48 protein-coding genes (1 of these 48 running past the window's edge) are annotated in these 57,671 nt (G+C 46.7%); 46 read left to right on the forward strand and 2 right to left on the reverse strand.

Translation table 11 applies throughout. From position 1 onward, the window contains the following. From QW71_RS20095 to argH, 37 genes are all read left to right on the forward strand, one after another. Positions 1-1,032: helicase-related protein (locus tag QW71_RS20095; protein ID WP_047013877.1), on the forward strand; the 1,032-nt coding region annotated here is incomplete at its 5' end. Positions 1,033-1,099: 67 nt separating this feature from the next. Continuing rightward, complete coding sequence (locus QW71_RS37205; protein WP_052770098.1) at positions 1,100-1,972, forward strand: ComF family protein; 873 nt, start codon at positions 1,100-1,102, stop codon at positions 1,970-1,972. Positions 1,973-2,114: 142 nt separating this feature from the next. After that, positions 2,115-2,522, forward strand: a complete 408-nt coding sequence (locus QW71_RS20105) for a TIGR03826 family flagellar region protein (RefSeq protein WP_039302660.1) — start codon at positions 2,115-2,117, stop codon at positions 2,520-2,522. Positions 2,523-2,628: 106 nt separating this feature from the next. Next, the gene (gene flgM / locus QW71_RS20110; protein WP_039302663.1) at positions 2,629-2,916 is read left to right on the forward strand and encodes a flagellar biosynthesis anti-sigma factor FlgM; all 288 of its coding nucleotides are present in this window, start codon (positions 2,629-2,631) and stop codon (positions 2,914-2,916) included. Between the two features lie 12 nt (positions 2,917-2,928). Next, a complete protein-coding gene (locus tag QW71_RS20115) occupies positions 2,929-3,429 on the forward strand; it encodes a flagellar protein FlgN (protein ID WP_039302665.1) in 501 nt (166 codons plus the stop codon). A 57-nt stretch (positions 3,430-3,486) separates the two neighbouring features. Beyond that, positions 3,487-5,082, forward strand: coding sequence for a flagellar hook-associated protein FlgK (gene flgK / locus QW71_RS20120; protein WP_039302667.1), 1,596 nt, complete (start codon positions 3,487-3,489; stop codon positions 5,080-5,082). Between the two features lie 14 nt (positions 5,083-5,096). Next, positions 5,097-6,014 carry a flagellar hook-associated protein FlgL gene (gene flgL, locus QW71_RS20125; protein ID WP_039302670.1) on the forward strand — a complete coding sequence of 306 codons (918 nt, stop codon included), beginning with the start codon at positions 5,097-5,099 and terminating at the stop codon, positions 6,012-6,014. 15 nt (positions 6,015-6,029) lie between these two features. Beyond that, positions 6,030-6,596: a DUF6470 family protein gene (locus QW71_RS20130; protein ID WP_039302673.1), complete on the forward strand. Its 567-nt coding sequence runs from the start codon at positions 6,030-6,032 to the stop codon at positions 6,594-6,596. 128 nt (positions 6,597-6,724) lie between these two features. Further along, entirely contained in the window at positions 6,725-7,180 is a 456-nt protein-coding gene (gene fliW / locus QW71_RS20135) for a flagellar assembly protein FliW (RefSeq protein WP_235441511.1), read from the forward strand. Position 7,181: 1 nt separating this feature from the next. Further along, positions 7,182-7,418 carry a carbon storage regulator CsrA gene (gene csrA / locus QW71_RS20140; protein WP_039302683.1) on the forward strand — a complete coding sequence of 79 codons (237 nt, stop codon included), beginning with the start codon at positions 7,182-7,184 and terminating at the stop codon, positions 7,416-7,418. Positions 7,419-8,076: 658 nt separating this feature from the next. Beyond that, positions 8,077-9,750 (forward strand): flagellin, encoded by a 1,674-nt coding sequence (locus tag QW71_RS20145; RefSeq protein ID WP_039302686.1) that lies wholly within the window; start codon positions 8,077-8,079, stop codon positions 9,748-9,750. A gap of 140 nt (positions 9,751-9,890) precedes the next feature. After that, positions 9,891-11,699, forward strand: a complete 1,809-nt coding sequence (locus tag QW71_RS20150; protein ID WP_160311828.1) for a 6-hydroxymethylpterin diphosphokinase MptE-like protein — start codon at positions 9,891-9,893, stop codon at positions 11,697-11,699. 60 nt (positions 11,700-11,759) lie between these two features. Then, entirely contained in the window at positions 11,760-12,767 is a 1,008-nt protein-coding gene (locus QW71_RS20155) for an SDR family NAD(P)-dependent oxidoreductase (protein WP_039302854.1), read from the forward strand. 27 nt (positions 12,768-12,794) lie between these two features. Then, a complete protein-coding gene (gene pseG / locus QW71_RS20160) occupies positions 12,795-14,303 on the forward strand; it encodes a UDP-2,4-diacetamido-2,4,6-trideoxy-beta-L-altropyranose hydrolase (RefSeq protein ID WP_052770100.1) in 1,509 nt (502 codons plus the stop codon). Positions 14,304-14,316: 13 nt separating this feature from the next. Next, positions 14,317-15,378, forward strand: coding sequence for a pseudaminic acid synthase (gene pseI / locus QW71_RS20165; protein WP_039302688.1), 1,062 nt, complete (start codon positions 14,317-14,319; stop codon positions 15,376-15,378). A 22-nt stretch (positions 15,379-15,400) separates the two neighbouring features. After that, the gene (locus QW71_RS20170; protein ID WP_039302691.1) at positions 15,401-16,126 is read left to right on the forward strand and encodes a cytidylyltransferase domain-containing protein; all 726 of its coding nucleotides are present in this window, start codon (positions 15,401-15,403) and stop codon (positions 16,124-16,126) included. Positions 16,127-16,150: 24 nt separating this feature from the next. Further along, on the forward strand, positions 16,151-17,527 hold the full coding sequence (locus QW71_RS20175) for a DUF4910 domain-containing protein (protein WP_200905948.1): 1,377 nt from the start codon (positions 16,151-16,153) through the stop codon (positions 17,525-17,527). Continuing rightward, positions 17,524-18,318: a formyltransferase family protein gene (locus QW71_RS20180; RefSeq protein WP_039302694.1), complete on the forward strand. Its 795-nt coding sequence runs from the start codon at positions 17,524-17,526 to the stop codon at positions 18,316-18,318. Before QW71_RS20175 ends, QW71_RS20180 begins: the two co-directional genes overlap by 4 nt. Before the next feature lie 30 nt (positions 18,319-18,348). Beyond that, on the forward strand, positions 18,349-19,296 hold the full coding sequence (locus QW71_RS20185) for a dTDP-glucose 4,6-dehydratase (RefSeq protein WP_039302697.1): 948 nt from the start codon (positions 18,349-18,351) through the stop codon (positions 19,294-19,296). A 26-nt stretch (positions 19,297-19,322) separates the two neighbouring features. Further along, a complete protein-coding gene (gene pseC / locus QW71_RS20190; RefSeq protein ID WP_039302700.1) occupies positions 19,323-20,513 on the forward strand; it encodes a UDP-4-amino-4,6-dideoxy-N-acetyl-beta-L-altrosamine transaminase in 1,191 nt (396 codons plus the stop codon). Positions 20,514-20,679: 166 nt separating this feature from the next. Next, the gene (locus QW71_RS20195; RefSeq protein WP_039302703.1) at positions 20,680-21,075 is read left to right on the forward strand and encodes a flagellar protein FlaG; all 396 of its coding nucleotides are present in this window, start codon (positions 20,680-20,682) and stop codon (positions 21,073-21,075) included. Between the two features lie 17 nt (positions 21,076-21,092). Then, the gene (fliD, locus tag QW71_RS20200; protein WP_052770101.1) at positions 21,093-22,610 is read left to right on the forward strand and encodes a flagellar filament capping protein FliD; all 1,518 of its coding nucleotides are present in this window, start codon (positions 21,093-21,095) and stop codon (positions 22,608-22,610) included. A 28-nt stretch (positions 22,611-22,638) separates the two neighbouring features. Further along, positions 22,639-23,031: a flagellar export chaperone FliS gene (gene fliS / locus QW71_RS20205; RefSeq protein WP_039302706.1), complete on the forward strand. Its 393-nt coding sequence runs from the start codon at positions 22,639-22,641 to the stop codon at positions 23,029-23,031. After that, a complete protein-coding gene (locus QW71_RS20210) occupies positions 23,024-23,359 on the forward strand; it encodes a flagellar protein FliT (RefSeq protein WP_039302709.1) in 336 nt (111 codons plus the stop codon). The genes fliS and QW71_RS20210 overlap by 8 nt, the downstream gene beginning before the upstream one ends. A gap of 228 nt (positions 23,360-23,587) precedes the next feature. After that, complete coding sequence (locus QW71_RS20215; RefSeq protein WP_019915069.1) at positions 23,588-23,785, forward strand: cold shock domain-containing protein; 198 nt, start codon at positions 23,588-23,590, stop codon at positions 23,783-23,785. 340 nt (positions 23,786-24,125) lie between these two features. Continuing rightward, entirely contained in the window at positions 24,126-25,568 is a 1,443-nt protein-coding gene (locus QW71_RS38120) for an S-layer homology domain-containing protein (RefSeq protein WP_052770102.1), read from the forward strand. Positions 25,569-25,829: 261 nt separating this feature from the next. Beyond that, the gene (gene hpf / locus QW71_RS20225; protein ID WP_039302715.1) at positions 25,830-26,387 is read left to right on the forward strand and encodes a ribosome hibernation-promoting factor, HPF/YfiA family; all 558 of its coding nucleotides are present in this window, start codon (positions 25,830-25,832) and stop codon (positions 26,385-26,387) included. Between the two features lie 312 nt (positions 26,388-26,699). Beyond that, positions 26,700-29,204: a preprotein translocase subunit SecA gene (secA, locus tag QW71_RS20230; RefSeq protein WP_039302718.1), complete on the forward strand. Its 2,505-nt coding sequence runs from the start codon at positions 26,700-26,702 to the stop codon at positions 29,202-29,204. Between the two features lie 502 nt (positions 29,205-29,706). After that, positions 29,707-30,820 (forward strand): peptide chain release factor 2 gene (gene prfB, locus QW71_RS20235; protein WP_152679813.1). Its coding sequence is split into 2 segments (ribosomal slippage): positions 29,707-29,778 and positions 29,780-30,820, totalling 1,113 coding nucleotides; the frame shifts between segments, so codons are not numbered across the junction. A 97-nt stretch (positions 30,821-30,917) separates the two neighbouring features. After that, positions 30,918-31,802, forward strand: coding sequence for a YitT family protein (locus QW71_RS20240; RefSeq protein ID WP_039302724.1), 885 nt, complete (start codon positions 30,918-30,920; stop codon positions 31,800-31,802). A gap of 183 nt (positions 31,803-31,985) precedes the next feature. Further along, positions 31,986-33,041, forward strand: a complete 1,056-nt coding sequence (argC, locus tag QW71_RS20245) for an N-acetyl-gamma-glutamyl-phosphate reductase (protein WP_039302727.1) — start codon at positions 31,986-31,988, stop codon at positions 33,039-33,041. A 22-nt stretch (positions 33,042-33,063) separates the two neighbouring features. Then, positions 33,064-34,296, forward strand: coding sequence for a bifunctional ornithine acetyltransferase/N-acetylglutamate synthase (gene argJ, locus QW71_RS20250; RefSeq protein WP_039302730.1), 1,233 nt, complete (start codon positions 33,064-33,066; stop codon positions 34,294-34,296). Positions 34,297-34,693: 397 nt separating this feature from the next. Continuing rightward, complete coding sequence (argB, locus tag QW71_RS20255; RefSeq protein ID WP_047013878.1) at positions 34,694-35,509, forward strand: acetylglutamate kinase; 816 nt, start codon at positions 34,694-34,696, stop codon at positions 35,507-35,509. A 151-nt stretch (positions 35,510-35,660) separates the two neighbouring features. After that, positions 35,661-36,953 carry an acetylornithine transaminase gene (locus QW71_RS20260; protein WP_039302734.1) on the forward strand — a complete coding sequence of 431 codons (1,293 nt, stop codon included), beginning with the start codon at positions 35,661-35,663 and terminating at the stop codon, positions 36,951-36,953. After that, a complete protein-coding gene (gene argF / locus QW71_RS20265; protein WP_039302736.1) occupies positions 36,950-37,918 on the forward strand; it encodes an ornithine carbamoyltransferase in 969 nt (322 codons plus the stop codon). The genes QW71_RS20260 and argF overlap by 4 nt, the downstream gene beginning before the upstream one ends. A gap of 700 nt (positions 37,919-38,618) precedes the next feature. Then, positions 38,619-39,854: an argininosuccinate synthase gene (locus tag QW71_RS20270; protein ID WP_039302739.1), complete on the forward strand. Its 1,236-nt coding sequence runs from the start codon at positions 38,619-38,621 to the stop codon at positions 39,852-39,854. 138 nt (positions 39,855-39,992) lie between these two features. After that, positions 39,993-41,408, forward strand: a complete 1,416-nt coding sequence (gene argH / locus QW71_RS20275; RefSeq protein WP_039302742.1) for an argininosuccinate lyase — start codon at positions 39,993-39,995, stop codon at positions 41,406-41,408. A gap of 235 nt (positions 41,409-41,643) precedes the next feature. On the opposite strand, the gene QW71_RS20280 is transcribed toward argH, so the two are convergent. Then, positions 41,644-42,447, reverse strand: coding sequence for an alpha/beta hydrolase family protein (locus tag QW71_RS20280; protein ID WP_039302745.1), 804 nt, complete (start codon positions 42,445-42,447; stop codon positions 41,644-41,646). A gap of 206 nt (positions 42,448-42,653) precedes the next feature. Between QW71_RS20280 and QW71_RS20285 the strand changes: the two genes are divergently transcribed. The 3 genes from QW71_RS20285 to QW71_RS20295 are packed head-to-tail and all read left to right on the forward strand — an operon-like array spanning position 42,654 to position 45,577. Beyond that, on the forward strand, positions 42,654-43,259 hold the full coding sequence (locus QW71_RS20285) for a prepilin-type N-terminal cleavage/methylation domain-containing protein (protein ID WP_039302748.1): 606 nt from the start codon (positions 42,654-42,656) through the stop codon (positions 43,257-43,259). After that, positions 43,243-43,791: a PilW family protein gene (locus QW71_RS38125; RefSeq protein ID WP_052770103.1), complete on the forward strand. Its 549-nt coding sequence runs from the start codon at positions 43,243-43,245 to the stop codon at positions 43,789-43,791. Before QW71_RS20285 ends, QW71_RS38125 begins: the two co-directional genes overlap by 17 nt. A gap of 13 nt (positions 43,792-43,804) precedes the next feature. Beyond that, the gene (locus QW71_RS20295; protein WP_039302750.1) at positions 43,805-45,577 is read left to right on the forward strand and encodes a hypothetical protein; all 1,773 of its coding nucleotides are present in this window, start codon (positions 43,805-43,807) and stop codon (positions 45,575-45,577) included. Between the two features lie 96 nt (positions 45,578-45,673). Here the strand turns inward: QW71_RS20295 and QW71_RS20300 are convergent, their stop codons facing one another. Beyond that, a complete protein-coding gene (locus QW71_RS20300; protein WP_083442636.1) occupies positions 45,674-50,371 on the reverse strand; it encodes a DUF5057 domain-containing protein in 4,698 nt (1,565 codons plus the stop codon). 367 nt (positions 50,372-50,738) lie between these two features. Here QW71_RS20300 and QW71_RS20305 point away from each other — a divergent pair, with 367 nt between their 5' ends. The 6 genes from QW71_RS20305 to pilM all read left to right on the forward strand — a co-directional run. Next, positions 50,739-52,403: a GspE/PulE family protein gene (locus tag QW71_RS20305; RefSeq protein WP_039302758.1), complete on the forward strand. Its 1,665-nt coding sequence runs from the start codon at positions 50,739-50,741 to the stop codon at positions 52,401-52,403. Positions 52,404-52,427: 24 nt separating this feature from the next. Continuing rightward, complete coding sequence (locus QW71_RS20310; protein WP_083442637.1) at positions 52,428-53,477, forward strand: type IV pilus twitching motility protein PilT; 1,050 nt, start codon at positions 52,428-52,430, stop codon at positions 53,475-53,477. Then, positions 53,477-54,682 (forward strand): type II secretion system F family protein, encoded by a 1,206-nt coding sequence (locus QW71_RS20315; RefSeq protein WP_039302761.1) that lies wholly within the window; start codon positions 53,477-53,479, stop codon positions 54,680-54,682. Before QW71_RS20310 ends, QW71_RS20315 begins: the two co-directional genes overlap by 1 nt. Before the next feature lie 192 nt (positions 54,683-54,874). Next, positions 54,875-55,363, forward strand: a complete 489-nt coding sequence (locus QW71_RS20320; RefSeq protein WP_052770104.1) for a type II secretion system protein — start codon at positions 54,875-54,877, stop codon at positions 55,361-55,363. A 135-nt stretch (positions 55,364-55,498) separates the two neighbouring features. Then, positions 55,499-56,248, forward strand: a complete 750-nt coding sequence (locus QW71_RS20325; protein WP_039302764.1) for an A24 family peptidase — start codon at positions 55,499-55,501, stop codon at positions 56,246-56,248. Between the two features lie 15 nt (positions 56,249-56,263). Continuing rightward, positions 56,264-57,671, forward strand: the 5' portion of a protein-coding gene (gene pilM / locus QW71_RS20330) for a pilus assembly protein PilM (RefSeq protein WP_039302767.1). Its footprint extends 221 nt past the window's final position; 1,408 of the gene's 1,629 nt are visible here — the first part of the coding sequence; its start codon is at positions 56,264-56,266; its stop codon lies off the right edge, out of view.

The raw sequence follows: 57,671 nt of genomic DNA on the forward strand, positions 1-57,671 counted from the left end.
GCTGCGCTGGGGTTCCTGGCGGAGCCGCGGGAGCGCTCCGCCTCAAAAGGCCCAGAGCGGTTCCTGCTCTGGGCAGTGACGGGAGCGGGAAAGACGGAGATAACGTTCCCGCTCCTGGAGGCGGCGCTCGCAGCCGGAGGCCGGGCGCTGATCGCAACGCCGCGTCGCGACGTCGTGCTGGAGCTGGCGCCGCGTCTCGCCAAGGCTTTCCCGGCGAACATCCCCGCCGTGCTGTATGGAGGCAGCGAGGACCGCTGGAGAGCGAGCACTATCACGCTGGCAACAACACATCAGTTGATGCGGTTCAATCAAGCTTTTGACCTGGTCATCATCGATGAACTCGATGCTTTTCCGTATCACAATGATCCAATGTTAGCCTACGCTGCCGAGCAGGTTTGTAAGCCCTCTGGATCCTTCATTTTTCTCTCAGCCACACCACCGGCAGAATTACAGCGCCTCGCCCGTTCAGGAAAACTGCCGCATGCGAGAGTACCGGTCCGCTTTCACGGTTATCCCTTGCCGGTCCCAGTGCATTTACATATGCCGCCGCTCCACCGTTGTCTGAAGCAGGGGAGACTCCCCGGAAGCCTGTTTCGTGCTCTACAGAGCTCTCTTGACCGCAAAGCACAGATTTTTCTCTTTGTCTCGCGGATTGCCCACATTGCAGGACTGCTTCAGCTTTTAAGGCATATTTTTCCTTGCGTTCCTATGGAAGGAACCTCCTCCAAAGATTCGGATAGAGCAGAGAAGGTGCTGGAATTCCGTAACTGTGAGATATCGCTTCTGGTGACGACGACAATTCTGGAGCGGGGAGTTACGGTTCCGCGCAGTGATGTGTTTATTCTGGATGCGGACAGCAGTCTGTTTGACGAAGCTGCTTTGGTGCAGATGGCGGGCCGGGCAGGACGCTCCAAAGATGATCCGGACGGCCACGTCGTATTTGCTTCTGCAGAGTGGAGCAAGTCCCAGCGCAGAGCCATTTCACAGATTCGCAGCATGAACACGATTGCCCATAGGCAGGGATACCTGTGAGATAAGACGCTACATTCACTCTTTTAATCATAATTTTCTGCATTTAGCCTTAAGAGGGAGGTTATAGATGAATTCCATAATGTCTTGGATAAAAAAAGCCCGATTATTAATCGCTCCTTCCCTGCCTCAATGTCTGTTCTGTGGTAAAAGAGGCCGTCCTTCATCCGGGCTGCCGGGAATTTGCATAAGCTGCCATACAGGAATCCCGTGGATCCGCTGTCCCCGGTGCCTGACCTGCGGACGCCATGTCGGCTGTCCGGATTGCAGCCGCAGCCGTGAGCCAGTGCCGATCCGCTGCAACCGCAGTGCGGTGGCTTATACAAGTGAGATGCGCGAGCTGCTGGGTCAGTACAAATACAGAGGAAATGAACGCTTGGCCCCCATACTGGGCCTGATGCTGGACAAGGCATATGCCATACTCCAACAAGAGCAGAGTGAGGGAGGGCGAAATGCTTCGCTAGCGGGTACATCTTCTGGCAAACTTTTTTCAGCGTCAAAGAGTAGGTTTCAGACGGGACTATGGCAAGCCGATTTGCTGGTCCCTGTGCCTGTAAGCTCAGCCCGTCTGGCTGAAAGAGGGTTTAATCAGGCGGAGCAACTGGCAGATGTATTATCTCTACGGAGGGGGATTCCGCAGCTTCCGCTGCTGATTCGTACCCGGCATACCGGTAAACAAAGCTTCAAAAGCAGAAGTGAACGGCTGGCCGATATGAAGCATGTTTTTACCGGAAATACAGAGCAGAAGCTTCTGCAAAGGCTGGACGGACAACTGGAGTCAATCGCAGTCCGGCTGCAGAATCGCCCTCTCCAGATTATAATTATCGATGATATTTACACCACAGGGAGCACGATGAGGGCCTGCGCTGAAGCACTTCACCGGCTCATTGGTGATTTGGGCTATGCGGCGGAGATATACAGTCTGACATGGGCACGTTCTTAGCGGTTGAAGTAGTTCGAAAATTTAATTAAACGCTTCTCATAACCGATACTAATCATAGACGGAACTTCAGCTATCATGTAATCTTATTAGCATAAGATATTTATAAGCTGTGCAGAATGTAAGGAAGGGAGCCGCGGTAGAAATGAATGTAGATAATTGTCCAAGATGCGGCCGGCTATATGTTAAGAATTTAATGAACCTGTGCCAGCCTTGTATCAAAGATTTAGAGCATGAATATGAAATCTGTGTAGATTACCTGCGCAAAAATAGAGGCACTAATATTCAGGAACTGTCCGATGCCACGGAGATCTCCATTAAGGAAATCACCCGTTTTATTCGTGAGGGCCGGATTTCCATAGCGAACGCACCTAACATGATGTACCCTTGCGAAGTCTGCGGAACCTTGATCCGGGACGGGCATATGTGTGATAGCTGCCGCAGCCGTTTGACCAAGGATCTGGCAAATGCAGCCAAGGAAACTGTAGACAAAAGCAGTACCAAAAAGGCTTCAGATGCCGCTTACCGCGCCGTGGACAAGTTCCGCAACTAATAAAATCTGCAAAAAAACGTTTGCAGCTATAAAGAATGTTTCAACAAAGGCCGATAAACTTAGTAAAGATTATCGGCTTTTTTATATCAGAAGGAAGGTGGAAGTTATGAAAATTAACGAGACCGGACGAATTAACGCGATGAACCCGTATCAACGGAGTGCGGAATCGCAAAGGCAGGAACAAATGAAGAAGAGCACACGCAAGGATGAGGTATCGATTTCGGATGAAGCCATTAAGCTGCTCCAGGCACAGAAAAGCGGCAAGATTGACGCTGAACGTGCGAACAAGATCGAAAGCCTGAAACAGCAAGTATCCGCAGGTACCTACCAGGTTGACGCAGCTAAGCTCGCAGAGACACTCGCCCCCTACTTTAAGCAATCCTCCGAGAATTAGGTGAACACACCCATGGCACTTACGACATTATTAGAATTGCTAGAGCGGCTGGACGAAGCGCATGTGCAAATGCTGGATTTGGCCGCTGTCAAGAAACAGACCATTATGGACAACAAGGTGGAGGGTCTCATCGACATCCTGAACCGTGAGTCCAAGCTTATGAAGGTGATCGGACAGCTGGAAGAGAAGCGTGCAGAAGCGGCATTCGTTTTTCTGCAGGGGGTTGGAATCCGTTCCAATCTGAATCTGAATCTTACCGAGCTGTCCCGCCTTGTATTTGATCCTGAGGACAAATCGCGCCTGCTGCATATCCAGCAGAAGCTTTCCGGCACATTGCAGCAATTGAAACTAGCCAATGAGCTGAATCAGAAGCTGATTGAGCAGTCGCTTACCTTTATAGATTATTCCCTGGATTTGCTTGTCGGAAGACCAAATCAGGAAATGACATACCATCATCCGTCCGACAAGGGCAGCAGTGTGACTCGGCCGGGCCTTTTTGATGCCCGCGGATAACCCGTTTATCCTCATGGCCTCTTTCGCCGCAGCAATCACAAGGGAGGAACAAGTAGCATGACATCCACATTTCACTCGATTGAAACAGCAAGACGAAGCCTGTTTACCCAGACTGCTGCGCTCAATACAACCGGCCATAACATTGCCAACGCCAATACGGAGGGGTATACCCGCCAGCGTGTGAACATGAAGGCGGCTATACCTATCGAGGCCTATGGTCTCAATAACTCAACACTGCCGGGTCAAATGGGAACCGGTGTGGAGTTCACTTCCATCGAGCGGATCCGTGAGATGTTTCTGGACGATCAGTACCGTGGAGAGAATTCCGCCAGCGGCAACTGGAGCATCCAATCGGATACACTAGATAAGCTGGAAGCCATCGTTAATGAGCCTTCGGATACCGGTATTCGTACCGTGCTTGATAATTTCTGGAAATCCTGGTCAGATCTCAGCAAGAATCCGGAAGATCCAACAGCCCGCAAAATTGTAGTACAGACTGCACAGTCACTCACTGATGCCATGAACTATATGAGTACACAGTTAAGCAATCTGGATCGGGATCTGAGTACCAATATTGATGTCAAAGGGAAAGAAATACAGAGCTATTTGAGCTCTATTGCTGACTTGAATCAATCCATTTCTAAAATAGAGGGCATGGGAGACCAGGCCAATGATCTGCGGGATCAGCGTGATTTGATGACGGACAAGCTATCCAAGATTGCCAATATTACAATCCTGGAGACTGATGCCGGGTATAACATATCACTTGGCACTCAGCAACTGGTTCAAGGCGCAACGGTTACTGCGGCTGTAGACAGTGCCTTTTTGAACACTGCTTACGCTTCTGGTGACCTGAAGGCTGGCGAAGCTTATGGAATGATTTTTTCCAGTAGAACCTATGTGGCAGATTACAGGAAGCAACTCGATGCTATGGCCAACACGATCGCAAACGGCGAAGTGCAGGTAACCATTCCAACAGGCTCAACTTTACCAGCAGGAACCACAGTGCTTAAAGATTCAGAAATCATTAATGCGGACGGAACTAAAACCTCTCTTCCAGCAGGGAGCGCAGTGCCTATTCCATTGACAGGTGATTTGAAAACTACAGTCAAAGGTCTGAATGGACTGCATCAACTGGGGTATGCATTGAATGGAAGCTCAGGCCGGCCATTCTTTACAGCTTCTGTGGCCGGTGAGGCGATCACGGCAGCCAATCTTAAGCTTAATCCCGAAATCGCTGCTGATCCTACGCTGTTTGCTACTTCTCTTCGCACTACTACGGACAGTGCCGGAAATGTATCCGTCGTTAAAGGGAATAACACATTAGCGCTTTTGTTCAGCAATATGAAGGATAACAATACTTTCACTACAGCAGATGGCCTCAAATCAGGTACTGTAGGATCCTACCTTAGCTCAATGGTTGGGCAATTAGGAATTCAATCCCAAGAAGCCACACGTCAAGCGAGCAACGCTGATTATCTGGTGGACCAAGTGAACTCCCGACGGCAGTCTGTAAGCGGAGTTTCTCTGGATGAGGAAATGTCGAACATGCTCGTATTCCAGCATGCCTATAGCGCTGCTGCACGTTTCATGACAACCTATGATGAGTTGCTAGACAAATTGATTAATTCTACCGGCACAGTCGGCAGATAAAGGAGGAACATACCATGCTCAGAGTCACCTCCAATATGATGAGTTCACAGCTGCTGCTTAACTTGAACCGTAATGCGCGTACTATGAATGATACACAGCTACAACTGGCGAGTGGCCGCAAAATCAACAAGCCCTCCGATGATCCGGTGGGTATCACGTATTCCTTACGTTACCGTGCGGAGCTGTCTTCGAATGAACAGTATACGAAGAATGTAGACAGTGCCTTGTCATGGCTTGATTACAATGACACTGTACTAGGACAGGCGGGGGATGTTGTCCAACGTTTGCGAGAGCTTACAGTGAAGGCTGCGACAGGAAGCAACCCCCAATCAGCACTTGACAGCATCAACGAAGAGGTATTGCAGCTTAAAGAACAACTGGTGGACATTGCGAACAGCAAATTAAACGGAAAATACGTATTCAATGGCGAGAAATATGATGTCAAGCCATATGAATTTGCTAAGAGTGCCGATGGAACTTACGATACCACTAAGGAAGTCACGACAGATTCCGGGCAAATTCAGTATATTGTAGGGGAAGGTGTACAAATGCCTATCAATATGACAGGTAATGATGTATTTGGTCATACGGGGGAAGCAGACAATCTGTTTTCTATTATCAATAATATTTCTGAAGGCTTGAAATCTGGCAACATTACAGCTGTTTCCGGACAACTTGATAAAATTGATACTCGCGTAGAGACTATTTTATCAGCCCGCTCCGAAATAGGCGCTAAGACTAACCGTGTAGAATTAATGCAGGATCGTCTGAGTGATTTGAACATAAATTTGACAGACCTTCAGGCTAAGACCGAGGATGCAGATTACGAAGAGCTCATTATGAAATCCAAAATTCAAGAGAATATTTATAATGCTTCACTTTCTGTGGGGGCTAAGATTATCTCTACAACTTTAGTAGATTTCATTAGATAACGGAGGTGATGCCCGTTGCTGCAGCCTATCCTGCAAATTCGACAGACACCTGCTCTGATTGGTATTGATGCTGATCTCGGCACGTTCTCCATCACTCAACCAAAGGCTGAAGTTAACATCACAACTACACCTGGAGAGCTAAGCATTCAGTCGTCACGTCCGGAGCTTACAATTGACCAGAGCCGGGCACGCGCTGCTTATAATGGCGGAAGTGTGCTGGATATGAATAAGAGAATTTATTCAGGTATTCAGCAGCTATACCTTCAAGGTCTGGCCCGGAAAGTTGAGCAAGGGAATCGGATGGCTGAGTTTTTTAAGGCTGGGAATACCATTGCCGAAATCTACGGTACAGATACCGAGCCCAACTCATTCCCCGAGCCTCTCGGACCAGCGTCCTATGACAATGTTGACATTTATTTTGATACTAGGGCTCCTGAAATAAACTTCCGGGCGGCACAAGTTGATATTCAAGTGGAGAGACACCGTCCGGAGACCGAGTACACACGGGGCAAGCTAAATATTTATATGCAACAGTATGCTTCGGTTCAGTATATTCCGCCAGAAGTGAATGTTCAGATGTAGCTTCAGAGCTATAGATGTGCCAGAGAGCGCTTCTATAGCTTTTCTGCTGTTTATGTATCATATTAAATACAGCTGAAATGACCGCAAAAGTAAATAACCTGGTTTTGCACAGCAAAACTGTTTGAGGAGTGAATAATTTGATTATTGAGACACTGTCTTGGGGAAAACTTGAAGTACATGAGGAACAATTGTATCATTTCTCCAAAGGAATCCCCGGTTTTGAAGAGGATACTGATTTCGTATTGGTTGCTATGGAGGATTCAGCCTTCTGGGTACTGCAGTCCATCGAGAATAAGAACCTCTCATTTCTATTAGGAGATCCGTTTGCTTTCTATCCGGACTATGAGTTTGAACTTCCGAGTGCTGAAGCTGAGGAATTGGGGATTGCTTCGCAGGTGATTGTAAGATGCATAATTACCCTCAAAGAAAAGGTAGAAGAGTCCACGATTAACCTACTGGCACCTATTGTTCTGAACCCGGAGGAACTGAAAGGTAAACAAGTGGTACTGCATAAGGCTCCCTATCATACGAAGCATAGTTTATTTCAGGAACAGCCGGTAATCGACGGAAAGGATGGTGGATGAAATGCTCGTACTGTCCCGTAAAAAAGGTGAGTCCATTATCATTCAGGATCAGATTGAACTGACGGTCTTGTCAGTAGAAGGTGATATTGTAAAAATTGGCATATCTGCGCCGAAACATGTCGATATTTTTCGCAAAGAAGTATATCTGTCTATCCAGGAAACTAACCGTGAATCATCTGCACCTGTGCAATCTGATCTCAATGCGTTGATTGACCGTTTGCGCGGGCCGCAGAATTAAAACTCATTGCTTAGATGAAATGGATATTATTCGAACAGTATTACAAAAGCCATGCAGTGGTCAGTCGCTGCATGGCTTTGTGTTAGGGATATTCAAATTAATTATTGAAACTTTTTCTTGAAAGATGAACTGATAGTACAGGATTTATAAGAAAAGACTGAGGAGGTTGAATTCCAATGTTCGGCGGGACCAATCTAGCTGTTGTATATGGTTTACTATTGTCTACTTAGTTGAATTATTTTAGTCTGGAAAGAAAATCTCACTGGGACAGCGTTTGATGTAACAAGAAGCAGTGTTTCCGTATCCGAACAACAAACAGTACGGAGTGCCTGGACTTCTCGTCTGCTTGGGCCAATAGAGCAAGACTAATAAATTGTTATAACTTACAGGAAAAGTTAGGAACATTCTAAATTGTATTACTATCAGTACTACATATACCAATGAGTGAAGTTCAGCATGAGACATAGTACGATGTTGCTCTTCAAATGATAAATCACTTTTCTTTATATCTTAAAAAAAGTCTTACAAGCTATAAACAACCCGACTCTCTCTGACGATATATAATTTAGACGCTGATCCGGCAGGGCGGCCGACCTTAACGGTTCAGCGTTTACCACATGGATGTGGAACTAACTTAATTTCAGGGAGGAAATATCAAATGATTATTAACCACAATATCCCGGCGCTGAACACTCACCGCCAACTGTCGATCAACACAGCTAACACTAGCAAAAATATTGAGAAACTGTCTTCCGGTCTTCGCATCAACCGTGCTGGTGATGACGCAGCTGGTCTGGCAATCTCCGAAAAAATGCGCGGCCAAATCCGCGGTTTGGATCAAGCTTCCCGTAACGCACAAGATGGTATCTCTTTGATTCAAACAGCTGAAGGCGCGCTGAACGAAACTCATTCCATTCTGCAACGTCAACGCGAAATCGCTAACCAATCCGCGAATGGAACGAATACTGATTCCGACCGTCAAGCACTGCAAGACGAAATGAACCAATTGACTTCTGAAATTAACCGTATCGGTAACACAACTGAGTTCAATACTCAGAAGCTGCTGAACGGTGGTATTGGTTCCAGCGATGCTGCTAAGTTAACTCAGGCTACAAGTGCGAAAGCCGTATCAAGTGTAGCAGTTTCAACTGGAGCTGTAACACTCACCGCCGGAGCAACTATTACTGTGGATAACCAAACGTTTGATCTTTCAGCTATAAAGGTTGGTTCTGTAGGTGCATCTGCTGCAAACAATGCGGCTGCATTGAAGACAGCGCTAGAAGCAGTTACCTCAGGCGGAGTTAAATTGTCTGATCTGGTAGACATTAAAGTGGGCACAGGTAGCGTACTTGAGTTCACTGCTAAATCTACAGGTACTTCAAGTGAGTTGAAATTCGCTGGAACTGCTATAGGTGGACTGGGCTTGGCAGCTGGTACAGAAACTGGGGCTCCTTCCACTATAGAACGTGCAGGTCTTGTGGCTAGTGCTTCGCTTACTGCTGCTGGCGTTACCCTTGCCACAGGGGCAACGTTGAAGTTCACAGTTGGCTCTGAGAGTGAAGTTACAGTCAATCTTAACTCTGGCACCACTTCTAAAACCTATGACACTACAAACGGTGATCCTAACGTAGCTAAAGCCGCTATGGATAGCCTGGTTAAAGATCTAAATGCAGCTCTGCAATCAGCTGGAATGGACAGCAAAATCACAGCTTCTTTATCGAAGGATAACGAGATTCAATTCATCTCTGAATCCGGAAAAGATATTAAATTGGGCGCTGGCCCTGCAGCCGGCCTCGGAATTGCTAGTACTGCAACAATTGGTAATGTTCAACAAGTGGTAGGTGCTGGAGCGCAAGGTGTAGGTTTCACTACGAAGTTCCAGATTGGTGCTAACACAGGTCAATCCATGTCCTTGCAAATCAATGATGTTCGTGCATCTGCGCTTGGTATTACTGGTAATGCAGGTCAAGCTGGCTTTACAAAAGAAAATGCTGTTACCAACGGTTCAAACGATATTAAAGCCGAGGCTGCTTTGAATATTGCTACCCGTGAAGATGCTTCGAAAGCAATCGCTGTTCTGGATAAAGCTACTTCCCTCGTATCTAGCGAACGCGCTAAACTGGGTGCTGTGCAGAACCGTCTGGAACACACTATCAACAACCTAGGAACAGCTTCTGAGAACTTGACAGCTGCTGAATCCCGTATCCGTGATGTTGACATGGCCAAAGAAATGATGTCCCAAACCAAGAACAATATCCTTGCTCAAGCTGCCCAAGCAATGCTGGCTCAAGCCAACCAACAGCCGCAAGGCGTACTGCAATTGCTGAGATAATTACAGCGGTCGCTTAAAGTAGTGTTGAAGTACTGTTCATAACTTAAAGAAAGCCCCACTATGTGGGGCTTTCTTGTTATAATCATTCTATGATTTCTCCGCAAGGAAACATGAAAAATACTAGCAAGGGAGCAGGAGAAATGGATTTGTTAAGCCGCAATATAGAAATCCTGTCCAGTAATCCTAATCACAGGATTGGAATGCCGGAAGAAAGCGAAGTAGCACAGGCGGTATTCAGTAAAGATGATGCCGGAAATGAGATCTTTATTACTCAGGATCAGCAATATATTATGAAAAGCGACTTTGATCATTCCAATCAGCCTAATTCGCTCAAACGGGAATTGATTTTTGTTATCGGGATATTCTCTGTTGATGAAATTAAACAGGTTATTCAAAAACGGGGTGACGGTTCTTTACTTGTAATCCTTGAACCCAATTCTGCACTTTTTAATTATGCTTTAAATCACAAAGATCTTTCATTTATTCAAGCATCAGGAGCAGTAATCTTTGCTGATAAAATATCTGATTTGCCAATCTTCTTAGATAATTTACTTCTGACTGATGCGATTTTCTACATGAAAACAATTAAATTTTACTTCACTTACTTTTATCGGGAATACGATATTAAAACAAGTCTGGAAATTGTCAGAAATATCAAAGACGTTGTCCAGTATAAAACTTTTATGTACGGAAATTCAGTAGAGGACAGCTTGATCGGGTTCAGACATCATATGAAAAATCTAAAATATCTGACCCGCTCTAAGGATGTGTCTTTACTCAAAAATAGAATGCTTGATGTTCCGGCTATTGTAGTATCTGCTGGCCCATCTTTGAATAAGAATATTAAACAATTACAGAGCTTGAAAGATAAGGCGGTCATTATTGCAGTAGATACAATAGCCCAGCGGCTGTGTGACGAGGGTATTATCCCTGACTTTATATGCTCAATCGAGCGGGGAATAGAAACGTACACATTCTTCTACGAGGGCAAGTCATACCCTGTTGACTCAACACTTGTTGGCCCGCTTGTGCTCTATCCCAAAGTATTTGAAGAGTATCCTGGTGAGCTAGTTATCCCTATGCGTGAGAAAGTAGGGGAATTCATTTGGCTTAAGGAAATTCTAGGGCTGGAAGCGGACTATTCTATTAGTATAGGCTTATCCTGTGCTCATGTAGCGTTCGGAGTTGCAGAGCATATTGGGGCCTCGCCAATCATATTGGTAGGACAAGATTTGGCTTACGGTAGTTCTAAGGAAGAAACACATGCCGGGGGCACCATTTATGATGATAAAGAGATTATGAACAGCATAACTTCTAAAGAAAAAATGTTAGAAACCGAAGGATACTATGGAGGTACAGTTCCTACGACTGAAATTTGGAATACGTTTCGGACCTGGTTTGAGAGGGAAATTGAAGATAAGAATTTAAATGTCATAAACTCGACCGAAGGAGGCGCGAAAATTGCATATACCAATCAGTTGAGTCTGGAGGAAGTAGGAAATAAATATTGTACTGCCAATGTCACTCCAGTTACTGAAATATTAAAAGGAATAGGCGTATATCCATTAGAGGAAAAACAGATGAAACATGCGTTAAGAGAGCAATACAAATTTTTTCTGGATATAAAAATGAAATTTGAATACCAACAGAAGCAGGTCAAACGCCAGAAACTTAGTGAGCATTCTAAGGAGAAGGAAATAAAGGAAGCACTGAGAAAAATAGACCGTACTGAAGATTGTTTTAGAATAGTTCTAAATAACTGGCTTCTTCGGCACTGCCTGCAGCCGGCAATGATAAACTCGATTTGGAATTTGTATGATATCGAACGTGTAATTACTCCTGCTAGTGTAATGCAAGCTCGAGAAATCAATCTTGGATTTTTAGATATCGGCGTGTATACTTTGACTGAAATTGTTTCTGTTTTAGAAGCTGCGGCAGAATCTTTATAGCACAATAATTCATTAATATACAAGTGATTGCTAAAAGCATAAGGATGTGCATACATGAAGATGGAAACCTATACCGGAAAAAACATTCTTATAACAGGCGGAACCGGTACAATTGGACGGCAGCTAGTTCAACGGTTATTACAAGAAAGTCCTCAAGTTATTCGTATTTTTAGCCGTGATGAACACAAACAATTCGAAATGGCAATGGATTTTCAAGAGCACTCCAAAAATTTACGGTTCTTGATTGGTGATATAAGAGACCAGCAACGTTTAGGAAGAGCGATGGAGAATATTGATTACGTATTCCATTGTGCGGCCATGAAGCATGTTCCTGCGTGTGAGTACAATCCTTTTGAAGCTGTTCAAACTAATGTAATAGGGACTCAGAATGTTATACAAACTGCCATTGAAAGAAATGTGAAAAAAGTATTATTCACCAGTACCGATAAAGCTATTTCCCCTACGAATACTTACGGTGCTACGAAATTAACTGCAGAACGTCTGATTTCAGCTACTGAGCATCATAAAGGGGCTATATCTACAATCTTTTCTGCTGTTAGATTTGGGAATGTAATGAGTTCCAGGGGTTCGGTGATTCCTTTGTTCAAGAAACAAGTATTGGAGAATCGCAGAATCACTTTGACTGATTCTAATATGCTAAGGTACATGATGACGCCGTCTCAAGCTATTGATCTTATTCTTAAAGCAAATAATATGGCTTTAGGAGGAGAAGTGTTTGTACTGAAAATGCCGCTCATCAAAGTTGGGGACTTAGCAGAAGTCGTTATTGAGCAAATTAAGGAGAACTATGGAATTACCGAAGATATTCATATGGATATAATTGGACTTCGTTCAGGAGAGAAACGTTTTGAAGAATTAATGACTGATGATGAAGCGGCAATTGCATATGAGACTGATAATATGTATATTATTCCACAGCAAGGCAAGAATGATTCAGCCTATGAAGGGATTTACAAGAAAACAATTGAAAAACCTTTCCCAGATATTAATAAAACAATTAAAAAAAATGAACTTGCTGACTGGTTTATCAAGGAGAAGTTACTCTAGAAAACTACAATTCAAAGGAAGTTGCTTATGAAGTTTTTTATCCGCGCCGATGCATCAGCGAAACTAGGTGTAGGTCATGTGATGAGATGTCTTGCATTGAGTGAAGAACTTATCAAACGTGAGCAACAAGTTATTTTTATTTGCAGAGAGAGCAACGCTTTAATTTCCAAACTTATCGTTGAAAAAGGGTGTGCTATACTCCAGAATGAGACCGAATATCTACTAGGAAGCCAAAAGGAAGCCGAGTATATTATTGAACTTATTCATAGTAACTATATTATTCAAAATGAAGACTGGATAATTATAGATCACTATTCTTTGGATTTTGAGTTTGAAGGTTATCTACGAAAAGTATTTACCAATATAATGGTGATTGATGATCTTGCTGATAGGCAACATGATTGCGATGTTCTGTTAGACACTGGTCTAAGTAAATCTAAAAGGGATAATTATGATCGTTTAATACCCCAAACATCAATAAAATTATTAGGTCCAGAGTATGCCTTACTCAGGCATGAATACACTAAAGAACGTAAATCCCTGAAGCTGCGGGATGCAAAAAGAGTGGAAAATATATTTGTTTGTTTCGGTGGGACAGATCCGACTAATGAAACGTCTAAGGCTATTAAAGCATTACTACCAATTTTAAATGAGTCTATGAAAGTTAGAGTTGTTATGGGGATAACAAATCCCCGCATAGAAGAGTTAATACAACAATACGAGGATGAAAAGATTGAATTTTTGATTCAACCATTCTCAATCGCCACTCTAATGTCTTCTTCAGATTTAGCTATATGTGCTGGCGGAGGGATGACTTGGGAACGTTATTGTTTAGGCCTGCCCGGAATAATCATAGCGATAGCAGCAAACCAAGTAGAGGGAGCTCAACACAGTCATTTACTGGGAGTGGACGAGTATTTAGGGTTAAGCCATCTGGTAAAAGAAAAAGATTTAAGGCAGACTATAGAACGCTTAATCTATTCAAATGAAAAGCTTAAAAACGCTAGAGAAAGAGCTATGGATGTAGTTGATGGTAATGGGATTGTTAGAGTGGCGGATATTTTAATGAAGAAGAATGAAGCATTGGAATTGCGCAATTTCGGGGATAATGAAATTTTGTTTCTTTTGGAGTGTCGTAATGAAATTAAGGCGAGACTCAACTCAATTAACTCAGCTGAGGTGTCTCTTAATGATCATATCAAGTGGGTGGAACAAAGCAAGTCGATGCCTGATCGTAAGTTAATGGTTGCTTGGATTGGAGAAGAAAAGATTGCTGTTGTAAGGCTAGATAGAGTTGGCGATTATGCAGAAGTTAGTATCAATGTTGCTAAAGAGCATAGGGGCAAAGGGTATGTCCGAAGAATTTTGAAAGAACTTGAGATCAAGGCAATAACCTGGAACAGAAGCATCCATATTCTACAAGCTGTAATTAAAAAAGAAAATAATATCTCTATAAAAAGCTTCATTAAAGCTGGATATAGGGAATGGAATATTGATAATGAATTGATTATTATGCGAAAAAAAATAACTGACTAAGTGAGGTTAAAAGATGGAATCATCCAGTATTGAAGTAAAAATAGCGGGAAGAGAAATTGGACTAAATCATAAACCTTTCATTATAGCAGAGATGTCCGGGAATCATAACCAATCTTTAGACAGAGCTCTTGCGATAGTAGAAGCTGCTGCAAAGACTGGGGTGGATGCAATTAAGTTACAGACTTATACTGCTGATACAATGACCCTGAATGTTAATTCCGAAGAGTTCATGATTAGTGAAGATTCAAGTTTATGGAAAGGAAATTCATTGTACGACTTATATAAGCAGGCATATACTCCGTGGGAATGGCATTCTGAAATATTTAAGAAGTGCAAAGAATTAGGGCTTATTGTATTCAGTTCACCATTTGATGAAACAGCAGTTGATTTTTTGGAAACTTTAGATGTACCTGCTTACAAAATTGCATCTTTTGAGAATACGGATATTCCACTAATTAAAAAAGTAGCTATCACCGGTAAACCTATAATTATGTCTACGGGTATGGCCTCCACTGCTGAACTTGACGAGGCTGTACGTACTGTTAGAGAGTATGGTTGCAATCAATTGATACTTTTGAAATGTACAAGTACTTACCCAGCAGAGCCTACCTTCTCGAATCTTGCCACAATTCCACATATGAAGCAGCTTTTTAACTGTGAAGTGGGGCTGTCAGATCATACTTTGGGTATAGGTGTTTCCATAGCTAGTGTGGCTATTGGGGCAACTGTTATTGAGAAGCATTTTACATTATCCAGGGCTGACGGGGGCGTGGACTCAGTGTTCTCGATGGAACCGCATGAAATGAAGAGCTTGGTTGAAGAGACAACAAAAGCATGGCAAGCAATGGGTGTAGTTTCTTATGGTGCTACCGAAGCCGAGAAGGATTCTAGAAAATTAAGAAGATCTATTTATGCAGCAAAAGCTATAAAGCCTGGTGAAGAGATTAATCTTGATAATGTCAAGATTATAAGACCAGGTTATGGTCTTGCTCCTAAATATCTTGATATGGTGATTGGTAGAACTGCCGTAGTGGATATTCCACTGGGAACACCGATTACATGGAATAATATTTAGTATTCAATAATTGAGGTGTATGATGAACTATACTGTTATTATTCAAGCCCGCATGGGATCGACCAGACTTCCTGGTAAAGTGTTAATGCCTCTTGGTGATACGAACATTCTTGATTATGTTGTCTCAAGGTGTCGAAGAATTCAAAAAGTAGATCAGGTGATAGTAGCCACTTCAATTCTCAATCAAGATAATGAAATTGAAAAATGGTGTGCACTAAATAATGTGAGCTGTTTTCGGGGTTCAGAAGAAGATGTATTAGCGAGATATTATGAATGTGCAAAAAAATACCAAGCAGACTATATACTGCGTGTGACTTCTGATTGTCCATTTGTAGATTATGACTTAGCGGATATGATGATTGAAGCGATGATAGCTAATCCTTCTGAGATTTTGTTATATGAGGAGGGATTACCACGGGGATTAGCTGTTGAAATCATATCATTTGCGGCTCTGGAAAAAGTTTATACGATAGGTAAAGAGAGCCGACATCGTGAACATGTAACATATTATGCTTATGAAAATATTAAATCCTTCACACATGTTTCATTCAAACTTTCGCAACATTTGAAACAACCCCAATTAAGAATAACTTTAGATACTCCAGAAGATTATTTGGTGTGTCAGGCTATAGCAAAGGAATTTGTTAACAATAAAATTGTAAGTTCTTCAGAGGTGGTTGAATTTCTATTAAGATCGCCTGAGATAACTAGAATTAATGCTCATATCGAACAAAAATCTGTAATCTAATACGCAACTGTGGGGGTTAATGATTTGGAGTACGATGAGGATAGAGAATTAATAGAGATGGACCGTTTATTTGACCGTTTATTCCCGATTTGTCGAAGCATCACGGGAGCTGGATTGCGTGAAACTTTGAATATATTATCCGAATATGTCCCACTTGAACAGTTTGGTGTGAAATCGGGTACCCGCGTTTTTGATTGGGTGATACCTCAAGAGTGGGTAATACGGGAGGCTGTTCTAAAAAATCCCTTCGGAGACACTGTAGTCAATTTTAGAGACCATAATTTGCATGTCCTGAATTATAGCGAACCGATAGATAAGGTGATGAGCCTTGAGGAGTTGCAACCCCATCTCTATTCTATTCCTGAAAAAGCAGATGCGATTCCGTATGTTACATCGTATTACAAAAAAAGATGGGGTTTCTCTATTCCTCATAATCAGCGAGAACAACTTTCAGAAGGCAATTACCATGCCTACATCGATAGTGAATTTATAGATGGTGAATTAAATTATGCTCATGCTACTCTTAAGGGAAAAAGTATGAAGGAGATCCTAATTAGCAGTTATGTTTGCCATCCATCCCTAGCCAATAATGAACTGAGTGGACCAATTACAGCAGCTTTTCTCTATCAGAGATTGAACTCTAAACCAAGAAGATTTTCTTATCGCTTTGTTTTTATACCGGAGACAATTGGAAGTATTAGCTACCTAAACAAATTTGGTGATGCTCTTCTTGAAAATCTACATGCAGGACTAGTATTAACTTGTCTCGGTGGCGAGAACGCTTTAAGTTATAAAGAATCAAGAAGAGAAGACAGCCCAACAGACCTGATGTGGAAACATCTCGTTCAATATAATGAGCTTGAAGGCTCCACCAGGGAGTTTACACCGGTCAATGGTTCGGATGAGAGGCAATATTGCTCCCCGGGATTTAATCTTCCTGTCGGTCAAATGTCCAGAACCGTTTATGCTGATTATGATGGTTATCACAATTCTCTTGATACCAAAGAGTTCATGACGATCGAAGCTTTACAACAAAGTGTAAATGAATTGGAGATCTTAATTGAAGCTATGGAATGGGACGGTTATTATTTAAACAATACTCCATTTGGAGAGGTGAAACTTGATAAACATGGACTTTATCCTGATTTCAATGCCCATGGAAAGACTGAACTCTTTTCTTCAAATGATTTAAATGATCACCGGATGCAGTTGTCTCGCATTTTAATGATTCTAAATTATTCTGATGGTAAACACACGCTTATGGAGATTGCGATCAAATGCGAGTGTAGCATTTATAGGCTTATTCCAATTGTGAAAGTTCTCTTAAATAAAGACATTATTTCTGGTCCGTTTGACGAAGAACAGAATCTATTCCATAGAAAAGAGGATTTAATTAAATGAAAGTGCTTCTAATGACTGGCTCACACCCTCGGCATAGACATATTGCAAAGTGCCTAAAGGATGCAGGATTACTGTCTGCCTTAGTTATTGAACAGCGTGAGGAATTTATTCCACCACCACCATCAGGACTTTTGGAAGAAGACAGGCTTCTATTTATTCGACATTTTGTAGAACGGGAACAAGCTGAACATCGGGCATTTAATACTGAACAGATTAAGTGGGATATACCAGTTTTTAATACTACGCCCTCAGAGTTGAATAGTACGGAAGTGGGACGCTGGGTTGTATCACAAAAACCCGATGTGGTAATAACTTACGGCGTACACAAAATTAATCAAGAACTTTTAGATAAATTCCCAGCACATTCTTGGAATATTCATGGTGGATTATCGCCCTGGTATCGCGGGAATATTACGTTATTTTGGCCATTTTATTTCCTCAAACCTAACTGGTCAGGAATGACCATCCATCGCTTAACCTCTAAATTGGATGGAGGCGGAATTATTCATCATTCTGTTCCTGAACTGAATTTTGGAGAAGGTATTCATGATGTAGCTTCAAATGCTGTAAAACAAGTATCTGAAGATATTGTTGCAATTTTGAAAAAACTCTCATATGGAGAAACAATAATTGAGGTTCCGCAAAAGAGTAGCGGTAAGTTGTTCACATCAAACGACTGGGAAGCACATCACCTGCGTATCATTTATAAGTTATTTAACAATGATATTGTAGATCATTACTTAAGAGGAGAATTAGGGAAAACTGAACCTCCGCTGGTTCGGGCATTTTAACAATAGGTATTTTCATGGGAGGTTGAGAAATTGAATATTCTACTTACCGGTGGTGCCGGATTCATCGGGCGTTGGGTTGCAAAACAGTTGCTAAGTGAAGGACATCAATTATGGATTCTCGATGATTTGTCTAATGGGCAAGAGCGTAACTTGACCGAATTCATTGATCATCCAGGGCTGGTGCAGTTTATTAATGATTCTATTCTCAATGAGAATTTACTGGAAGAATTGTTTAATAGGCATCATTTTGAAATATGCTATCACTTAGGTGCTTCAATTAATGTACAGGATTCCATTGATGATCCTCGAGTGACCTTTAATAATGATACTGTTGGAACCTTCTATATTCTGGAGCAGTGTCGCAAGCACAATACTAAATTGGTGTTTATGAGTACTTGCATGGTATACGATCGATGTGTTGATGAGACGGGCATCACTGAAACACATCCAACAAAGCCGGCCTCACCATACGCAGGTGCTAAAGTAGCGGCAGAGAATATGGTGCTTTCTTATTATTATGCCTACGGACTTCCTACCGTTGTTATCCGACCGTTTAATACCTATGGTCCATATCAGAAAACAGGCGGTGAAGGTGGCGTAGTTGCTATTTTCATTAACAATCATTTGAACGGCCGGGATTTGAACATTTACGGAGAAGGAACACAAACTAGAGATCTTCTATATGTGGAAGACTGCGCGAGATTTGTTGTATCTGCTGGGTTCTCCAATCAGGTTAACGGAGAGATCGTTAACGCAGGGTTGGGTAAAGACATTTCAGTGAATAATTTGGCTATGTTGGTTTCAGGTGATCCGTCAAGAATTAAACATGTAGAACATATCCATCCACAGAGTGAAATTCAAAAACTGTTGTGCAATTTCGATAAAGCACGTCATTTGCTCAAATGGGAGCCGGAAATAACATTAGAAGAAGGAATTGCCCGTACTAAGGCATGGATTCAAAATGGTGGCCTTCAATAACATCAATTAGATAAGGAGGAGTTTGCATGTCAGGAATTGATCCCCCATTCGCTCAGCCGATACGCAAAACAACACTACCCTATGGTCAGCAGTGGTTAGATGAAGAGGACATAGCGGCTGTAGTTGAAGTTCTGCGAGGTGATTTTATTACGCAGGGCCCGACTATTCAGGAATTTGAATCTAAAGTGGCAGAATATGTTGGGGCTAAATATGCAGTTGCCTTCACTAATGGAACTGCTGCGCTACATGGCGCATGCTTTGCTGCGGAAATTGGCCCGGGGGATGAAGTTATTACAACACCTATTACCTTTTTGGCAAGCAGCAATTGCGTACTATACCAAGGAGGCATTCCTGTTTTTGCAGACATCGACATGGATACGTATAACATAGATCCGGTTCAGGTCGAGCAAAAAATCACTGATAAGACTAAAGCGATTATTGCTGTGGATTTTTCTGGACAACCGGTTGAAATAGATCGTTTAAGCATGATCTCTAGAGACTATAATTTAGTTTTGATTCAAGATGCTGCCCATTCTTTAGGAGCTACTTACAAAGAGATAAAGGTTGGATCTTGGGCAGACATGACGATGTTTAGTTTCCACCCTGTCAAGCATATTACCACAGGAGAAGGGGGAATAATTGTCACGAATAATGAACATTATTATCACCAGCTCCAATTGTTCCGAAGTCATGGAATGACTAAAGACCCTCATAAAATGCTTAAAAATGATGGGCCTTGGTATTATGAAATGCAGGAGTTGGGATATAACTATAGAATGACGGACATGCAGGCTGCTCTAGGTGTATCACAGTTGGATAAACTTGATAGTTTTGTGAATAGGAGAAGGGGAATTGCAGAGCGTTATAACCGGGAGTTAACTGGTATCCAAGGGCTTATATTACCTTACCAACAGGAAGAGAGTAATTCAAGCTGGCATCTTTACGTTACTCGTTGGCTACCTGAAGTACTTAAGGGAACCAGAAGAGATTGGTTCGACGCCCTTCGTCAATTAAATATTGGAGTCCATGTCCATTACATTCCTGTTTACACACAACCTTATTATCAGAAGTTAGGGTATGAATCTGGTCTTTGTCCTAATGCTGAGACTTATTATAATACAGCTATTACGCTTCCTTTATATCCAAAAATGTCAGATCAAGATGTAATAGATGTAATTCAATCCGTTCGTTGGGTTGTCTCAAAATTTAGCAAGTGAGAATGAAGTCAGCACTATTTGATTACTGATAAAAATTACTAGGCTCAGAGAGTGTGTTCTCAGAGCTTTTTTCTTTTTTTCTCTTGACTTCACCCCGAATCCTAAATTATCCCTGAAACTAACCGATATATAGATTATAAAATGAGTGTTGGTGGAGGTCGGGGTTATGAATGTACAGTTCTCTCTTTCTGCGAGTTCGACAACAAGCGTCCAGAACAACAAGCCGGAAGTAGTGCCGGTTAGTTCTGAACAAGCAGCACCTGCTAATCAAGTGGCAGGAATTCGTACTACAAGGGATATGAATCAAAAGGAAAAGCAGGGCGTGAATGTATCCATTGCGGAGGAGCAGTTGATCCGAACCATTGAAAGAGCTGTGAAATCTCTTCAGGGACCCCAGACCACGCTTGAGATCAGCATCCATGAGAAAACACACGATATTATGGTGAAAGTACTTAACAAGGATACCGGTGAGCTTATACGTGAAGTGCCCCCTGAGAAGACACTGGATTTGGTAGCCAAGATGATGGAAATTGCGGGGATATTGGTTGACGAGAAAATATAGAACAAGGGGGTGCCGACTTGGTAACACGCGTAAATGGATTTTCGGGTATGGATATTGATAGTATGGTTAAGAGCATGATGACGGCCAAAAAAGCACCGCTCGACAAGATGAACCAGCAGAAGCAGCTCTTAAATTGGACAAGAGAGAGCTATCGTGAAGTAAGCAGTAAGCTTTATGATTTTCGGTACAATAAACTTATTACTAAATATGGTAGTAACGATGTACTTACAGTCAGTAAGGCAGTTGTAACCGGAAATACGGATGCTATCAAAGCTACAGCAAGTGCCAAAGCCAATGGTATTGACATGGAAGTGTCTGTAAGTCAATTGGCGACCAAGACAACCGTTACAACGGCGGGAGCAGGTTCGGGTAAGCTCAGTACCAACACACTAGCGTCACTGCAATCCGCCTTTGATGGCTCTGTCCCAACCTCCGATGAGGCCAAAGCGAAAGAATTTAAATTGGTTGTAAATGATCAGACATTTACTTTTAAAGGATCTACTGATATTCAGACGGTTATTGCTACTATTAATGACAATTCTCTGGCTAATGTCACCGCTACTTTTGATGAGACAACCGGGAAGTTTGCCTTAGCCTCTAAAACTAGTGGTACAACCGGCATAGTAAAATTGGGTTCTGGTACGGATGATAATACGCTCCTGAGTCTGTTTAACAAAAAAGATCAGACTGAATTACAATGGCAGACTGAAACGGGAAAAGATTCAATTTCGAAAATAAATGGTGTTGAATACATTAAACCTGAAAATACATTTACTGTAAATGGGGTGGCTATCACCCTTTTAACTAAAACTAATACATCCGGGACAGATATCCCTTCTAAAATAACAACTCAGACAGACACTACTGCTGCAGTGGATATCGTTAAAAGCTTTGTTTCTGATTATAATACGTTAATTGCTGCCCTAAACTCCAAGATTGATGAAGCGAAATATAGGGATTATGCACCACTTACAGATGATCAGAAGTCAGAAATGAAAGAAGCGGATATTACAACCTGGACCCAGAAGGCACAAAGCGGCCTGCTCAAGAATGATGATATTATTAAATCTGTACTATCTGAAATGAGAGCCCACATTACTGAGCAATTGGGTGGACTTGCTGAAATGGGGATTACTACCGGGACATATGCTGAGAATGGGAAACTAATCCTGGATGAAAATAAACTCAAAACAGCTATGGAAGCTAATCCCCAAAAGCTTATGAATATATTGCAGGGGCCGGCGAGTGCACCTGCAACTGGTATTTTTGACAAAATGGCCTCTTCTGTATTTAATGCAATTGAAAAAATATCTAATCGTGCGGGAACTAACCGTTACTCTGCTGATCTTACCAGCACTTTCAAAGAAGAAAGTGTAATGGGGAAGAAACTCAAAGAGTATAATTCGCGGATCAGTACAATGCTCACTTACTTGGATAATCAGGAAACTCGTCTGTATAAACAATTCACCGCCATGGAGACTGCCATGAATAAACTCCAGTCTCAGTCTTCCAGTCTATTCTCAACTTCCAGTTAAGTAATTTTAAAATTAGAGGGTGACAACATTGATTAAATCTCCTTATGATAAATACCGCCAGTCGTCAGTCCAGACCTCAACACCTGCGCAACTCGTGATTATGCTGTATGACGGGGCAATCCGTTTCGTGAAGACGGCTTTGGATGGGCTGAGCAAACAGGATCTGGAGAAATCCAATCTGAACTTCGGCAAGGCTCAGACAATCATCAGTGAGTTGATGAGCACACTGGATTATTCAATTGATGTATCCAAAGGTCTCTACTCTCTATACGAATATACGAACTACTTGTTGATCGAAGCCAACATCCACAAGAACCCGGCGAAAGCCGAAGAAGCCATTGGTTACCTCACGGATCTCCGCGAAACCTGGCTGCAGGCATCAAAGCTTGCCGCGACTCAGACTGAGATTGCTAATGGATGAACTAATCCGTAGTCTGGACCTGCTTACCCGTGGAATGATGAGCAGGCTTCAGGAAGCATCGTACGAGGAACTTGTGGTATTTGTAGAGGAACGTCAGAAACTTGTCGATTCCATTGCAGAAAAAGTCGCAATTTATCCTTCGTCGGCTGCGCAAAAGCAAGAAATTCATCGGATTCTAGGATATGATAATGAGCTGCTGGACCGGATGAATGCTCTTCGTCAGGAAGCCCAGAACTTTCTGCAGAAACGCGGCCAAGCCAAGATACAGCGTAACGCATACGAGGCGGGATATACCCCCGACAGCATCCTAATGGACCGAAAAAAATAATAGATTCCAGATGTTTCAGCTGGGGAGCGGGCGGGTATTTTAATAGCGTCTGCTCCTTTTTTTGTATCTTGTATCACAGAATCTGCCTTTTTTATGAGAAATTTAAGGATGGTAAAATATTGCAAGTAATCATTTACTATTCCAATTGACAATAGAGAAGCAGCGGTGGTATAGTCGAATTGTGAGCAAGACTCACGTTCATCTGATGACGAAGGGAATGTTTAGTCAATGGAAGGTAAAGTAAAATGGTTTAACGCAGAAAAAGGTTATGGTTTCATCGAAACTGCCGATGGTGGCGACGTATTCGTACACTTCTCCGCGATTCAAACTGACGGTTTCAAGACATTGGACGAAGGCCAATCCGTAGAGTTCGATATCGTTGAAGGCGCACGCGGACCACAAGCAGCTAACGTCATCAAATTATAATCATCCGGCGAAGCCGACCTACATATATGGTAGATGGTTAGCAATTGAGACAACGCTAGCGTTAGACCTTGGGGATAACTCCCAGGGTCTTTTTTACGTTCATTTCACAAATGACGCGCAACATAAGGCGGAAAAGACACATCATTAGACACTTTGTAAAGTTTTATTTCAAGAATCCGTTATTTCCCTCCAAAATATGGGTAATGAGAGACGTTGGGCTTTTTGTTGCCTAGATAGCACCTCATTATTAGCTTAGGCGTATGCTTCCGAAAAGAACCTAGATAAGAAGACATGCAGTGAAGCCTATGCCCATCAAACACTCAGGAGGATGAATAAAAGAATGAAGAAAACATGGCGTGGCCTTATGGCCGGATTACTTGGTATTTCGATGTTGCTCGGATCATTAGGCAGTGTGTCAGCTGCGGCTACCCCCAAAGACATTCAAGGTCACTGGGCGCAGAAGCAACTGCAGAGCTGGCTGGATAAAGGATACCTGGGCGGTTATCCTGACGGAACGGTGAAGCCGAACAAGGCTATTACCCGTGGCGAGTATGTAGCACTGATCAATCGCCTGTTCGGGTTCACCGAAACGGCTACCATTAGCTTCAAGGATGTCAAAAGCACAAATTGGGTCTACAGCGAAGTAGCCAAAGCCGTAAAGGCCGGTTACATCGGTGGGTATGAGAATAATACCTTCCGTGCCAACAATCCGCTTACGCGGCAGGAAGCGGCTGTCATTGCAGCCAAAGTCCTGAAGCTGAGTACAAGCTCCACTACACTTAAGTTCAAGGACAGTGCCCAAGTAGCAGCCTGGGCCAAAGGTGCGGTGGTAGCAGCAGCAGACAAGAAGATTATTAATGGTTATCCGGACGGGACCTTCGGACCGAAGAAATCACTTACACGGGCCGAAGCGGTCGGAATCATCAGTAACTCTGTTGTCTATAAACCGTCAGGCACTGGTGGAGTAACACCTACACCGGCCCCTACGGCAACGCCTGCTCCTACAGCAACACCTGTGCCAAGCACCAGCCCAACAGCAACCCCGGTTACCGGTGGTAGTGGTGGTGGCACTGGCGGTGGTGGTGGTGGCGGCAGCGTTACCTTCCCTTCTGTAAGCAATGTGACCTACGGTCATGTGGGTTCGGTTACTGCAGATGTATATGTTACGCCTTCGGTAACAGGAGCAGTATATTATGTAGTTGCTCCTTACAGCATGAACGTAGCAGCACCAACAGCAGCGCAAGTGAAAGACGGATTGACTAGTGCAGGAACAGCAGGCGTTCATTCCGGCAAAACAGCGGTCACTGCCAACACAAGCGTTGCTTTCTCCGTGTATGGTTTGAACGCAGATACGGAATATGCAGCCTATATCGTATTAGCTGATGCTTCAGGAAATTGGTCTGGCGTGACCACTCTTAGATTAAAAACAGCACCAAGCACCACCACATCACTTACCCAGGTGGGAGTGGACAGCATAGGGACTGTAACTGCTGCTGTGTATGCCAAATACGGGCAGCCTGGCGCACCAACACCCCTGAAATATGTTGTGGTCAAGGCAACGGAAGCTGATCCTACAGTACAACAAATTTCTGAAGGAAAGAATAGTGCTGGTGTTGTCTTAACGGGAACTTTTGCGGGTCCGAATTCTACAGTATCTCCAGGTGTAAAGCATACCTTTACGCTAACCGGACTGATTTCCAACACAGCCTATAAAGTCTTTTTCATCACTGGTTCTAATGGTAACTTCTCCCCTGTAGAGATTCTGCGTATCCAGACCAAATAAGTAAGATGAATGGATACAGATGCTACTGCCCTGCAATATGCAATATGTCAGCAATCATTCATAATCTTGGTTTCAAAATGATAATACTGTAGCTGTAATGGGTCCGGCCAGCGCGAGTTTATGCGCTAGCCGGACCTGTTTATTGTTTAAGACAAGGCTGTGACATCTTTTGTTAGCTAAATGTAAAGGCTGTCATGATTTGTTTTTTACTTAGCCCTGACAATTTGCTATAATGAAAAGGTAAACAAAGGAGGAGTGCCCATGCAATTCAGCATTCGAGGTCAACAAATTGAAGTGACCGACGCTTTGAGAGACTATGTTGATAAGAAGCTCAGCAGACTTGAGAAGTATTTCGATGCACCCCCTACCTCAGAAGGATATGTGACGCTTGGCGTCGTTCGCGGCCTTCATACGGTGGAAGTTACAATCCCTCTGGCAGGTGTGACGCTTCGTGCGGAAGACCGCAGCGATGATATGTATGCATCCATCGATGCCGTAGTGGACAAGCTGGAACGTCAGATCCGCAAGCACAAGACCAAACTTAATCGCAAATTCCGCCAGGAAGGCAGCTTGAAGACCTTGTTCGTAGAAGGTTCAGGCAATGCCGTAGCTGTTGAGGATCAGGAACTGGATTATGATGATCTTGAGGTTGTGCGGAATAAACGCTTCACCTTGAAGCCTATGGATGTGGAAGAAGCGATTCTGCAAATGAACATGATTGGACATACTTTCTTCGTGTTCTCCAACATCGACACTTCTGAAGTTAGCGTTGTTTACAAACGCGATGACGGCAAGTATGGTTTGATCGAACAGAACTAACCTGCTAACCGGAAATTGCTGGTATAAGGAAGGGCTTTCGTTTCAGCCTGACGTGGACAATTAGACGAGCCCCTATTCGCTTAAAGCGAATAGGGCTCTTGTGCGTATATACAGAAGGGACGGGCAAGAATACCTGCACCTGTTCCTATGAAAAGGCAATATGAAGAATAAGGTTGCGGCAGCTTGTATTGCGGCTTCTCTTACAAACTGTTACAATTTATGAAGCAGCGGAATCGAAATCATATATGGCCCTTTCAATTTGTTGAGGATGGGCTCGGTTCCACCATCTGTGTTGCATGAAAGGGGTTAACCATGCTAGGACTTGTTAAAAAAATATTTGGCGACGTTAATGAACGTGATGTCAAACGTCTCATGAAGACGGTCGAAGTAATCAATGGTTTGGAGCCGGATTTCGTATCGCTTACGGATGAAGAGCTGCAGGCTAAGACAGTAGAGTTCCGTGCCCGTCTTGAGAAGGGGGAAACCTTGGAAGAAATTCTTCCCGAGGCATTTGCAACCGTACGCGAAGCTTCCAAACGGACGCTGGGCATGCGGCATTTTGACGTTCAGTTAGTTGGGGGGATGGCGCTACATGAAGGCCGGATCTCCGAAATGAAGACCGGGGAAGGCAAGACGCTGGTAGGTACACTGCCGGTATATCTGAATGCACTCTTGGGCAAAGGCGTGCATGTCGTAACCGTAAATGATTATCTGGCTCAGCGCGACAGCGCACAAATGGGGCAAATCTATAACTTTCTGGGCATGACGGTTGGGGTCAACCTTAACGGCATGGACCATAATGATAAACAAGCAGCATATGCCTGCGATATTACGTATGGCACGAATAATGAGTTTGGTTTTGACTATCTGCGTGACAACATGGTGCTCTATAAGGAACAGATGGTACAGCGTCCGCTGTATTTCTGTATTATTGACGAAGTCGATTCCATCCTCATCGATGAAGCCCGTACGCCTCTGATCATTTCCGGACAAGCTGAGAAATCGACAGAGCTGTATTATGCAGCAGACCGTTTCGTGAAGAAGCTGACTGCCGAAGAAGACTACACGGTTGATATCAAGGTGAAGTCTGTTGCCTTAACCGAGAAGGGCGTTGCTGTAGCTGAACGTGCTTTTGGCATAGAGAATCTGTATGATCACAGTCACGTTACGCTGAACCATCATATCGTGCAAGCGCTGAAGGCAAATGCAATTATGCGCCGTGATGTAGACTATGTGGTCAACGAAGACGAGGTTATGATTGTCGATGAGTTCACAGGACGTCTGATGCAGGGCCGCCGTTACAGCGATGGGCTGCACCAGGCTATTGAAGCTAAGGAAGAGATTGAAGTCCAGAATGAGAGCATGACGCTGGCTACAATCACCTTCCAGAACTACTTCCGTATGTACCGCAAGCTCGGTGGAATGACCGGTACGGCGAAGACGGAAGAAGAGGAATTCAAGAAGATCTACGGTCTGGAAGTCCTCCAGGTACCTACTAACAAACCCAATCAGCGTGTCGATATGCCTGACGTGGTCTACAAAAGCGAGAATGGCAAGTTCAACGCTGTAGTCGCTGAAATTGTGGAACGCCACAAAAAGAATCAGCCGGTGCTTGTAGGTACGGTATCGATTGAGAATTCCGAACGCGTATCTGAAATGCTGAAGCGCAAAGGTGTCAGACACCAGGTGCTGAATGCGAAGCACCATGCGGCAGAAGCCGAAATTATCTCTTTTGCCGGTCAGCCGGGAACAGTAACGATCGCCACGAATATGGCCGGACGCGGTACGGATATCGTACTCGGTGAAGGTGTAACCGATGTTGGCGGTCTGCATATTATTGGTACGGAACGTCATGAATCGCGCCGTATTGATAACCAGCTTCGCGGACGTGCCGGACGTCAGGGTGACCCGGGCTCCACGCAGTTCTACCTGTCACTTGGGGATGAACTGATGAAACGTTTTGGCGCGGATAACGTGCTGAATATGATGGACCGTCTTGGATTCGAAGAAGATCAGCCGATTGAGAGCCGTATGATTACCAAAGCGGTTGAATCTGCCCAGAAACGGGTGGAAGGCAACAACTTCGATATCCGTAAAGTCGTATTGCAATATGATGACGTGATGAATCAGCAGCGTGAGATTATCTACAAACAGCGCCGCGAAATTCTCGAGTCTGACAATATCAAAGACGTTGTGGTGGAAATGATCAAACCGGTCGTTGACCGTATTGTTAATGCCCACTGCAGTGACGATATTCCGGAAAACTGGGAGCTGCAGGAAGTCGCGGATTATGTGAACAGCAAATTGCTGGAGGAAGACTCCCTGACCCGCGATGATCTATGGGGCAAAGAAGTAGAAGAAATCATCGAATTCATCTTTGGCCGTGTACTGGAAAAATATGCAGCACGTGAAGAACGTCTCGGCGCTGAGCTGGTACGTGAGTTCGAGAAGGTTATTGTACTTCGTTCCGTAGACAGCAAATGGATGGATCATATCGATGCCATGGATCAGCTTCGTCAAGGGATTCACCTCCGTGCTTACGGCGGTACCGATCCGCTTCGCGAATATCAGTTCGAAGGCTTCGAAATGTTCAATGCCATGACTGCGAACATTCAGGAAGAAGTGGCGACCTACATCATGAAGGCGCACATTGAGGCGAATCAGGAGCGTCAGTCGGTAGTGGAAGAAGATAAGATCTCCACGAACGCTGAGCCTGCTGAGAAACGTCCGGTGCATGTGGAGTCTACAGTCGGCCGTAACGATCCATGCCCTTGCGGCAGCGGCAAGAAATACAAGAACTGTCACGGTCAGGCGTAAGAGAGAAGAAATTCACTTGTCTGATTCTGGTGGAATAGCGAGCAGGCATTAAATCTGCGAGCACGTTTCACCGTAATGCACTTCGAGTTTTGTTCACTCGCACTTAGGTTATAATGACAATAAAAGCGGCTGGGCCCGGGGGGACTCCCCGTTTGCGGCCTGGCCGCTTTTTTGGGCTTTGAGGCTTTTGACGTGCATGAGCGAAGCAGACGAAATGTTTCTTAAAACCCTAGCTAAGGTGAGAGTAACGGAGGGGAAGTTTGGAACTGTAGGAGCGGTAGCGTCCGCCTTTGTGTCCGGATTTACTCCGCTATGCGGTATAATCAAATAAATCTGGGCACAACAGCGGCCGGAAGTCCAAACATTCCCCGCAGTTACGAGCAACACCGTGCGGACCGGTTGTAAGAGGCGGGTAGTCAGCGGCGGGAATAGACGTTAATGCCGGTAAGTCCAAACCCAGCGGCCGGCGCAATATTTTATTTTGAAAGGTGATGTGATCCAAGTGATCGATCCTAATGTGAAGCAGGACCTGCGTGAAATAGGCAAGAAACTAACCAATCTTAGGGGGTCACTTTGACTTAGACCTTAAGCTGGAGATTATAGCGAACTTTGAAGAGAAGATGGCTGCGCCCGGGTTCTGGGATGAGCCGGAGAAGGCACAAAGCGTTATTGGCGAGATGAACGCCGTGAAGTCGGTGGTCGATCAATACGATAAGCTGCAGCAGGATTATGACGATGCGGCGATGATGGCGGAGCTGGCGGATGAAGAAGGCGATGACGCACTGGCATCAGAGATTGCCGGAACGATCCGCAGTGTAAGCAGCAGAGTAGATGAGTTCGAACTGCAGCTGCTGCTCAATCAGCCGTACGATAAGCTGAACGCGATCCTGGAGCTGCATCCCGGTGCAGGCGGAACAGAATCCCAGGACTGGGGCCAGATGCTGCTGCGCATGTATACACGCTGGGCGGAGAAGCGGGGCTTCAAGGTTGACGTGCTTGATTATTTGCCGGGCGATGAGGCAGGCATCAAGAGTGTAACGCTGTTGATTAAGGGCTACAATGTATATGGCTACCTGAAGGCGGAGAAGGGTGTACACCGTCTGGTGCGCATTTCGCCTTTTGACTCTTCGGGCAGACGGCATACTTCCTTCGTATCCTGCGATGTGGTACCGGAGATTGCGGACGATGTGGAAGTAGATATCCGTACAGAGGATCTGAAGATTGATACGTACCGGGCCAGCGGCGCGGGTGGTCAGCATATCAATACTACGGACTCGGCGGTGCGGATTACCCACTTGCCAACCGGAGTCGTGGTAACGTGCCAGAATGAACGTTCACAGATCAAGAACCGGGAACAAGCGATGAAGATGCTGCGTTCCAAGCTCTATGAGCGCAAAATCCAGGAGCAGCAGGCGCATCTCGATGAGATCCGCGGCGAACAATCGGAGATTGCCTGGGGCAGCCAGATTCGTTCCTATGTGTTCCACCCCTACAGCATGGTGAAGGATCACCGTACTTCTGTAGAAACGGGCAACGTCGGAGCGGTGATGGACGGCGACCTGGATGGCTTCATTGACGGCTACCTGCGCAGTCAGATCAAGACAGAAACTGAATAAGGGCATGGATATTCCTACGCGTCTTCGGAGGTGTAGGGATTTTTTTCTGAAAAGAATAACAAGGACAGTAAGATCACATCTAAGGAGCAGGGCATCCATGCAAAAAATCAATTCACGCAACAAACCTCCGCTCATCCCGCTAAACGGGCCGCTGCGTCATACAGTGGATATTGCGCTCATTCTGATCGGCTCGCTGATTACGGGGCTGGCGTTCAATCTGTTCTTTCTCCCGAACCAGATTGCTTCCGGAGGGGTATCGGGGTTATCCGTGCTTGCCGAGGCCTGGTTTGGGGCGGAGCCGGCTTTTACCCAGTGGGCGCTTAATATTCCGCTCTTTATTCTCGGGGTCATATTCCTCGGTAAACAGTACGGTATCCGCTCTCTGCTGGGGAGCTTTGTGCTGCCGCTGTTTATCTTCCTGACCAAGGATGGTCCGGTGCCGACTACAAATCCGCTGCTGGCCTCTATTTATGGAGGAATTGGTGTGGGGCTAGGCCTCGGTCTGGTCTTCCGCGGGCGCGGATCTACGGGCGGACTGACCATACTCGCGCAGATTATTCAAAAGCTTACCGGCTTCAGCTTCTCGCTGTCCGTCGTGCTGCTGGATGGTACGGTGATTACGCTGGCTGCTTTTGTGCTGGGCATGGAGCAGGCGATGTATGCACTAATCGGGCTGTTCGTCACGGGCAAGGTAATCAATGCGCTGGAGGTTGGCTTCAGCACCACGAAGGTGGCGTATATTATCTCTGATCAGACGGAGGATATCTCGCAGGCGATTCTGAATGATCTGGACCGCGGGCTGACCAAGCTGAATGCGCAAGGCGGCTACACCGGAGACAATCGTACTGTCCTGATGGCGGTGGTAGGCCAGAATGAAATTACGAGGCTCAAAGCCATCGTCCGCTCGGTGGACCCGGGTGCGTTTGTAATTATTACGGAAGCCCATGAAGTGCTGGGCGAAGGTTTCAAAAGAGAAGCGTAGACTCCCTTTAGGGGAGCTCTGCGCTTCTCTTTTGATAAAAGGCATGGCTGTTTCTAGTGGGAACATCGGAATAAAGTTAACGTTACGTGTTGTATTTATATTAATTCGGTCGTATAATAATACATATTTGCAGAACGGTTATTCACAGGTAATAATGATATAAAGCAGAAACGGGAAGCGGGGATGACAGTGACAGGCAAGCTGAGAGCGGCGATTGTCGGATCAACGGGATATGGGGGCGTGGAGCTGATCAGGCTGCTGCAGAGCCACCCTGATATAGAGATTACTTCAGTAATATCTTCTTCGAGCGCCGGTACGCCGATTGAGGAAGGGTTCCCTCATTTAACAGGGATTGTGCAGCGTAATCTGGATGGTGTGGACGCGGCAGAGATTGCCGGCAGGGCGGATGTCGTATTCACAGCTACGCCTTCGGGAGTGAGCGCGAAGCTGGTGCCCCAGCTGCTCGAAGCCGGCCTCAAGGTCGTCGACCTGTCGGGGGATTTCCGGCTGAAGGACGGCGCGGAGTATGAGCAGTGGTATAAGCATCCCGCTCCTCCGGAAGCTTATCTGCAGCAGGCGGTATACGGGTTATGCGAGGTATACGGCGAGCGTGCGGCTGGTGTGGATTTCATCTCTAATCCCGGCTGTTATCCCACAGCTACGTTGCTGGGACTGGTTCCGGCGCTGGAGGCAGGCTGGATCAAACCGGACAGTATCATCATAGATGCGAAATCCGGGGTGTCCGGGGCGGGGCGGGGAACGAGCCTGATGGTTCATTTTGCCGAGATGAATGAGAACTTCAAAGCCTACAAAATCAACAAACATCAGCACATCCCGGAAATTGAGCAGGTGCTTACGGATATCGTAGGGGAAAAAGTAACGGTAACGTTCACTACGCATCTTGTGCCGATGACCCGGGGAATTATGAGCACGATGTATGCCGGGCTGACTGGAGAACACAGCGAGCAGGAGCTCGTGGAATTATACCGTAAGTATTATGCAGGCAGACCGTATGTGCGGGTGCGCGAGCCCGGAGTGGTTCCGGCGACGAAGGAAGTCAGCGGATCGAACTATTGCGACATCGGCTTCGCGACAGACGCACGTACCGGACGGGTCACCATTGTGTCGGTCATCGACAATATCGTTAAAGGCGCTGCAGGACAGGCGATTCAGAACCTGAATTTGATGATGGGATGGGAGGAAACCCGCGGTCTTGGCTACACACCAGTGTATCCATAAAGTGCAGCGGTCAAACTATAACATGAGCGAGAACAAACTATATACCGTCGTGGAAGGCGGAAGCATTACTACACCTAAGGGCTTCACTTCTGGAGGGCTGCACTGCGGGCTCAAAAAAACCGAACGTAACGACCTCGGAGCTATTCTCTGCGAGGTTCCGGCGACGGCTGCTGCGGTATTTACCACGAATGTTTTTCAGGCGGCTCCGCTGAAGGTGACGCGGGAGAGTCTGGCAAACGGGACACTGCAGGCGGTTATCGTGAACAGCGGCAATGCCAATGCCTGCACAGGTGATCAGGGTGAAGCGGATGCGTATGAGATGCGCGCTGCGGCTGCCCGTTATTTGGGCGTGAACGAACTGGATGTTGCGGTAGCCTCGACCGGGGTAATCGGGGAGCTACTGAAGATGGACTGTGTGCGCAGCGGGATCGCCGGACTGCCGGAGAAGCTGGATGGCGGTGCTGCGGGTGCGGAGGAGTTCAGCCAGGCGATTCTCACCACGGATCTGGTCAAAAAAGAGAGCTGCGTCAAGCTAACGGTTGGCGGTACAGAGGTAGTGGTTGCCGGAGCGGCCAAGGGTTCAGGTATGATTCATCCCAATATGGCGACGATGCTGGGCTTCATGACCACAGATGCTGTCATTGATGCCGAGGATCTGCTTAGCTTGCTGCGCAGTGCGACCAACTCTACTTTTAATATGATTACAGTAGATGGAGATACTAGCACGAATGATATGCTGGTCACTATGGCGAGCGGTCTGGCGGGAAATGAGAAGCTGACGCGTCTGCATCCGGATTGGGAGGCTTTTGCCGCAGCGTTCACGCATGTGTGCCGCAGTCTGGCGATGGCGATTGCCCGTGACGGGGAAGGCGCAACGAAGCTGATCGAAGTACAGGTAAATGGAGCGGTGCATGATGAAGGTGCTGCAGCTATTGCCAAAACTGTAGTCGGATCAAGCCTGGTGAAGTCAGCGATCTTCGGGGCGGATGCCAACTGGGGACGGATTATCGCTGCTGTAGGCCGCGCGGGGGTTCCGGTATCGCCGGAACGGGTAGATATTAAGCTGGGAGATATAGAGGTGCTGCGGACATCGCGTCCGGTGGCTTTTGACGAAGAGAAGGCTCTCTATTATCTGCAAAAAAGTGATACCGTGCTGATCACGGTAACCTTGTCAGACGGAAGCGGAAGTGCCACAGCCTGGGGCTGCGACCTCACTTACGACTATGTGCGTATTAATGCCGCGTACCGCACCTGATCTGCGCTGGTTGGCGGCGGGTATAAGCTTCTATATAAGCGGAATACAAGAAACCAACAAAAAGCGATAAGGATCGGAGGGGAATTTTGGAACTGTAGGAGCGATAGCGACCGCCTTTGTCACCGGATTTCCACTGCCAATGTGGTATTAATCAATCAAGAAATCTGGGGACAACAGCGGCCGGAAGTCCAAATATTCACCGTAGTGACGACTGGGCTTTAAGTTAGTATCTTAAGTTCAGCCCGCCTTTGTCACCGGATTTCCACTGCCAATGTGGTATTAATCAATCAAGAAATCTGGGGACAACAGCGGCCGGAAGTCCAAATATTCACCGTAGTGACGACTGGGCTTTAAGTTAGTATCTTAAGTTCAGCTTATATAGGGAGGTAACTGAGAGATGACGTTTGAACCTATAGAGAAGCAGCCGGGCAGTGGCCTGTTCGTGATGAAATGCGGCGGGAGTACGCTGGCTGCGCTGCCGGATTCGTTCTTTGAGGATTTGCGGGAGCTGCAGCGAAACGGGGCTCAGCCTGTTATTGTTCATGGCGGCGGACCGGCAATCTCGGGGAATCTGGAGAAGCTTGGGATTGAGAGCAGCTTCGTGAACGGCCTGCGGGTGACGACGGAAGAAGTGCTCGATGTGGTAGAGATGACGCTGGCCGGAAGCATAAATAAGGCGATTGTCCGCCGGATTCAAGCCACCGGTGGGCAGGCGATCGGATTATCCGGAGTTGACGGCAACCTGCTTATGGCGCGTCCGGTTGCGAACAGCGATGTATTGGGCATGGTGGGAGAAGTAACCGAGGTCAGAGCGGAGATTGTGACGGGTATCCTCGCGATGGGCTACATTCCTGTAATCGCACCTATCGGTGTGGATGGTGGTGGTCAGCGTTACAACATTAATGCGGATACAGCTGCCGGAGCGGTGGCATCTTTTGTGGAATCGCCTACTATGATCGTGGTTACAGATGTGCCGGGAATTATGCGTGTGCTGGACGGAGAGAAGGTTGTGCTCCCGTCCGTGACGGTGGCGCAGATTGAGGCACTGATCGAAGGCGGCGAAATCTATGGCGGGATGATTCCCAAAGTGCGTGCAGCCATGGACTGCATCCAGGGCAAGGTGTCTGAGGTTGTCATTGTCGACGGCAAAGAGCCGAATGTGCTCAGCCGGGTGCTGCAGGGTGAAGAGCTGGGGACGCGGATTGTCCGATAATTATGCAGTTAGCAGCTAAACTGCCGGAGTAGTATAGAGAGTGCAAAGTTGATTTGATTGGCATTTGGCTGATGGGTACCTGGTAGAGCGGAAAGTAAATTAGAGGCGCTGACGGTAATCCGGCAGCAGCATGGTGGGAGAGTGACTGAGAATGAGTGAGCTTACACAGTTGGGCAAGGATTCTTTGACGGGGGCGCCGCAGGAACGTTCTGTGGAAACGAAGGAACAGGGGGCCGCTACTGCTCCTGCCAAGCTGAGTGCGGTATTCCCGTCGTACGCCAGATATGATATTAGTCTGGTCAAGGGCAAGGGCAGCTGGGTGTGGGATGATCAGGGGAACAAATATCTGGATTTCATGTGCGGACTCGCTGTAACCAGCCTGGGCCATGCTCCGGAGAAGGTCGGCGCGAAGCTGAAGGAACAGATTGATACGCTGTGGCATGTCTCGAACCTGTTCCACATTCCGGGCCAGGACCGGGTTGCTGCGCTGCTTACCGCTAACAGCTGTGCGGACCAGGTATTTTTCTGCAACAGCGGAGCGGAAGCGAATGAAGCAGCGATTAAGCTGGCGCGCCGGTATCACCAGAAGGTGAAGGGTGCGGACCGCTACGAAGTAATCACGTTCGAGCAGTCCTTCCACGGACGTACGCTGGCTACACTGACAGCAACAGGGCAGGCGAAGGTAAAAGAAGGCTTCCTGCCGCTCCCGGCAGGCTTCAAGACTGTGCCTCTCCATGATCTGGAGGCGCTGAAGGCAGCAATCACGGAGCATACGGCAGCGATCATGCTGGAGATGGTGCTGGCCGAAGGCGGCGTTATTGAGGTGCAGCAGGATTTCCTGGACGCTGTAGCCGCGCTGTGCAAGGAACACGGGCTGCTGCTGATTGTAGACGAGGTGCAGACTGGCATGGGCCGTACAGGCAAGCTGTTCGCCCATCAGCATTACGGCATTGAGCCGGATATCTTCACCTTGGCCAAAGGCGTGGCCAGCGGTTTCCCGGCAGGTGTTATGCTGGGCAAGGGTTACCTTCGTGAAGCATTCAGCCCGGGCAGTCATGCATCTACCTTCGGTGGCACACCACTCGCTGCAGCAGTGATGGAAGCGACGATTGAGACGATGCTGGAAGACGGGCTGGCGCAGCGTGCTGCTGAGATGGGCGATTATCTGACCGGCTTGCTTAGAGAGAAGCTGGCGGACACTACCTTCGTGAAGGATATCCGCGGCAAAGGCCTGCTGATCGGCATCGAATGTGCAGAGCCAGTGGCCGAGATTGTGCTGGCCGGACAGAAACGCGGACTGCTGTTCGTTCAAGCCGGACCGAATGTCGTTCGCCTGCTGCCTAATTTATACGTAACCCATGAGGAGATCGACCAGGCGGTGGACATCCTTTCGGAACTAATCCATACTTATGCTAACAAAGGAAACGGGGAGGCAGATTCATGAGTCAGGGAACAACGGGCGTTACAGAGGCTATTGCCGCACAGCTCAAAGGCCGTGATCTTCTGGAGCTGAATGATTACAGCCCGGAGGAAATTACGTATTTGATTGATTTGGCGATTGAGCTGAAACGCAAAGCTAAGAACGGTGAAGTCTACCAGCCGCTGCTGGGCAAGACGATCGGGCTTATTTTTGAGAAATCCTCTACCCGCACACGTGTGTCGTTTGAAGTGGGGATGTATCAGCTGGGCGGTCATGCGCTGTTCCTCAGCAAGAATGACATCCAGCTCGGCCGCGGTGAGACGGTTGGTGATACGGCGCAGGTGATGTCGCGTTATCTGGACGGTATCATGATCCGTACCTTCGGCCATGATAAAGTGGAAGAATTGGCCCGTTATGCATCCGTTCCGGTTATCAACGGCTTGAGCGATCTGGCGCATCCGTGCCAGGTTCTGGCGGATTACCAGACTGTATACGAGCACAAGGGCAAGCTGAAGGGCTTGAAGCTGGCATATATCGGCGACGGCAACAACATGGCGCATTCCCTGCTGATCGGCGGTGCCAAGCTGGGCGTACATGTCTCGATCGCTGGCCCGGAGGGTTATGAGCCAGATGAGGCTGTAGTGGCCGAGGCGCGCGAGATCGCTAAGGAGACAGGTTCGGTCATCACCGTTACCCGCAGCCCGCAGGAAGCGGTACAGGAAGCTGACGTGATCTATACGGATGTATGGGCGAGCATGGGCTTCGAGGCTGAACAGTTGGCGCGTGAAGCGGCGTTCAAGGATTATCAGGTCAACGAGGAACTCGTGAAGGGTGCCAAAAGCGATTATCTGTTCCTGCACTGCCTGCCGGCCCATCGTGAGGAAGAGGTAAGCACCGGTGTCATTGACGGCCCGAACTCCGTCATCTTCGATCAGGCGGAGAACCGCCTACATGCGCAGAAGGCGCTTATGGCAGCTTTGATGGGCTAGACTAGTACAACCAGAACTAAAGAAGTAATTTAATACAACAAGGAAGCAATTGATGTATTCAGTTCCAAGTGAAATTCAGTGATAGTTGTATTCTGTGCAATTAAAAACAGCGAAAAGGGAGGCTTGCCTCTTATAACTGTAGTCTGTACAACTAAATCTGCCTGAATAGGTGAAAACCGCGTTCAACTGGCAGTTTAATTGTACGAAATACAACTAAATGGATAATCGGCTGAAAATCAGACGATTTAGTTGTATAAAGTACAATTAAGCCTGCATATATACCGTAATCGGGTTACTGCAAACCCTCAGCAGCCAATTACCAAAGTAGTTTCTCTAGTTTAAATCTGACATTCTACTAGGCCTATGTAAGTTCTGTTAGTTGTTTGAATCTTAGAGTAAAACAGAGGTAATCCTGTTTGGATCTTATACTATATAAACACACCATATAGGTTGAACTTAGAAGATAATGCGTTATAACCCGGTGCTAAGCAACGGAGTGAAGTTTGGAACTGTAGGAGCGTTAGCGTCCGCCTTTGTCTCCAGATGTTATCCGCCAAGCGGTATAATCAGAAACATCTGGAGACAACAGCGGCCGGAAGTCCAAACATTCACGCAGGTTGCGTCTGGGTATCGGGTTGTATAAGCATTTTTTCTGTGGTTTAGCCTAGACTCCCCCACAACGAAAGGAAGTTGCACCCCCATGGCAAAAGAAAAAATCGTCCTCGCCTATTCCGGCGGATTGGATACCTCAGTCATTCTGAAATGGCTGAAAGAAACATATGACGCGGAGATTATTGCTTTTACAGCCGATATCGGCCAAAAGGAAGAGCTGGATGGCCTGGAGGAAAAAGCACTGGCGACCGGCGCCTCCAAAGTCTACATTGATGATCTGCGCGACGAATTCGCGAATGACTTCATCTACCCGATGTTCCAGTCAGGCGCACTCTACGAAGGCCAATACCTGCTGGGCACGAGTATCGCCCGTCCGCTGATTGCTAAGCGTATGGTGGACATCGCCATCGCCGAAGGCGCAACTGCTATTGCTCACGGAGCAACCGGTAAAGGGAATGACCAGGTGCGTTTCGAATTGAACGCCGCCGCCTTGTCGCCAAGCATCAAAGTGATTGCACCTTGGCGTCTAGAAGAGTTCCGTAACCAGTTCCCGGGACGTGCGGAAATGATCGCTTATGCTGAAGCTAATGGCATTCCGGTGCAAGCATCGGCAGCCAAGCCGTATTCAATGGACCGTAACCTGCTACATATCAGCTATGAGAGCGGCGTGCTGGAAGATCCTTGGTTTGATCCAAGCGCACCGGAGAACAAAGAAATGTTCCTGCTGTCGAATGCTCCGGAGGATGCTCCGGATGAAGCGGAATATCTGGAGCTGGACTTCCTCAAGGGCGACTGCGTGGCGCTGAACGGCGAACCGTTATCTCCGCTGCAAGTCATGGAGAAGCTGAACGAGCTCGGCGGCAAGCATGGGATTGGACGCGTCGATATGGTGGAGAACCGTTTTGTCGGCATGAAGAGCCGCGGCGTGTACGAAACACCGGGCGGAACGATCCTGTTCACCGCTCACCGCAAAATGGAGTCGATCACCATGGACCGTGAAGTCATGAACCTGCGCGACAGTCTGATCACCCGTTACAGCACGCTTGTATATAACGGCTTCTGGTTCGCTCCTGAACGGCTTGCCTTGCAGGCTCTGGTGAAGGAAAGCCAGAAGAATGTGACCGGCACTGTACGCGTCAAGCTGTACAAAGGCAACATCATTGGAGCGGGTGTGAAGAGTCCGGTCAGCCTGTACAACCCGGATATCGCTACTATGGAAGCAGATCCTACACAAGCATATGATCAGGGAGATGCAACTGGCTTCATCCGTCTGAATGCTCTGCGTCTGAAGGTATCGGCCGGCGTAGCAGAGTCCAACAAGTAGCAGCATCTAACCGCTTGGCGGTTTTTGAAAATATAAGAATTTATACAGCATCACACAATATAAGCGGACAGAAGAAGGCCGTTCCTCCCATCCGGACAGGGGCGGCCCTTCTAACGTCAATCGAGGAGGAAACAACAGGTGAGCAAGCTGTGGGGCGGACGTTTTACCAAAGGAACGAACAAGCTGGTGGAGGAGTATACGGCTTCCATCGGATTCGACAAGGCACTTGCAGAAGAGGATGTGCAGGGCAGTCTGGCGCATGTCACGATGCTGGGCAAATGCGGGATTCTGCCGCAGGATGATGTGGAGACGATCAAGAACGGACTGAATAAGGTACTGGATAAGGTGCGTGCGGGAGAGATTGTGTTCTCCGTAGCCGATGAAGATATTCATATGAATATTGAAAAAAATCTGATCGAAGAGATCGGCCCGGTCGGCGGCAAGCTGCACACCGGCCGCAGCCGTAACGATCAGGTAGCGACGGATATGCATCTCTACTTGCGTAACCGTGTAGTAGAGCTGGTGGCTCTCCTGCATGAGCTGCAGGACGCGCTGATCGGGCAAGCCAAGGACAATGTGGAGACCATTGTTCCGGGCTACACCCATCTGCAGCGCGCTCAGCCGATTCTGTTCGCTCATCATCTGCTGGCTTATGTGTCCATGTTCCGCCGCGATGCGGAGCGCCTGACCGACAGCTACAAGCGGATCAATGTGCTGCCGCTGGGTGCAGGGGCGCTGGCGGGAACGACGTTCCCGATTGACCGCCACTTCGTGGCCGAGCAGCTTGGCTTCGACAGCGTCTATGAGAACAGCCTGGACGCCGTCAGCGACCGTGACTTCATCGTTGAGTTCCTCGCCAACGCAGCGCTGGTGATGACTCACCTGTCCCGGCTCAGCGAAGAGCTGGTGCTGTGGAGCAGCACAGAATTCAGCTTCGTAGAGCTGGACGATGCCTTCTGCACCGGCAGCAGCATCATGCCGCAGAAGAAGAACCCGGATGTGCCGGAGCTTGTACGCGGCAAGACAGGCCGTGTCTACGGCAACCTGATCGGACTGCTGACCGTGCTCAAATCGCTGCCGCTGGCCTACAACAAGGATATGCAGGAAGACAAAGAAGGCATGTTCGATACGGTAGCCACCCTGACAGGAGCATTGCAGCTGTTCGCGCCGATGATCTCCACGATGAAGGTGAATAAGGCGCGGATGCGTGAAGCGGTGAATACTGATTTCTCTAACGCGACCGATATCGCTGACTTCCTGGTGGGCAAGGGATTGCCTTTCCGTCAGGCGCATGAAGTTATCGGCAAGACGGTATTGTACTGCATTAACGAAGGCAAATTCCTGCTGGATCTGACGCTGGAGGAATTCAAGCAGTTCTCGCCGCTGTTCGATGACCAGATCTACGCTGTACTGCAGCCGGAGGCTGTTGTGAACGCCCGTAACGTATACGGCGGCACAGCTACTGTTCAGGTGCAGGCAGCCATTGAACGGGCCGAAGCAGCTCTGCTGGCGGCTAACGAATGGGTTGTGCAGCATGGGGATGCTGCACAATAAGAAGCAGCTAAGCTGGCAGCGGATATAACTGAATCAACAAGTGGAAACGGCTGTGCTGTCCTTTAATAAGGACGGTATCGTTTCAGCGAGAAAGATAAGGAGCATTTATTGTGCAAAGCATATAAATTCTTATCTTTTCAAAAAGACTGTCCTCTACCGCATCGATAGGATGCGGGAGGACAGTCTTTTTTTGCAGGGAATGAAGTTATAATTCACATGCGTGGCGGGTACCCGCTTACAAGTCAGCGGACTTTACTTTGCCGAGTGGCAGCCAATTCAGTACATCACGGATCTTGGTATCCCAATACCCCCATTCATGCTCGCCCGGCCCTTCCTCGTAAGTCAGTGACAGCTTGGTCTTGGAGCAGGCCTTACGGAAAGTCTGATTGTCCTCATAGAGGAAATCCCCGGTGCCGCAGCATTGATAGAGAAGGGGCTTCGGCCCTTTGGAGCGGTCCACTTCTTTCATCAGCCACAGCAGGTCTTCAGGAGTGCCTGCAATGTTCTTATCTCCAAAAATCTGCATATACTCCTTCGTCTTCTGCGATTTATCTTCCCAGTTCATGAAATGATGGGCCATATCCAGGGCACCGGACAGACTCGCGGCAGCGGCCCAATCTTCCGGCTTGCGCAGCCCCAGCTTCATCGCTCCATAACCGCCCATCGACAGTCCGGCTACGAAGTTATCCTCGCGTTTCGCCGACAACGGGAAGAAGGAACGGGCCAGCGCCGGCAGCTCCTCACTGATAAATGTCCAATACTGTCCGCCCGCCGCCATGTCGGTGTAGAAGCTGCGGTGGACCTGAGGCATGACAACGGCAATGCCCATCTGCGCTACATAACGCTCTATCGAGGTCCGGCGCAGCCAGATCGAATCATCATCGGACAAGCCGTGCAGCAAGTACAGCGTAGGGTGAAGGTTCCCCCGTGACACATTACTCATTCCGATCTGTGTAGTAGTCTGCTGCGGCAGAATCACGGTCATCGAGGTGTTCAGCCCCAGCACTTCCGAATAAAACTTACATTCGATTAAAGCCATTCGCATATCCCCTTTCAGCCCAAATAATAGCACAGCCGCTAAACGATATAAATTGTAGAAATCTCTAGATTTATTCCTTGCAAGCATTGCTGGTGCCGGAGTTGAAAGAATATAATGGAAGTAGGTAGAAAGATTCAGATAGACGGAAAAGGGTGCAGGACTCAAGACCGATGATTGAATCCAATAGAGCATAGGGAGCGAACAGGATGTCTTGGAGAGACAAGTGGAACCGAAACCGGGAGAGGGGCAAGGAAGAGGGATTTACGCTGATTGAGGTGCTGGCAGCCATCGTGATTTTGTCGATAGTTTCTCTGGTGCTAACCTCCTACTTCACCAACGCGCTGTCCTATTCGAAATCCAACCAGAATAAGACGATCATGGTCAATCTGGCGCGTAATGCGCTCTTTTATATGGAGAAGCAGGATTTTGAGGCTATGGGCCAATACTTTAATGTAAAAGAAACTAGCCAAAGTGCTGTACACCCTGTTATTGAAGCAGAGCAGTGTAAAGATGCTTCTTGTTTATATAATAATGCGGGGTTTATCAATTCGGCGGTGCTGCCTGAAGTGCTGAATCCTTTTATCAACAATATCCAGTATGAGGTAAATATAACTTATCAGGCAAAGCTGCATGAGGATATGCTGGCGGGAAAGAGCAGCAGTGGAGGGAAGGATGCCGTAGACACCCGCAAACAAGAAATGGCCCCTTATCTGATTCCGGTACAAGTAGAAGTTACTGGACCGGGCGGTCCTAATGCGAATACAGTCAGCACGGTGGTGGAGGGTTATATTACCGATGAAAAAATACGTTGACCAGCTAAAGTCACAGCAGGGCTTCACGCTAATTGAGCTTATTGCCGCCATAACCTTATTTTCAATGATTGTGGGCATCATTTCTATGGTCACTATGTTTGGATTCCGCAGCTATCATAAAATAACAATCGAAAATTCTCTCAGAGATGAAGCGGATATTATTATGTCTTCAATTATAAATGAATTATATACATTTGCCCCGGAGCGAGTAGAGAGAACGAACACCAACGATGGAATTCTTCTGAAAAAGAAGAAAAGCGATACAGATACTAGCTTTGAGGTGGTCAAGATAGCTTTCACTCAAGGGAAACTGGTTATTGGCACCGAAACAGAGGAGCCTTCCAATGACTCCCGGACGTCAGTTAAATCAGATCTGACCGGTTCACTCATTTCCTCTGCAACGCCTGACGGCAGGTTCTGTACAAGCGCTTCTCCGTGTGGCAGCGGACTGATTGAGATTACACTCCAATTGGCACAGGAGTATGACGGCAGGGACTACACCATGGAAATGAAGAGTAAATTTGGATTCTAGGAGGATGCTGCCCATGCGTGGAGCTGGACCGTCACAGCGTCATATGAGACTTAAGAAACTGAAGGAATTCGCCAGGCGCTTCCGGGAGGAACGTGGTTCTGCCCTAGTGCTGGTTATGTTTATTGTTCTGCTTCTTACGATCTTGGGATTGAGTGTACTTACTGCAGCAGTTGGAGGCGCACAGCGTACAGAGACGCGTAAGAATGATGTGCAGAGCCTGCATTTGGCGGAGAAGACGCTGGATGAGGCGGTGGCCTATATTACGGCTCGGCTGAATCAGACCATCCAAGCTAGCATTGTGGTTAGCCAGTCAGATCTGGATAATGCAATTGATCTTTTTTTGAGGAATCTAAATGATGATCAGAATATCCTGCTCGCCAGCACTGATTTATTACAGGCAGATGGAAAGAAGGCATCAGGCAAAATTACCAGTATAGACTACGAGACGAAAAAAGATCCGACGAGTGGTATGCCTGTCAGCTATCGCCTGACTTTGAACTCCCAGGCAGAGATTAATGGGGTTGTCCGAAATTTATCACAGGTAGTTGTTATTGATACTTTTCCCGATTTTCTCAACTACACACTGGGTTCTGAGCATAACCTGACTATAAATGGTTCTCCATATATTAAGGGGAATATATACGCCGGGGACACTTTAACAATCAGTGATACTGCTAATTACAGATATAAAGGAGTAGACCATACGTTTTATTCCAAGCTTTTTCAGCTTGAAGGAGAGGCGCATGTACAATCACTGCAGAAGTTAATATATCAGGATCAGATTTTGGGCAACCTTACTGCAGATAAAATAACCTCAACTACTGATATGACGGGGAAGATTAAATCAGATAATGTGAAGATCAAGAATCACCGCAGCTTTGTAGAAGTGAATGTTATTTCCTCTTTTACAGATAAGGTTGCAGAGGCAATGGGTGGTCTTGCCATACGCTCGGAAATTCTCAACAATGTGGAGAAAGGAACTTTAGCCGAATATCTTATTGGAACCTATGATACAATATTTGATCATCCGGAGGTCCTACCTCCAAAGCCTGATCCGGCTGATACTACAGAAATTGGCCTGAAAGCCCAAAAGTCTTATGATGAAATAGTGAAACAACTAACCAAACCAAGCAAATCTCTTGTTTACGAAGGTGATTTAACCTTGGACGGTATTGAGCTTGCGGGAATTCAATATGCCAATAAGGATAAAAACTGGTATATCATTGACGGAAATCTGAAGATTGACAATTCTGGACGTTCTACTCCTGTGCAAGTACAAGCGAATATCCTCGTCACGGGAAAAGTAGAGATTAGAGGCAAGGTTGAATTCGATTCCACAATCTTCGCTTTGCAGCAGTCACCGTTGACAGGCAGTGATAAGGAGTACACCACTATTGTAGAGGATGCTTCAATTCAGGGGATGAACGATAAAGAACTGGTTCTAATTTCGCAGGGCCCTATTCTAATTAATCGTTTGGCAGCCTTCACCAATGCTGCATCGGCTAAGCCTTTGGAGGCCTTCTTTTATACCGATTCAGATGCTTTGCTGTACGGTGTAGGTTCTGTCTTTTCTTTGAGCGGAGGATTTTTTGCCAAAGGAGACTTAACGATTAACGCTGTACGTGGTAGTGCGACAGATGAGGATGGGAACTTCTTGGTCATTCAGAATGATAGCCAGATTCGATTTAATGCTTCCTATAACAATAAGGTATTTGCCGACCAAAAAGCGGGATTGCCCCGTGTTCAATCGATCAATATCAGTGTGGAGGAACTTAAACTGAAATAGAAAATTAGTTTGATTATCAAAAGAAGTTATAACCATGAGAAACCCCGGTTCACATCCACTGGATGCTGGCCGGGGTTTCTTCATGGAGCTGTTAAATTAGTAACGGTCTTCGTTAAGTACGTTGACCATGACGGAAGATTTGATTGAAGGATCATCTTTGAATATGACGGTAACTTTTGCAGATCCTTTAATCAAGCCTGTAATTTTGCCGTCAGAAGACACTTTGACCACTGCCGGGTTGCTGCTGCTCCATTCCAACTTGTCTATTACGTCCTTCAACTCTATATCCTCCGGGTACAACGTAAGGTACTTGGAATCACAGAGGTCACGGGAGTTTTCTTTTCCCACACCAATATCGATGGATTCAATTAACTTCAGGTTAGTCAATCGGGTTCCCACAGTTACATTGAATATTGCCTCGACTGGGTGATCTGCTGGCGCTCCCTTCAAGGAGGCCTTCACTACCACCGGCTGGTTGATATCCGTAACCTTTAGGCCAGTCAGTTTAATATGACTGCTACTGTCTGGTTCATCAGTGAATGTTGCGTATGTGCGACCGTCGCCTAAAAAGCTCCAATCATATTCAGCCGGATCGTAAGGTAATGGTCTAACGACCCTAATCTTTAATGAGATTGTATCGTTAACATTCACTGAAGGTGGTCCTTCAATGACAAACTCTTGGACTGGATTGGTGAAGGTAACCGTAACTTCTCTTGGTTCAGAACCAGTTGGGAAAGCTTTGGTTTTGGCGATTGCAGTTAGTACGACTTGACCGGATTGGGAAGCTACTAAGGTAGCGTAATCATTAAGTGAGTTGGTGGAATCGACATTCAGCACTGCCCCCGCCGTATTACTGTCGGGCTTAATCGACCATTCATAACCCTTGAGGGTATCATTTACGGTATTATAAGTGGCCCAGTATTCGTTCGGTATGCCAACAATCCCCGTTGGATAACCAGAGATATTAAGTGCCGGTGTTATGACTTCAACCTTGGCTGTAGCTGAGAAGGTAGTTCCAACAATATCTCTAACTGTAAGTGTAATAGAGGCTTCACCCTGTACTATTCCTGTGACAATTCCTTCTTGCGAGACTGTTGCTACGGAAGGAGTGTCTGAAACCCATGTATAGGTAGGATTACTTACGTCCAAGGGAATAATATCAGCCAGAGGCAGCATGTTCAGGCTGGTGTTAACTCGAATGGTGGCATCACTCAAAGTAACACCGGTTAATTTCACAATTGCATCGAAGCTCAGTGCATCGAACTTCATTGTCACTCTAGCCAGAACCGGGGCAGGAGTAGGACTCGGTGCCGGTTCCGCGGTCGGTACTGGTATTGCAGTTGGTGCAGGTGTTATGACTGGCGTTGGTGTAGCTACTGTTACAGGCGGCAATGTACCGTTAAATACCCCCAGCTTCAGATAACCGCCGTTATCTGTTCGCAGTGATTTCGCAATAAGTGTGCCCAGCATTTGGCCATTATCGAATTGAACGTTGGCTAAAGGAGCAAGTACCGTTGCTTTTACTGCTACACCGTTAATGGTAAGAGATGTAGCCTGAGGAAAGTTCATAATAATATGGTTATTTTGTATATTTGTTAAATCGAATCCGCCACTGATGTTTATGATTTGTCCTAAGACATTAATGACAACCGTTGAGCTTTGTGGTGCATTGATTTTGACGTTATTCAGCGTGCTGGCTGTAACGTTAAACACATTTTGTAAAGCGTCGGTTCCGACAAAACTAAGATCGGTGCCTACAGTGCCATTTGCAGTTAATGAAGTAAAATCAGTAGATTGTGCTAAAAGATATTTTTCGGTTTCTTCAAAATTAATAGGAGTGCCTTTAGTCAATGAACCAGTGACTGAATTGTTAACAGTGACTGTCGAGTTGCCTCCATAAGCCACATTACCATTAACTGTAGCTCCATTGCCTCCGTTAAAGATGAAATTCCCTCCCACTACCAATGAATTACTGAGGGTACCTCCGTTCCCATAAAGACTGTAGCTGGTGAATTCTACGTCTCCAGCCGCAGCGATACGTCCATCCGTATTGGTACTCCTAAGATAAACATTACCAAGAATAAATGCATTGAATTCACTACTAATACTACTTATCGAACTGAATATCTTTGATGAACTTACTGATGCTGGGGTAGCAGTAGCAGCAACTGTAGGTGAAGCAGTTGCAGCAGTACTGGCAGTGGCAATAGGGCTGACAGTAGCACTGGCAGTAGCACTGGCAGTTGCTGTAGCAGCCGGCAGAGAATGCAGATCCTCAAAGCTCAAATTAGAGTTATCAAGCAGATAATGTATCTTCTCAGTAGGTACTGTAGTAACGGTGAAGCTGATACCTGTAGTTACATCAGGCACATAAGTCAGACCATCCTCTGACAAATGATAAGTGAGATTACCGAGATTTTTGGTGATCGTGTAGCCTGATGCAGCATTCCCGCTATGGGTGAGGCCTTCAGCCTCCAAATCATTGAATTTCAGATATGCCGGGAATACCTCTGAATACTGAATGTCTGAGATCACTAACTGTGCAACACCTTTGTCGCCTGCATCTACGGTATTAACCGGAATAGGGTTAGGTTTTACACTATACGTAATGGTAAGAGGCTGTCCTCTTTCCACTGTATCAGAAGAGAGAGAGCGGCTGATAGACAGATTGGAATCTACCTTTTTGACATTAAGCGTGATAAGTTTCGTAGCAAGGGCACCTTGCTTGTCCTTTGCAGTAATCTGAATCTGCAGCTTGCCATCCTCATGCAGAGGATTATTGAAGATTTGAGTTACTGTTTCACCCGAACGGACAATCTTCTCAAGCATTTCATCGACCTTTACGTATGTTCCCTTGTCGGTTAGCTTATTAATCTGTATTGCTGTGATCAGTTCCTTGTCCTTGAAATCAAAATCAGTAGCGGCATAGCTAACAGTCAATTTGTCTTGGTACGTTGGCTTGGTACTCATGTCCTGCGGAGTATAGACGGTAATATCAGGCGCGTGATTGGCGCCGGTGAACGCACGATACATGGTATTGACGAATAACTTCTGCTCCCACTCGGGAAACCTTGTGTTCGTGTGCCCGGTACCCGAGAATGTAATATTGCCAACTGAATAGGTGTAGAAATGGTTATAGCTGTCGTCCGTGTCACGGCTGGAACCTGAAATATTATACCAGGGAATAACATCGGCCCGCTCCAGGTTCAGCGGGAAGAACTGGTCATGGGTCGTAGCCACTGAATACCGGTTCGCGGTCGTACCGGTTGTATCAAGGTTAAACGGGTATTGCGTCAGAAGCCCTTGGTTGACCGAAACTACCTTGGTAGACGGATTCACCGCGTTGCCGCCCAGATAAGTCCGGGGCAAAGCTTGACCAACCATATCGTGGAAGTAAGGGCTCCAATAGTTATAATTATTGGTACTCTCTTGGTAAGGAGCCGTTACCTCACGGAAGATAGTGTCATGTGTAAGCATCAAACTCTGTCCGGTCTCTTTAGCAAAAGCTTTAACCGCCTCTGCAGCTGCCTTGGAGAGCATTGGCGTACTGACACGGTCGTACATATCCTGGAAACCGAAGACCACCATGTCAAATTTTCCGTTCAGGCCTGAAGTTATATCACTTGTACTGGCATGGTCGGTAATATAGGTGTTGAACCATTTCATGTCCTTTGGGGTGATCTGCAACTCGTAATTATCGCTGGACAAATATGAAGTCTGCATATTGTTTGTATTCAACAGGTTGCTGTCTGTCTTGCCCGAAGGCATAACCTGAAGTACTTTGATGACGGGCTTTATGCCCCTATAAAAGATGTTCCCTGTATCAAAGTCTTTCAGTCCGGCAATTGTGCTGATTTCCATTCTCCAATACAACGGCCCTGAGAAAGTAGACGGCAGCGTATAGCTCAATGTATCTGTTGAAGAAGTGATTTCTTTGGTAGCAACTACCGTATCTTCAGTTACGGGCAGAGAAGAGTCCACATTCATATATAATTTGACCCGCACTGATGTTCTTGGGTCTGAGATGTTATCGATCTTGATCGGGAAGACCAGTGTGTCTCCGGACTTATATACGGTAGCAGAACCATCGCTGTAATTATCAGGTTTGTTGGTAATGGTTAGTCTAGGACGCTGCTCAAGAGTGGATAGGTTAGACCAACTGCCATCCTTTATCGCAGCTGTAAGTGTGTTGAGTTCGTTCAGGTTCTTCAGGAAAATTACATTGGAGCGAGTAGCTGTGCGGTAGGGATTGAACGTTGCATACAGGACACCTTGAGTGGTGCTTGTAGTCTGCTGGCTGAAGGTCTCCTCGCGTAGGAAGACATTCAAGCCTTTGCTGATGTAGTAGTCTGTGATCTCTTTAGCTTTGAGGAGGGTAATATCATTCTCGACCGCAGTGGTGTTATGGGCAATCTTGCGATCAGCTTCGGAAGTGGATCCTGTACTTTTAATCAATGTCTTGCTGAATGCACCTTTACCGATATAGACAGCATCGTATTTGCCGTCCCAGTTATCACGCAGGGATACGAAGCGCTTCATAGTCATTGTATCAATCTTGACGTTGGCTAATCCCTGAAGACCATCGAGTTCACTCTTGGGGTATTTATCATTGGCATCCAGTGCCAAGCTTGCAGTGCTGGTTGGATCAGTGATCTCAAGAATACGGATGGTATACGAACTATCTACTACTGCATTGACTGAAAGAACAAAAGAATGGACAAACAAAGCAACTAATATAGCCGCAAATGTACCCCCTGAAACTAGAAACCATGTTCTCCGCCGGAATGATTTCATCTAGCATCTCCCCCGTAAAGATATTAATAATCGATTGGTAGATTTATCGAAACTTTCGCTAAGATTGACCAAGTATTGGAAATCATAATTGTAAAAATAACGGTTATATGCTATATATCATTCTAGGACAATTTACCTCTATAGGCAATCATAATATATGAAAAATTTACCTCAAATTTAAGTAATTAGAACTAGAAAACCATCGAATTTCCGGGAAAATGATTTCTGTAATACGCAAAGGACTACATACAGGAAATCGGTATGAGTTTCCAGAAGGTTAGTAGTTTCGGATCCTTTTTTTGCCAAATTATGTGAGTTTTTAACCGATAAGAAAAATTAAATGGGTGAGAGCTGGAGATGAGTGAATTTGCCAATCATAAAAAAAAGACTGGGAGACTTGCTGGTAGATAACGGCATTATCTCGCAGGAGCAGCTGACCGAGGCTCTGGCGGAACAGCGCAAAACCAAACGCAAGCTTGGCGATCTGCTGATCTCGCAGGGTTATATTACCGAGCAGCAGCTAATTGAAGTATTGGAATTCCAGCTTGGCATACCTCATGTAAGCTTGTTCAAATATCAGATTGACCCGGCCATTACGCAGATTATTCCGGAGAGTATGGCCAAACGCTATCAAGTCCTTCCATTTATGAAGGAAGGCGGCAAGCTGATGGTGGCTATGGCTGATCCGTTGGACTATTTCGCCATTGAGGATTTGCGGATGAGTACAGGGTTCAGAATCGAACCTGCGATCTCCACCCGGGATGAGCTGCAGCGGGCGATTGCCCGGCATTACGGCATGCGTGATTCGATGAGCCAGATGATGGTAGAACTGCCCACCCAGGAAGAAATCGAAGAGACGGAGATTACCGATGAAGATTCGCCTATAGTCCGGCTGGTCAATCAGATGATTCAGCAGGCAGTGGCCTTGCGAGCATCCGATATCCATGTGGATCCAGGTGAGAATAACCTGTCTATCCGTTACCGGATTGACGGCACGCTGCGTACGGAACGTGTAATTCCCAAACAGATGCAGGGCTTTATTACAGCCAGGCTGAAGATCATGGCGAAGCTGAACATTGCGGAGCGCAGGCTTCCGCAGGACGGGCGTATCAAGATGCAATTTGATTACAAAATGGTTGATATCCGCGTGTCTTCACTGCCGACAATGCACGGGGAGAAAATTGTACTCCGGCTGCTGGATCTCAGCACAGGCGTGAAATCAGTGGACAGTCTTGGCTTCAGTGAGTCGAATGCTGCTGTTTTTAGAGAAATGATTGCCAGACCATACGGGATTTTGTTGATTACTGGACCAACAGGGAGCGGCAAAACGACAACCTTGTACTCGGCGTTGAACCAATTAAATGTGGAGAGCACAAATATTATAACGGTTGAAGATCCGGTAGAGTATCAGCTTGAAGGAGTCAATCAAGTGCATGTGAATGCTGCTGTTGGCCTTACCTTCGCAGCAGGGTTGCGTTCAATTCTCCGGCAGGACCCTAATATCGTAATGGTAGGGGAGATTCGTGATACCGAAACGGCAGAGATTGCAGTCAGAGCATCATTAACTGGTCATCTTGTCCTGTCGACGCTGCATACCAATGATGCTATCAGCACTATATCGCGCCTTAGAGATATGGGAGTTGAGCCTTATCTGATTGCATCTTCCCTGATTGGAGTAGTAGCCCAGCGGCTGGTGCGCAAAATCTGCCCGGACTGCAAAGAAAAGTACAAGCCGTCTGAGCAGGAAGCGATCATGCTGCGGAAATACAGTCTGCCAACAGACAGTCTCCATCGCGGACGGGGCTGCGGCAGCTGTAGCACTACAGGTTACCGTGGACGTATTGCCATTCACGAGGTGTTAACTATCGATGACCATATGCGGCAATTGATTACGGATCTGGCATCTGTCGATGAACTGAAAGTTGCCGCCCGAGAACGCGGGCTTGTGCAGCTAATGGAGGATGGCTTCCTCAAGGTTACACAGGGAACCACGACGCTCCAAGAGGTTCTGCGGGAAACGGTATCTCAATAGATAAGATTGCGAGGAGGATAGCCAGTGCCGACATTCACGAGAGACATTATACAACTGCTTCATATGGCCTATACCTCCAAGGCTTCCGACTTGCATATCTCTGTAGGTTCAGCGCCGGTAATACGCATTGATGGAACCCTGTATCCGGTTGAAGGGGAACAGGTCACAGCCGGGGAATCACTGGCAATGGCAGAGGTGCTTATGGAGCAGCGACATAACAGTATTTTTAATGAGACCGGTGAGATTGATTTCTCCTACACGCTTGATAATGGAGTGCGTTACAGAGTAAATGTGTACCGTCAGCGGAGTGGAGTAAGCATCGCAGCCCGGTCTATTCCCGCTGATATTCCGTCGCTGGAGCAGTTATCCCTGCCTCCGATTCTGGCATCTCTGGTAAAGAAGCCACAAGGTCTTATCCTGGTGACAGGCCCTACGGGCAGCGGCAAATCCTCAACGCTGGCGGCGATGATTCATTCCATCAACCAGTCCGAGAGCAAGCATATTGTGACCCTTGAGGATCCTATAGAATTTCTGCATAGCCATGGCAAGTGTCTGGTGGATCAACGGGAAGTGGGGAGCGACACGAACAGCTTCGCCAGCGGTCTCCGGGCAGCATTACGGCAGGATCCGGATGTCATTCTGGTGGGAGAAATGCGCGATTTGGAGACGATCTCGGCAGCCGTTACTGCTGCTGAGACTGGACACTTAGTATTAGCAACGCTACATACGACAGATGCGCCGCAGACGATCGACCGGATTATCGACGCTTTTCCAGGCCATCAGCAGAATCAGATCCGTTCCCAGCTGGCTTCGGTGATGCTGGCTGTAGTCAGCCAGCGCTTATTCCCGAGAGCTTCGGGCCGCGGGCGGTTATGTGCAACAGAGATTCTGGTGAATACGCCGGCGGTTGCCAACCTGATCCGGACGGAGAAGACGCATCAACTGAAGAATGTCATGCAGACAAGCAAGGCGCTGGGTATGCACACACTGGAGATGAACATCCGTGAATATCTTGCGGGAGGGCTTGTACATCCTGCGGCGGCCAAAGCGTATATGAGTGAGGTGAATGGCTGATGGCATTATTCGAGTATCAGGTCAAAACAGCGGCGGGCAGGCCGATCAAAGGCAAGCTTACCGCTACGGATAAGCCGGCAGCCATGGATGAGCTCCGCAAACGCGGTCTGACTGTGTTCTCGCTGGTGGAACGTAAAACCTCCATTCTGCAAATGGATATCTACATAGGTAATCCGGTTAAGACTATCCATTTCATTATTTACTGCCGCCAGTTCGCCACACTTATGCGTGCGGGGGTATCCATCGTAGACGCAACGAGGATACTGGCAGAGCAGACGGACAGCAAACCGTTGCGTAAGGCGCTTCAAGATGTTGGTTCCAGCTTGCTGCGAGGGGTTTCATTCTCGCAGGCAGTTCAGGATCACAAGCGGATCTTTCCACCACTGTTCGTCAGTATGATTCGCGCCGGTGAGGAATCGGGAAATATGGAAGGGACATTGGAGCGGCTGGCGATGTTTTTTGAAAAGCAGCATACAACGACCGAGAAGATAAAATCTGCGCTGACTTACCCGATTACTGTTGGGGTGATGGCTATAGGTGCAGTAATTTATCTGTTATGGGCAATTGTGCCGCAGTTTGTCACCATGTTTGAGTCTTTTGATGCCGAGCTTCCGGCGATTACCAAGATGGTACTGGCACTCAGCAAAAGTATTCAGGGGCAATGGTATTTCTGGATTCTGGGGGTACTTCTCTTAGTAGTTGCCTATCAAATAACTAAACGTACCGAGAAAGGTGCCTATGCACTTGATTACGCCAAGCTGAAGGTTCCGGTCTTTGGTAAGTTGAATCAGAAGGGCTCGATTGCGCAGTTTACCCGGACATTCTCTTCACTCTACGCCAGCTCCGTGCCCATCCTCCAATCCCTGGCTATTGTAGAGGAAGTGGCAGGTAATAAGGTAATCGGGCGTTATATCCGCAGTGCAAGTGATTCCCTTAGACAGGGGAATCCGCTCTCTGAGCCGCTTAAGAAGGCATGGGTATTTCCGCCGCTGGTTACACAGATGATTGCCATTGGTGAAGAGACCGGAGCGCTGGATACGATGTTATCCAAGGTTGCTGACTTCTACGAGATGGATGTAGAGAATACTGTTGACCGTCTAAAATCTCTTTTAGAACCACTATTGATTGCCTTCCTGGCGGGAGTAGTCGGGGTGATCGTAGCAGCTATCATGCTGCCGATGTTCAGTCTGTACAGTAATATGTGAACCTTGCGGTTCCTTGCAATTAGTGAGAGGGGTGACGCCGGAAAGGCGGAGCGGAAGCTGAAGCTGCTTCCGCAGGTGCTGGACGATGGAGAGAGCTGCTTCTATACCAAGAGCAATACAGCAGGAAGGTAGCAACATAGGATGAGTTTCTGTCGGAACATCACACACTACTATTATCAAGGGGGAAACGAAATGTTGGCACAGGCAATTAAGAGAAGACTCAGCAAGGAAGAGAATCAGAAAGGGTTTACGCTGATTGAGTTATTGGCGGTTATTGTTATTTTGGGTATTATTGCGGTTATTGCGATTCCTATGATTGGTGGAATTATAAATAATTCAAAGAAGGATTCTGATGTTGCAAGTGCAAATCAAGTTTATAATGCGGCTCGTATGTATATTATTGGAGAAAATGCGGGTGATTTTTCAGTTGCTAAAGTAAAGGCTGTTACGTTGGCGGAGCTTCAAGGTAAGGGGTATCTTGAAAGTCCTACATATCTGCCAAGCACTAAGGAGCCTTTGACTGCAGTGATAGTTAATTTCGATACTAGTGGCAAATTAACTAATTTGACCACTGGTACTAACTCAGGTAAGGCTGTTGTTTTAACTGCTTCTAATGTTAGCAAGAAATATACTGCTGAAGAAGTTTTAAAATCTAAAACGGCATCAACTACGACTCCTTAAATATAAAAGTTTCATCTAAGAAAAACAAAATCACTGGTATATCGTAAAAATTGAATGTAATTAATTCATCTTCTAATGGAATCGGAACCATTCCGATTCCTTTTTTAAAATCCCCGAAAGGGACATTTACCCATCATGACTATATTTATCGCATTCTATATAACTCTACTAGGCCTAACTCTGGGGTCTTTCTTCAATGTAGTGGGGCTGCGGATACCGGCAGCAGAGTCTCTGCTGCATCCGCCATCGCAATGTCCCAAGTGCGGGACGCGGCTTACGCCACTGGATCTGATCCCGGTTCTCAGCTATCTGTTATCGCGGGGGAAGTGCCGGCATTGCGGAACCCGGGTGTCACCGGTGTATCTGTTTGGAGAAGCCGTAACTGGACTATTGTTTCTGGTGATGTATCTGAAATTCGGCCTCACGCTTGAGGGAATTACAGGGATGCTGCTGGTCAGTCTGGCGGTCATTATTACAGTCTCTGATCTGAGATATATGCTGATTCCTGACAAGGTGCTGTTATTCTTTGCGCCGGTATTTCTGGTACTGGTTCCTTTCATGGCGGGAGTCCCGCTATGGTATCATTTGCTTGGCGCTTTAAGTGGTGGAGGCGTTCTCCTTCTGTTTGCCCTGTTTGGGGGAATGGGAATGGGCGACGTCAAGCTGTTTGCACTGCTGGGCTGGATCATCGGCTGGCCAAATGTCATTGTGGCGTTTCTGATGGCTTGCGCGCTGGGCGCCGCCATCGGAGGAATTATGCAGCTGCTAGGCATAGTCCAGCGCAAACAGCCAATCCCGTTTGGGCCTTTCCTGGCTCTGGGTTCACTGCTCTCATATCTGTTCGGTCCGGACATCATCGGCGCATATCTTTCGTTTATCGGTTAGGAGGAACATCATCGGATGCTGGGATTAGGTCAACAAGCGGTCGGGATTTCCATTGAGGAATCCGCCATCCGCTGCGTCAGCTTGAAGAAGAATAAAACATGGGAAGTCCGCAAGAAGAAGGTCCTTCCGCTGCATCCGGGCATGATTGTCGAGAATCAGATTGCTGACGGTGAGTCGCTGCTGGATATCCTTAAGCCCTGGGTTAAAAAACAAGGCCTTCGCGGTTCGAAGGTGTCCCTGGCTATTCCGCCTGCTCAAATCATTATCCGTAAAATGAGTATTCCCAGCACCAATGAAAAACAGCTGGAGCAGCTTGTGAAGCTGGAGGTAGAAACGGGTCTGCATCTGCCTTTTGAAAATCCGGTGTATGATTACGTTACAACAAGCGTGGATGAAAACCAGAGCCATCTGCTGGTATTTGCCGCGCCGCGCAAGCCGATTCAGGATTATATCGATATTCTGGAAGCGGCAGGTTTACGGGTGGGCAGTGTCGAGATTTCCGCTACGGCGTTAGCAAGAAGCATCATGCTGAATCAGGGCGAAGCCTTTGCAGAAACGATGCTGATCCATCTGGAGCAGTCACTGCTGGATATCTATATGTTCCGTGACGGAAATCCCGTCTTTATCCGTACGATTAACGTTGCCGATCTGCAAGCGGGCAGAGCGGAGCCGGTAGCTCCACCTATGCAGGAAGAGATCAAATTCAGGTCGGAGGCCGCCGCTACGCATGAGAGTGTGGAAGAACATCTGTCACCTGAACAGATGCTGGAGATTACAGCTGAAATCTCGCGGATGCTGAACTTCTACCAGTACAGCTTGCACGATGGAAGTACCCGGATCAGCAATGTACTGATTACAGGGACACCGGGCATCCGCAGCCAGTTGCATGAAGAGCTTAGCCAGTCTTTATCCGAACAAGAGATTATTCCGGTAAGTCTGGATCAGTTGGAGATCAGTGCGGCTAGAAGCCAGAACCTGCAATTGAACAGCTACCGGATTGCAACCGGAGCTGCACTGGGTTCAGGTGCACAGCATATTAATCTCTTGCCCCGTGAAGACCGTGAGGCCATGTTATTTCCCTATTTGGCCATTGCACTGGTCGGAATCTGGCTGCTGGGCATAGTGGGCACCGGGATCTTTTATGCAGCGAACAAGGGGCAGATTAACGATCAGTCGGAGCAGATCCAGGGTCTGCAGGACCGGAGCGCATTGCTTCAATTGGAGCTGGCCAAAGCTAATAACGGCGGTTCAGGCAAGCTGGACCGTAAAGCGGCCGTTGAAGAGATCCTGAAGTACAAGCTGAATATTGTTTCTGTATTAAATGAGCTGGCTTCCGGGCTGCCGCAAGGGGCTTCGCTTAGCAATATTGGTTATACGTACCTCAGCTCCATTGACCTGACCGTCAAGATGCTCAAAATGGAGG

It is taken from the genome of Paenibacillus sp. IHB B 3415 (assembly GCF_000802655.2).
In the GTDB taxonomy this organism is placed as follows: Bacteria; Bacillota; Bacilli; order Paenibacillales; family Paenibacillaceae; genus Paenibacillus_AQ; species Paenibacillus_AQ phytohabitans.

Bases quoted from the DNA above. Each gene is read 5' to 3' on its own strand.
- flgM (WP_039302663.1), top strand. From the start codon at position 2,629: ATGAAAATTAACGAGACCGGACGAATTAACGCGATGAACCCGTATCAA.
- pseI (WP_039302688.1), top strand. From the start codon at position 14,317: ATGGAATCATCCAGTATTGAAGTAAAAATAGCGGGAAGAGAAATTGGA.
- pseC (WP_039302700.1), top strand. From the start codon at position 19,323: ATGTCAGGAATTGATCCCCCATTCGCTCAGCCGATACGCAAAACAACA.
- QW71_RS20270 (WP_039302739.1), top strand. From the start codon at position 38,619: ATGGCAAAAGAAAAAATCGTCCTCGCCTATTCCGGCGGATTGGATACC.
- QW71_RS20150 (WP_160311828.1), top strand. From the start codon at position 9,891: ATGGATTTGTTAAGCCGCAATATAGAAATCCTGTCCAGTAATCCTAAT.
- secA (WP_039302718.1), top strand. From the start codon at position 26,700: ATGCTAGGACTTGTTAAAAAAATATTTGGCGACGTTAATGAACGTGAT.
- argB (WP_047013878.1), top strand. From the start codon at position 34,694: ATGACGTTTGAACCTATAGAGAAGCAGCCGGGCAGTGGCCTGTTCGTG.
- QW71_RS20195 (WP_039302703.1), top strand. From the start codon at position 20,680: ATGAATGTACAGTTCTCTCTTTCTGCGAGTTCGACAACAAGCGTCCAG.
- QW71_RS20320 (WP_052770104.1), top strand. From the start codon at position 54,875: ATGTTGGCACAGGCAATTAAGAGAAGACTCAGCAAGGAAGAGAATCAG.
- argC (WP_039302727.1), top strand. From the start codon at position 31,986: ATGACAGTGACAGGCAAGCTGAGAGCGGCGATTGTCGGATCAACGGGA.
- QW71_RS20180 (WP_039302694.1), top strand. From the start codon at position 17,524: ATGAAAGTGCTTCTAATGACTGGCTCACACCCTCGGCATAGACATATT.
- QW71_RS20260 (WP_039302734.1), top strand. From the start codon at position 35,661: ATGAGTGAGCTTACACAGTTGGGCAAGGATTCTTTGACGGGGGCGCCG.
- QW71_RS20295 (WP_039302750.1), top strand. From the start codon at position 43,805: ATGCGTGGAGCTGGACCGTCACAGCGTCATATGAGACTTAAGAAACTG.
- QW71_RS20105 (WP_039302660.1), top strand. From the start codon at position 2,115: ATGAATGTAGATAATTGTCCAAGATGCGGCCGGCTATATGTTAAGAAT.
- flgK (WP_039302667.1), top strand. From the start codon at position 3,487: ATGACATCCACATTTCACTCGATTGAAACAGCAAGACGAAGCCTGTTT.
- QW71_RS20210 (WP_039302709.1), top strand. From the start codon at position 23,024: ATGGATGAACTAATCCGTAGTCTGGACCTGCTTACCCGTGGAATGATG.
- QW71_RS20285 (WP_039302748.1), top strand. From the start codon at position 42,654: ATGTCTTGGAGAGACAAGTGGAACCGAAACCGGGAGAGGGGCAAGGAA.
- QW71_RS20325 (WP_039302764.1), top strand. From the start codon at position 55,499: ATGACTATATTTATCGCATTCTATATAACTCTACTAGGCCTAACTCTG.
- argF (WP_039302736.1), top strand. From the start codon at position 36,950: ATGAGTCAGGGAACAACGGGCGTTACAGAGGCTATTGCCGCACAGCTC.
- QW71_RS38120 (WP_052770102.1), top strand. From the start codon at position 24,126: ATGAAGAAAACATGGCGTGGCCTTATGGCCGGATTACTTGGTATTTCG.
- csrA (WP_039302683.1), top strand. From the start codon at position 7,182: ATGCTCGTACTGTCCCGTAAAAAAGGTGAGTCCATTATCATTCAGGAT.
- QW71_RS20155 (WP_039302854.1), top strand. From the start codon at position 11,760: ATGGAAACCTATACCGGAAAAAACATTCTTATAACAGGCGGAACCGGT.
- QW71_RS20300 (WP_083442636.1), bottom strand. From the start codon at position 50,371: ATGAAATCATTCCGGCGGAGAACATGGTTTCTAGTTTCAGGGGGTACA.
- QW71_RS20215 (WP_019915069.1), top strand. From the start codon at position 23,588: ATGGAAGGTAAAGTAAAATGGTTTAACGCAGAAAAAGGTTATGGTTTC.
- QW71_RS20240 (WP_039302724.1), top strand. From the start codon at position 30,918: ATGCAAAAAATCAATTCACGCAACAAACCTCCGCTCATCCCGCTAAAC.
- pseG (WP_052770100.1), top strand. From the start codon at position 12,795: ATGAAGTTTTTTATCCGCGCCGATGCATCAGCGAAACTAGGTGTAGGT.
- flgL (WP_039302670.1), top strand. From the start codon at position 5,097: ATGCTCAGAGTCACCTCCAATATGATGAGTTCACAGCTGCTGCTTAAC.
- QW71_RS20315 (WP_039302761.1), top strand. From the start codon at position 53,477: ATGGCATTATTCGAGTATCAGGTCAAAACAGCGGCGGGCAGGCCGATC.
- QW71_RS20115 (WP_039302665.1), top strand. From the start codon at position 2,929: ATGGCACTTACGACATTATTAGAATTGCTAGAGCGGCTGGACGAAGCG.
- argJ (WP_039302730.1), top strand. From the start codon at position 33,064: ATGAGCGAGAACAAACTATATACCGTCGTGGAAGGCGGAAGCATTACT.
- QW71_RS20280 (WP_039302745.1), bottom strand. From the start codon at position 42,447: ATGGCTTTAATCGAATGTAAGTTTTATTCGGAAGTGCTGGGGCTGAAC.
- QW71_RS20170 (WP_039302691.1), top strand. From the start codon at position 15,401: ATGAACTATACTGTTATTATTCAAGCCCGCATGGGATCGACCAGACTT.
- QW71_RS20145 (WP_039302686.1), top strand. From the start codon at position 8,077: ATGATTATTAACCACAATATCCCGGCGCTGAACACTCACCGCCAACTG.
- QW71_RS37205 (WP_052770098.1), top strand. From the start codon at position 1,100: ATGAATTCCATAATGTCTTGGATAAAAAAAGCCCGATTATTAATCGCT.
- QW71_RS38125 (WP_052770103.1), top strand. From the start codon at position 43,243: ATGAAAAAATACGTTGACCAGCTAAAGTCACAGCAGGGCTTCACGCTA.
- hpf (WP_039302715.1), top strand. From the start codon at position 25,830: ATGCAATTCAGCATTCGAGGTCAACAAATTGAAGTGACCGACGCTTTG.